51 protein-coding genes and 3 pseudogenes (2 of these 54 cut by a window edge) are annotated in these 57671 nt (G+C 52.9%); 32 read left to right on the top strand and 22 right to left on the bottom strand.

The features are described from left to right. From FHW74_RS10155 to FHW74_RS10175, 5 genes are all read left to right on the top strand, one after another. Positions 1-704: the 3' portion of an SIS domain-containing protein gene (locus FHW74_RS10155; RefSeq protein ID WP_183170317.1), read on the top strand. 274 nt of this gene lie to the left of the window's left edge; the window shows 704 of its 978 coding nt (coding positions 275-978); its start codon lies beyond the left edge, outside the window; it ends in the stop codon at positions 702-704. Between the two features lie 67 nt (positions 705-771). After that, positions 772-1923 (top strand): capsule biosynthesis protein, encoded by a 1152-nt coding sequence (locus FHW74_RS10160; RefSeq protein WP_183170318.1) that lies wholly within the window; start codon positions 772-774, stop codon positions 1921-1923. A gap of 23 nt (positions 1924-1946) precedes the next feature. After that, positions 1947-3617: a polysaccharide biosynthesis/export family protein gene (locus FHW74_RS10165; protein WP_183170319.1), complete on the top strand. Its 1671-nt coding sequence runs from the start codon at positions 1947-1949 to the stop codon at positions 3615-3617. A gap of 52 nt (positions 3618-3669) precedes the next feature. Beyond that, on the top strand, positions 3670-5694 hold the full coding sequence (locus tag FHW74_RS10170) for a capsular polysaccharide biosynthesis protein (RefSeq protein ID WP_183170320.1): 2025 nt from the start codon (positions 3670-3672) through the stop codon (positions 5692-5694). 28 nt (positions 5695-5722) lie between these two features. Further along, complete coding sequence (locus FHW74_RS10175) at positions 5723-6967, top strand: capsule biosynthesis protein (protein WP_183170321.1); 1245 nt, start codon at positions 5723-5725, stop codon at positions 6965-6967. A 1-nt stretch (position 6968) separates the two neighbouring features. Here FHW74_RS10175 and FHW74_RS10180 read toward each other — a convergent pair whose 3' ends face one another. The 8 genes from FHW74_RS10180 to FHW74_RS10215 all read right to left on the bottom strand — a co-directional run bounded on the left by FHW74_RS10180 (position 6969) and on the right by FHW74_RS10215 (position 17438). Then, positions 6969-7961 carry a hypothetical protein gene (locus FHW74_RS10180; RefSeq protein WP_183170322.1) on the bottom strand — a complete coding sequence of 331 codons (993 nt, stop codon included), beginning with the start codon at positions 7959-7961 and terminating at the stop codon, positions 6969-6971. Positions 7962-7975: 14 nt separating this feature from the next. Then, the gene (locus FHW74_RS10185) at positions 7976-9010 is read right to left on the bottom strand and encodes an XcbB/CpsF family capsular polysaccharide biosynthesis protein (RefSeq protein ID WP_183170323.1); all 1035 of its coding nucleotides are present in this window, start codon (positions 9008-9010) and stop codon (positions 7976-7978) included. An 8-nt stretch (positions 9011-9018) separates the two neighbouring features. Then, entirely contained in the window at positions 9019-12780 is a 3762-nt protein-coding gene (locus tag FHW74_RS10190) for a CDP-glycerol glycerophosphotransferase family protein (RefSeq protein ID WP_183170324.1), read from the bottom strand. A gap of 23 nt (positions 12781-12803) precedes the next feature. Then, positions 12804-14042 (bottom strand): LicD family protein, encoded by a 1239-nt coding sequence (locus FHW74_RS10195; protein ID WP_183170325.1) that lies wholly within the window; start codon positions 14040-14042, stop codon positions 12804-12806. Positions 14043-14051: 9 nt separating this feature from the next. Further along, positions 14052-14447 carry an adenylyltransferase/cytidyltransferase family protein gene (locus tag FHW74_RS10200; protein ID WP_183170326.1) on the bottom strand — a complete coding sequence of 132 codons (396 nt, stop codon included), beginning with the start codon at positions 14445-14447 and terminating at the stop codon, positions 14052-14054. Positions 14448-14464: 17 nt separating this feature from the next. After that, complete coding sequence (locus FHW74_RS10205) at positions 14465-15130, bottom strand: ABC transporter ATP-binding protein (protein ID WP_183170327.1); 666 nt, start codon at positions 15128-15130, stop codon at positions 14465-14467. Next, complete coding sequence (locus FHW74_RS10210) at positions 15127-15903, bottom strand: ABC transporter permease (RefSeq protein ID WP_183170376.1); 777 nt, start codon at positions 15901-15903, stop codon at positions 15127-15129. Before FHW74_RS10210 ends, FHW74_RS10205 begins: the two co-directional genes overlap by 4 nt. 629 nt (positions 15904-16532) lie before the next feature. Beyond that, positions 16533-17438, bottom strand: a complete 906-nt coding sequence (locus FHW74_RS10215) for a LysR family transcriptional regulator (protein WP_183170328.1) — start codon at positions 17436-17438, stop codon at positions 16533-16535. Positions 17439-17553: 115 nt separating this feature from the next. On the opposite strand from FHW74_RS10215, the gene FHW74_RS10220 reads away from it, so the two are divergent. Further along, positions 17554-18555 (top strand): zinc-binding alcohol dehydrogenase family protein, encoded by a 1002-nt coding sequence (locus FHW74_RS10220; protein ID WP_183170329.1) that lies wholly within the window; start codon positions 17554-17556, stop codon positions 18553-18555. Positions 18556-19245: 690 nt separating this feature from the next. Here the strand turns inward: FHW74_RS10220 and FHW74_RS10225 are convergent. From FHW74_RS10225 to lsrR, 3 genes are all read right to left on the bottom strand, one after another. After that, the gene (locus tag FHW74_RS10225) at positions 19246-19752 is read right to left on the bottom strand and encodes a DUF2778 domain-containing protein (RefSeq protein WP_183170330.1); all 507 of its coding nucleotides are present in this window, start codon (positions 19750-19752) and stop codon (positions 19246-19248) included. Between the two features lie 275 nt (positions 19753-20027). Next, a complete protein-coding gene (gene lsrK, locus FHW74_RS10230) occupies positions 20028-21608 on the bottom strand; it encodes an autoinducer-2 kinase (protein ID WP_183170331.1) in 1581 nt (526 codons plus the stop codon). A 43-nt stretch (positions 21609-21651) separates the two neighbouring features. Continuing rightward, positions 21652-22620 (bottom strand): transcriptional regulator LsrR, encoded by a 969-nt coding sequence (gene lsrR, locus FHW74_RS10235; protein ID WP_183170332.1) that lies wholly within the window; start codon positions 22618-22620, stop codon positions 21652-21654. 218 nt (positions 22621-22838) lie between these two features. Here lsrR and lsrA point away from each other — a divergent pair, with 218 nt between their 5' ends. The 7 genes from lsrA (at position 22839) to fic (ending at position 29891) form a co-directional block, all read left to right on the top strand. Then, complete coding sequence (gene lsrA, locus FHW74_RS10240) at positions 22839-24338, top strand: autoinducer 2 ABC transporter ATP-binding protein LsrA (protein WP_183170333.1); 1500 nt, start codon at positions 22839-22841, stop codon at positions 24336-24338. Beyond that, positions 24335-25372, top strand: coding sequence for an autoinducer 2 ABC transporter permease LsrC (gene lsrC / locus FHW74_RS10245; protein WP_183170334.1), 1038 nt, complete (start codon positions 24335-24337; stop codon positions 25370-25372). Before lsrA ends, lsrC begins: the two co-directional genes overlap by 4 nt. Continuing rightward, entirely contained in the window at positions 25373-26377 is a 1005-nt protein-coding gene (gene lsrD, locus FHW74_RS10250) for an autoinducer 2 ABC transporter permease LsrD (RefSeq protein ID WP_183170335.1), read from the top strand. It abuts the gene before it with no gap. Position 26378: 1 nt separating this feature from the next. Continuing rightward, positions 26379-27395 (top strand): autoinducer 2 ABC transporter substrate-binding protein LsrB, encoded by a 1017-nt coding sequence (gene lsrB / locus FHW74_RS10255; RefSeq protein ID WP_183170336.1) that lies wholly within the window; start codon positions 26379-26381, stop codon positions 27393-27395. 12 nt (positions 27396-27407) lie between these two features. Continuing rightward, positions 27408-28298 carry a 3-hydroxy-5-phosphonooxypentane-2,4-dione thiolase gene (gene lsrF, locus FHW74_RS10260; protein ID WP_183170337.1) on the top strand — a complete coding sequence of 297 codons (891 nt, stop codon included), beginning with the start codon at positions 27408-27410 and terminating at the stop codon, positions 28296-28298. Continuing rightward, on the top strand, positions 28295-28594 hold the full coding sequence (gene lsrG / locus FHW74_RS10265; RefSeq protein ID WP_125293081.1) for a (4S)-4-hydroxy-5-phosphonooxypentane-2,3-dione isomerase: 300 nt from the start codon (positions 28295-28297) through the stop codon (positions 28592-28594). The genes lsrF and lsrG overlap by 4 nt, the downstream gene beginning before the upstream one ends. Positions 28595-28814: 220 nt before the next feature. Continuing rightward, positions 28815-29891, top strand: a complete 1077-nt coding sequence (fic, locus tag FHW74_RS10270; protein WP_183170338.1) for a protein adenylyltransferase Fic — start codon at positions 28815-28817, stop codon at positions 29889-29891. A gap of 44 nt (positions 29892-29935) precedes the next feature. On the opposite strand, the gene tsr is transcribed toward fic, so the two are convergent. Next, positions 29936-31603: a methyl-accepting chemotaxis protein gene (tsr, locus tag FHW74_RS10275; protein WP_183170339.1), complete on the bottom strand. Its 1668-nt coding sequence runs from the start codon at positions 31601-31603 to the stop codon at positions 29936-29938. Between the two features lie 197 nt (positions 31604-31800). On the opposite strand from tsr, the gene FHW74_RS10280 reads away from it, so the two are divergent. Together FHW74_RS10280 and FHW74_RS10285 are read left to right on the top strand one after the other, a co-directional pair. Then, a complete protein-coding gene (locus tag FHW74_RS10280) occupies positions 31801-32253 on the top strand; it encodes a DUF1198 family protein (RefSeq protein WP_125293078.1) in 453 nt (150 codons plus the stop codon). An 85-nt stretch (positions 32254-32338) separates the two neighbouring features. Continuing rightward, the gene (locus FHW74_RS10285) at positions 32339-32926 is read left to right on the top strand and encodes a LysE family translocator (protein WP_183170340.1); all 588 of its coding nucleotides are present in this window, start codon (positions 32339-32341) and stop codon (positions 32924-32926) included. On the opposite strand, the gene FHW74_RS10290 is transcribed toward FHW74_RS10285, so the two are convergent. The 5 genes from FHW74_RS10290 to FHW74_RS10310 form a co-directional block, all read right to left on the bottom strand. Continuing rightward, positions 32923-33735, bottom strand: coding sequence for an AraC family transcriptional regulator (locus FHW74_RS10290; RefSeq protein WP_221192296.1), 813 nt, complete (start codon positions 33733-33735; stop codon positions 32923-32925). The two genes, FHW74_RS10285 and FHW74_RS10290, sit on opposite strands and share 4 nt — an antisense overlap. Positions 33736-33831: 96 nt before the next feature. Further along, positions 33832-35151, bottom strand: coding sequence for an anaerobic C4-dicarboxylate transporter family protein (locus tag FHW74_RS10295; protein WP_183170341.1), 1320 nt, complete (start codon positions 35149-35151; stop codon positions 33832-33834). A 61-nt stretch (positions 35152-35212) separates the two neighbouring features. Then, complete coding sequence (locus FHW74_RS10300) at positions 35213-36058, bottom strand: fructoselysine 6-kinase (protein ID WP_183170342.1); 846 nt, start codon at positions 36056-36058, stop codon at positions 35213-35215. A gap of 64 nt (positions 36059-36122) precedes the next feature. After that, complete coding sequence (gene fraB, locus FHW74_RS10305) at positions 36123-37100, bottom strand: 6-phosphofructose-aspartate deglycase (protein WP_183170343.1); 978 nt, start codon at positions 37098-37100, stop codon at positions 36123-36125. 196 nt (positions 37101-37296) lie between these two features. Further along, positions 37297-38013, bottom strand: coding sequence for a GntR family transcriptional regulator (locus FHW74_RS10310; RefSeq protein ID WP_042998668.1), 717 nt, complete (start codon positions 38011-38013; stop codon positions 37297-37299). 113 nt (positions 38014-38126) lie between these two features. Between FHW74_RS10310 and mdtM the strand changes: the two genes are divergently transcribed. From mdtM to FHW74_RS10325, 3 genes are all read left to right on the top strand, one after another. Further along, entirely contained in the window at positions 38127-39359 is a 1233-nt protein-coding gene (mdtM, locus tag FHW74_RS10315) for a multidrug efflux MFS transporter MdtM (protein WP_183170344.1), read from the top strand. Positions 39360-39428: 69 nt separating this feature from the next. Further along, positions 39429-39623, top strand: a complete 195-nt coding sequence (locus FHW74_RS10320) for a hypothetical protein (protein WP_125293070.1) — start codon at positions 39429-39431, stop codon at positions 39621-39623. A 1-nt stretch (position 39624) separates the two neighbouring features. Continuing rightward, a complete protein-coding gene (locus tag FHW74_RS10325; RefSeq protein WP_183170345.1) occupies positions 39625-40380 on the top strand; it encodes a hypothetical protein in 756 nt (251 codons plus the stop codon). A 27-nt stretch (positions 40381-40407) separates the two neighbouring features. On the opposite strand, the gene uspF is transcribed toward FHW74_RS10325, so the two are convergent. Further along, entirely contained in the window at positions 40408-40842 is a 435-nt protein-coding gene (uspF, locus tag FHW74_RS10330) for a universal stress protein UspF (RefSeq protein WP_183170346.1), read from the bottom strand. A gap of 194 nt (positions 40843-41036) precedes the next feature. Here uspF and FHW74_RS10335 point away from each other — a divergent pair, with 194 nt between their 5' ends. Then, positions 41037-42320 (top strand): DUF445 domain-containing protein, encoded by a 1284-nt coding sequence (locus FHW74_RS10335; RefSeq protein WP_183170347.1) that lies wholly within the window; start codon positions 41037-41039, stop codon positions 42318-42320. 49 nt (positions 42321-42369) lie between these two features. Here FHW74_RS10335 and FHW74_RS10340 read toward each other — a convergent pair whose 3' ends face one another. Continuing rightward, positions 42370-43731 carry an MFS transporter gene (locus FHW74_RS10340; protein ID WP_183170348.1) on the bottom strand — a complete coding sequence of 454 codons (1362 nt, stop codon included), beginning with the start codon at positions 43729-43731 and terminating at the stop codon, positions 42370-42372. A gap of 425 nt (positions 43732-44156) precedes the next feature. On the opposite strand from FHW74_RS10340, the gene FHW74_RS10345 reads away from it, so the two are divergent. The 6 genes from FHW74_RS10345 to FHW74_RS10370 all read left to right on the top strand — a co-directional run bounded on the left by FHW74_RS10345 (position 44157) and on the right by FHW74_RS10370 (position 50735). Further along, the gene (locus tag FHW74_RS10345; RefSeq protein WP_183170349.1) at positions 44157-45806 is read left to right on the top strand and encodes a signal transduction protein; all 1650 of its coding nucleotides are present in this window, start codon (positions 44157-44159) and stop codon (positions 45804-45806) included. 138 nt (positions 45807-45944) lie between these two features. Beyond that, the gene (locus FHW74_RS10350) at positions 45945-47402 is read left to right on the top strand and encodes an MFS transporter (protein ID WP_183170350.1); all 1458 of its coding nucleotides are present in this window, start codon (positions 45945-45947) and stop codon (positions 47400-47402) included. A 57-nt stretch (positions 47403-47459) separates the two neighbouring features. Beyond that, the gene (locus tag FHW74_RS10355; protein ID WP_183170351.1) at positions 47460-48563 is read left to right on the top strand and encodes a mandelate racemase/muconate lactonizing enzyme family protein; all 1104 of its coding nucleotides are present in this window, start codon (positions 47460-47462) and stop codon (positions 48561-48563) included. 24 nt (positions 48564-48587) lie between these two features. Beyond that, positions 48588-49415 carry an SDR family oxidoreductase gene (locus tag FHW74_RS10360; protein ID WP_183170352.1) on the top strand — a complete coding sequence of 276 codons (828 nt, stop codon included), beginning with the start codon at positions 48588-48590 and terminating at the stop codon, positions 49413-49415. After that, the gene (locus FHW74_RS10365; protein ID WP_183170353.1) at positions 49409-50317 is read left to right on the top strand and encodes a dihydrodipicolinate synthase family protein; all 909 of its coding nucleotides are present in this window, start codon (positions 49409-49411) and stop codon (positions 50315-50317) included. Before FHW74_RS10360 ends, FHW74_RS10365 begins: the two co-directional genes overlap by 7 nt. Continuing rightward, positions 50307-50735 carry a heme-binding protein gene (locus tag FHW74_RS10370; protein ID WP_183170354.1) on the top strand — a complete coding sequence of 143 codons (429 nt, stop codon included), beginning with the start codon at positions 50307-50309 and terminating at the stop codon, positions 50733-50735. Before FHW74_RS10365 ends, FHW74_RS10370 begins: the two co-directional genes overlap by 11 nt. A 42-nt stretch (positions 50736-50777) precedes the next feature. On the opposite strand, the gene FHW74_RS10375 is transcribed toward FHW74_RS10370, so the two are convergent. Then, on the bottom strand, positions 50778-51788 hold the full coding sequence (locus FHW74_RS10375) for a LacI family DNA-binding transcriptional regulator (protein ID WP_183170355.1): 1011 nt from the start codon (positions 51786-51788) through the stop codon (positions 50778-50780). 452 nt (positions 51789-52240) lie between these two features. Between FHW74_RS10375 and FHW74_RS10380 the strand changes: the two genes are divergently transcribed. After that, complete coding sequence (locus FHW74_RS10380) at positions 52241-52438, top strand: hypothetical protein (protein WP_221192298.1); 198 nt, start codon at positions 52241-52243, stop codon at positions 52436-52438. Between the two features lie 162 nt (positions 52439-52600). Here FHW74_RS10380 and FHW74_RS10385 read toward each other — a convergent pair. Together FHW74_RS10385 and FHW74_RS10390 are read right to left on the bottom strand one after the other, a co-directional pair. Continuing rightward, a pseudogene (locus tag FHW74_RS10385) lies at positions 52601-52768 on the bottom strand (hypothetical protein); the annotation flags it as partial. A 39-nt stretch (positions 52769-52807) separates the two neighbouring features. After that, a pseudogene (locus FHW74_RS10390) lies at positions 52808-53377 on the bottom strand (phosphorothioated DNA-binding restriction endonuclease); the annotation flags it as partial. Here FHW74_RS10390 and FHW74_RS22855 point away from each other — a divergent pair. From FHW74_RS22855 to dnaB, 6 genes and pseudogenes are all read left to right on the top strand, one after another. Continuing rightward, positions 53375-53548 (top strand): annotated as a pseudogene (locus tag FHW74_RS22855) (hypothetical protein); the annotation flags it as partial. The pseudogenes FHW74_RS10390 and FHW74_RS22855 sit on opposite strands and share 3 nt — an antisense overlap. A 328-nt stretch (positions 53549-53876) precedes the next feature. Next, a complete protein-coding gene (locus FHW74_RS10395) occupies positions 53877-54134 on the top strand; it encodes a YjhX family toxin (protein WP_014830811.1) in 258 nt (85 codons plus the stop codon). 10 nt (positions 54135-54144) lie between these two features. Next, positions 54145-54891: a cyclopropane-fatty-acyl-phospholipid synthase family protein gene (locus FHW74_RS10400; RefSeq protein ID WP_183170358.1), complete on the top strand. Its 747-nt coding sequence runs from the start codon at positions 54145-54147 to the stop codon at positions 54889-54891. 273 nt (positions 54892-55164) lie between these two features. Further along, complete coding sequence (locus tag FHW74_RS10405) at positions 55165-56049, top strand: ParA family protein (RefSeq protein WP_183170359.1); 885 nt, start codon at positions 55165-55167, stop codon at positions 56047-56049. After that, entirely contained in the window at positions 56046-56420 is a 375-nt protein-coding gene (locus tag FHW74_RS10410) for a hypothetical protein (RefSeq protein ID WP_098143573.1), read from the top strand. Before FHW74_RS10405 ends, FHW74_RS10410 begins: the two co-directional genes overlap by 4 nt. Further along, positions 56413-57671, top strand: partial view of a replicative DNA helicase gene (gene dnaB / locus FHW74_RS10415; RefSeq protein ID WP_183170360.1) — the 5' portion only. The gene runs 97 nt beyond the window's last position; 1259 of the gene's 1356 nt are visible here — the first part of the coding sequence; it begins with the start codon at positions 56413-56415; its stop codon lies beyond the right edge, outside the window. Before FHW74_RS10410 ends, dnaB begins: the two co-directional genes overlap by 8 nt.

A 57671-nucleotide genomic window follows, 5' to 3' on the forward strand; every position in this document is an offset into this window, starting at 1 on the left:
AAGCATTCCACGGCGATCTCGGGATGATTACGCCTTACGATCTGTTGATTTTGATTTCCGCCAGCGGCGAGACCGATGAGATCCTCAAGCTGATCCCGTCGCTGAAAAATTTCGGCAATCGCATTGTCGCGATTACCAACAACGGTCAGTCCACCCTTGCGAAGCACGCTGATGCGGTGCTCGAGCTGCATATGGACAGCGAAGCCTGCCCGAATAACCTCGCGCCCACCACCTCCACCACGCTTACCATGGCGATTGGCGATGCGCTAGCCATTGCGTTAATGGAGAAACGCCAGTTCCGCTCCGATGATTTTGCCCGCTATCACCCAGGCGGTTCTTTAGGTCGCCGGCTGCTTACCCGCGTCAGCGACGTGATGACTCATCAGGTGCCGACGATCGACATAGACGCTGATTTCAAAAGCGTGATTCAAGCCATCTCCAGCGGTTGCCAGGGAATGGTCGCAGTGACCGAACAGCATTGCCTGGCTGGGATTATCACCGACGGCGACCTGCGTCGTTTCATGGAAAAGCATGACGACTTCCTGACAGCCACCGCAGAGCAAATGATGACGCGCCAGCCACTGACGATTAGCCCGCAAATGATGGTGGTGGAAGCAGAAGAGATTATGCAGAAACGGCGTGTTTCTTCGCTGCTGGTCACTGAAAGTGACGACATCGTGGGCTTATTACGCATTTTCAATTAATGATTTGACAGGGATCCCCTGCAAAAGAAACCGAGCGCAAATCGCTCCTGTAGATGACGAAACTGGCATGTTTATTGAGAAAGTTAGAACCGCTGTTCCAGCGGTAAAGCGTAGATTGGCTGTCATTAATCTGGAAACTATTCAACGACATTTGGGAAAATTAGTCGTCCTGATCCCCATGACGCTATTGATTGTCTATCTGGTGATTTTTAGTCAGCCACGCTATGTCAGCGAGTCTACCGTAGCGATTAAGCGTTCCAGTGATATCGACGGCAGCAGCCTCAACGTGGGGCTGCTGTTAGGTGCATCGAATCCCAGCTCGGTTGAAGATGCCCTGTATCTGAAAGAGTACATCAATTCACCGGATATGCTGGCTATCCTCGATAAGCAGCTTAACTTTCATGAAGCATACAGCCATAGTGGCCTGGATTTTTTCTATCACCTCCCGCGCCAGGTAACGGCAGAAAAGTTTCTTGATTATTACCGCAACCGCATCGCGGTCACCTGGGATGATAAAAACGGCCTGTTGACCATCCAGACGCAGGGCTTCACCCCGGAATTCGCCCAACGCTTCAACCAGGCCGTGCTGAAAGAATCTGAGCGTTTTATTAACGAACTCTCCCACCGTATTGCCCGTGATCAACAGCAGTTCGCCGAAAGCGAGATGGAAAAAGCGCGCGCCAGATTAGATGAAAGCAAACGCCTGTTGCTCACCTATCAGAACAGCAATAACGTGCTTGATCCGCAGGCTCAGGCCTTGGCCGCAACTACCCTGGTCAACACCCTGATGGGCCAGAAAATCCAGATGGAAGCCGAGCTGCGTAACCTGCTGACCTATTTGCGCGAAGATGCGCCGCAGGTCGTGAGTGCGCGTAATGCCATTGACTCGCTTGCCAGCCAGATTGAAGAAGAGAAAAGCAAAATCACCGCGCCGGACGGCCATAAGCTCAACCGGATGGCGGTAGATTTCGAAGAGATTAAATCTCAGGTTGCGTTTGATACGGAAATCTACAAGCTGGCGCTCACATCCATCGAGAAAACCCGCGTTGAAGCGGCGCGTAAGCTGAAAGTGTTGTCCGTCATTAGCTCGCCGCAACGTCCTGAAGAATCACGCTTTCCGAACATTCCATACCTGCTCGCCAGTTGGTTGCTGGTGTGCGGCTTATTGTTCGGAACCATAAAACTGCTGTTGGCGGTTATTGAAGATCACAAAGATTAATAAGAGTCATCACTGAGTTTGCTATGAAATTATTAAAATGGATTTGCGTTGCCCTGGCCTGTCAGTTAGCACAGGCTAACGCTGTCGGCATCAGTGCCGACCCTAACCTCACGGGCGCGCCAATGCCGGATCTGCTGCCCGGCCAGAACCAACAGGCCGTTTCCAGCGATGGATTTGATAACTCACCGCCTCCTGCCAGCGCGTCGGTCATGAGCCGTATGTTCGGTGCCCAGCTTTTCACCTCCTCTACCGCAGACAGCGGTGCCAGCATCGGTTTTAACCCGAGCTACGTGATTGGACTCGGCGATACCATTCAAATCCGCTTGTGGGGCGCATTCAGCTTTGACGGCGCGTTAACCGTTGATCCGAAAGGCAATATCTTCCTGCCTAACGTCGGCCCGTTGAAAGTCGCCGGGATTACCAACGGGCAGTTGAATACCTTAGTGACCAGCAAAGTGAAAGAAGTGTACCAGGCGAACGTTAACGTCTATGCCTCGCTGGTGCAGGCGCAGCCGGTCAAAGTATTCGTAACCGGCTATGTGCGCAATCCTGGCCTGTACGGTGGCGTAGCGTCTGACTCACTGCTTTCTTACCTGAGTAAAGCAGGCGGCGTTGACAGCGATCGCGGCAGCTATGTGGATATCGTCGTTAAACGCGGCACCCGCGTGCGCTCGCGCGTTAATCTCTATGACTTTCTGCTCAGCGGCAATCTGGCGCTGTCGCAGTTCTCCGATGGCGACACCATCGTGGTTGGCCCACGCCAGCACACGTTTAGCGTTGAAGGCGACGTATTCAACAGCTATGACTTCGAATTCGCTAATAGCACCATTCCTGTGACTGAAGCCCTGAGCTGGGCGCGGCCTAAGCCAGGCGCCACCCATATGACGATCATTCGCCAGCAGGGCACGATGAAGCGCAGTGAATATTATCCGCTGAGCTCTGCGCCGGGCCGTACCTTGCAGGATGGCGATAAACTGGTGGTCAGTTCCGACCGCTACGCCGGCACCATTCAGGTGCGTGTAGAAGGCGCGCACTCCGGCGAGCACGCCATTGTGCTGCCATATGGCGCGACAATGCGCCAGGTGCTGGCGCAGGTGCGTCCAAACAGCATGTCGCAGATGGATGCCATCCAACTGTATCGCCGCTCCGTGGCGCTGCGTCAAAAAGAGATGCTCGATGTCACCCTGCAAAAACTGGAGCAGGCCTCGCTTTCTGCGCAATCCTCCACGCAAGAAGAAGCGCGCTTACGCATGCAAGAAGCGCAACTGGTCAGCCGCTTCGTCGCTAAAGCCCGCACCGTGGTGCCAAAAGGCGAAGTGGTGCTGAACGAGACAAACATCGACTCGGTACTGCTGGAAGATGGCGATGTGATTAGCATCCCGGAGAAAACGTCTTTGGTCATGGTTCACGGCGAAGTGCTGTTCCCGAACGCCGTAAGCTGGGAGAAAGGTTTAGATCCGGAAGAGTACATCGAGAAATGCGGCGGTCTGACGCAGAAATCGGGTAACGCCAAAATCATCGTGATCCGTCAGAACGGCGAAGCGCTCAACGCCGATGACGTTAAAGAAATGCGTCCTGGTGACGAGATCATGGTATTGCCGAAGTACGAGTCGAAAAACATCGAAGTTACGCGCGGCATTTCCACGATCCTGTACCAACTGGCAGTGGCGGCAAAAGTCATTCTGACGTTGTAACCATCGGTCCTGCCCATACGTGGGCAGGGGTAATCAGGGAGAGGCATACACGGTGTTAGGCATATTTTCCGGGGGTATCTGGCGCATTCCGTTTCGCGAAAGCTTTTTGCCCGGCCCCCATCAAAAATTGTCATCACAACGCCCGGTACCGCCGGGTATTAACGCCGTCGCGGTGTGGGGCTTTCGCCCGAGCGCCCGTAAGCCTGCTGAAATGGCGCAGGCAGCCCGCTTACCTGTTGTGCGCCTTGAGGATGGTTTTATCCGTTCGTTGGGTCTGGGCGTACAGGGTTGCCCGCCGTTGTCGATGGTCGTTGATTACCAGGGTATGTATTACGATGCCTCAACGCCGAGCACGCTCGAAACGCTGATTAAGGACTCCGCTGGCAACGCGCCGCTGGCCGACGAGGCGCGCCAGTTGATGGCGGACATCGTCAGCTATGATCTCTCGAAATACAACCAGGCTGCCCCCTGGCGCCCCGATAGCAGGGACGGCAAACAGGTGCTGGTGGTCGATCAAACCGTTGGTGATGTCTCTGTTAGCAAGGGCAATGCCAGCCCTTCGAGTTTTACAGAGATGCTGGAAACCGCGCGGCGCGAAAATCCTGATGCGCGGATCCTGGTGAAAGTACACCCCGATGTACTGTGTGGTAAAAAAGCGGGCTATTTCGCCGGATTGAAAAACGATGCGCAAATCCAGCTGTTTGCTCAGGACGTCAGCCCGCAGTCGCTGCTGCGCCATATGGATAAAGTTTACGTCGTCACCTCCCAGTACGGTTTTGAGGCTTTGCTGGCGGGCAAACCCGTCGTCTGCTTTGGTCAACCCTGGTACGCCGGTTGGGGGCTCACTGACGATCGTCATGCCGAAGCCGCTACGCTGGCCGCACGACGCCAGCCTGCCACGCTGGAAACGCTGTTCACCGCCGCCTACCTGCGCTACACCCGCTACCGTAACCCGATAACCGGCGAGCCCGCAGATTTGCGTGTGGTTGTGGAATGGCTGGCTCTACAGCGCCGACATAATTTAGCCCGCACCGGTCACCTTTGGGCACCCGGCCTGAGCTTATGGAAATGTTCGGTATTGAAACCGTTTCTTAAAACGGCAGATAACCGCCTCAACTTTTCAAGACGCGATAAAGACGCAACCGCCTGCGTGGTATGGGGTACGCGCGGCGAAGCGAAATGGCAGTCATTAGCCCAACAAAAATCGCTGCCGCTATGGCGCATGGAAGATGGATTTATCCGCTCGTCAGGCCTGGGTTCCGATTTACTGCCTCCGCTCTCACTGGTGCTTGATAAAACCGGTATCTACTACGATGCACGTCGCCCCAGCGATTTGGAAAATTTGCTTAACGCCAGCGCATTAACCGAATCCCAGTCCCAACGAGCGCAAGCGCTACGCCAGAGCCTGGTGGCTCATAAGCTCAGCAAATATAACCTGGGCGGCGCCTGGCAACTGCCTGCTGTCGCCACGGGTAAACGCATTCTGCTGGTGCCCGGACAGGTAGAGGACGACGCCTCTATCGCCACCGGCACGTTATCCATCAACACCAACCGCGATTTACTGCGAACCGTGCGCGAACGCAACCCTGACGCGTTTGTTATCTACAAACCTCATCCTGATGTGGTAGTGGGGAATCGCCAGGGGCAGATTAGCCCGGAAGATCTTGCCGCCTGGGCAGATTGTGAGGCGCGGGATGCCGATATTATTCACTGCATCCAGCTGGCCGATGAACTTCACACCATGACCTCGCTATCAGGCTTTGAAGCGCTGCTGCATGGCAAACAGGTCTACTGCTATGGAATGCCGTTCTACGCCGGTTGGGGGCTGACGCATGATGAGCATACGCTGGCGCGCCGTATTCACCGGCTGAGCCTTGAGGATCTGATTTACCAGGCGTTAATTGAATATCCGACGTACATGCATCCGATCCGGCAGGAGCCCATGACGGTGGAGGAAGCGGTGCGTGTATTGAAGAGTGCGCCACGTGGAGAGATGAAAGCGGACAGTAAACAGCTCAGCCGAATAAGCCGCAAAGTTCGTAAAGCCAAAATGTTTTTCAAAGTGAAGTTCGGTTGAGGCCTGGGGAGTTTGTGAGGGATAACACATGCAAAACACAACGGTAAAAAAATTACTCTCCGGCAAGCGTTACCTGCTCTTACAGGGGCCAATGGGACCGTTCTTTCATGACGTGGCAAACTGGCTGGAAAGCCTGGATCGCGAGGCGGTAAATGTGGTGTTTAACGGGGGCGATCGTTTTTACTGTCGCGACCGTCACTATTTAACATTTACTGAAACGCCGAAAGAATTTGCCAGTTGGCTTAAAACCACCTGGCAGGCGTACCCTTTCGATACCATTCTCTGCTTCGGCGACTGCCGCGCATTGCACGTTGAAGCCAAACGCTGGGCGCAGGCTAAAGGTGTGCGCTTTTTAGCCTTTGAAGAAGGATATTTGCGGCCGCATTTTATTACGGTAGAAGAAGGAGGGGTAAATGCGTATTCCTCCCTGCCTCGCAATCCAGAGTTTTACCGCAACCTTCCCGACATGCCGCCCCCACAGGTTGAATCATTGAAGCCGTCGGCGAGGCTACGTATATGGCATGCTGCCTGGTATTATCTGGTGAGCTGGATTTATCGCGCCGAGTTTGCCCGCTACCGTCATCACAAACCTTTTTCACCCTGGTACGAAGCACGCTGTTGGATCAGAGCGGCATGGCGTAAGCAATGGTATAAATTCAAACAGCGCAGCGTATTGCCTCGCCTGAAAACCGAGCTGGATCAGAAATACTATCTGGCGATTTTGCAGGTCTATAACGATAGCCAGATCCGCAATCACAGTCCGTATAACGACGTTCGTGATTATATTAACGATGTCATTTTTTCATTCGCTAAAAAGGCACCCGGAGAGATGCACCTGGTCATCAAGCATCATCCGATGGATCGCGGGCATCGTTTGTATGGGCCGTTGATTAAGAAGCTGAGTAAAACATATGGCGTGCAGGACCGGGTTATCTATATTCACGACCAGCCTATGCCGGTTGTACTAACCCATGCGAAAGCGGTAGTAACGATTAACAGTACAGCGGGGATCTCAGCGCTGGTTCATAACAAACCGCTGAAGGTGATGGGCAATGCCCTGTACGACATCAAGGGACTGACGTATCAGGGCCATCTGCACCAGTTCTGGAATGCTGGCTTTAAGCCGGATATGAAGTTATTTAAGAAGTTTCGTGGGTATTTGCTGGAAAATACGCAGGTTAATGCGGTTTATTATGGAAAAAATAAAATAGTTAATAAATATGGAGTTTATCAGACAAAAGGATTAAATGATGTGGTAGATATAAAATCATAAATTAATTAAAATGAACTCTATTTTGCAAAATTACAATACCTTCTTTTTTGGAAATACTAGGATGCTTTCTATCATTATATACATATAGAGTATAAAGAGTATTGTTTATATCATTCAGATATAAACCTTCATTTTCAATTCTTGTAACGTTAAATCCCATTTGAGTTAAAGATTCAAGCATTGTTACAGGCTTGCAAACATTATCTACCAGTAAATCACCTTCAAGATTAAATACTCGATAACCCTGATAAACATTTTTGGTTTGCGGCGCGCCTTTTTCGTAAAAAGCACCATAGCTACTGGCAAAAAAACCATTTCCCAACACAACGCCCTGCCGTTTTACATAAGATAAAGCATTCATATTTGCCGTAGTGGTGATAAAGCCAGAATGCTGTAATTGCTGTTTGATTTTAACAATAAGTTTGAAATTCCGATCAAGTAACAGAAGATGGTTTCTGGGATTCGAAGGTGAACTGGAACCTCTGTTATCTTCTATGAGCCATCGATTATCATTCCATGCAAACTGATTAAATAAACCCACGTTAAATCGGGAAAATAATTTAAGATGGCGACCGTTAGGGTTATCATTAAACTCATAATAATGTAAAGAACCATTTGTTGAACCAACCGCAAAAAACTTCCTATCATTGTAATTATCTACTATTGCTAAACCTTCGCCCGCTACCCCATAGCCTCCATTGTCAATATAATCGTACCCAAGATATTTACCAGCCTTGTCATATACAACTATTAAGTTAGATTTATGCTTGGGTTGAGAAATATATAAAATATAAATTTTCCCTTTGTGAAGTGTGAAGGCGCTAGGATAGAGATAATCTACCCCCTCGATATTTTTTAAAGTGGAAGCATAACCATCAAATAATAAAGGTAATTTAGCATATATATTATCAGATGCGATTTTACATATGCTATCGTGGGCGTTAGCAGAAGAAAACATCAGAGAAAAGGACAGAACTGCTAAAATTTTAAGCATATTAATTTAAATAATCAAATAAAATATTTTATACCTTCATTTTTTAACTGTATATCAAAAAGAGATAAATTAATTAATGAAGTTATAGCATGTAAGGAATTCGGAGCAACATCAGGATGTTTTTTGATATCATTATTGAGACTGCTAATAATAAAGACCTTATCATTTATAGGCGCTATGGCTTCTAAAATATAACTATACTGCTCTGAATTTTTAGAAGTTATTATTTTTATATCTGAAATAGTTTCCCCTCGTTTTTTTAAATTAAATAATGTTGAAAACTTATCAAACTTACTTTCAGGAAAGATGTTTTCAGTCATATGAAAATCATCAAGATTGGTTATATAATACTCATCATTTAATACCGGATCGACAGACACAACCTTATAATTGCCTAAAAGGCCATGATACAACGCCCCCGTTCCTCCTTTCGATGCACCGTAAAGTAAGACATTTTCGCGGTGAATTTCATTCTTATCACAAATATTTTTTATTAAAGCCTGTATGTATTCTTCATTATTAGGTTTAGCAATAGTATTTAAATAAAAAGCGCCTGTAATACCTCCAATATCAGCGACCCTTAAAATAGAAACATTTTTACCTACATATTTATCGATAGTTGAAAAACTTTTCGGGAAATATCGTGATAAACTTGCAGTGTGTGGCTCAGGAGATATTTGCGAGAAAACAATCAATAACTTTTTATCAAACGTTTGTGTGGCCTCGGTATATTGATAAACGATACCATTACTATCAATGTCATAAATTTTGTTTTTTAGTGGTTCCCAAAGGTTAGGTAAAGCGGACTCATGAACAAACGATGTTACTCCCTCTCTTAAAACATAGGCATAAAATTTATTGTTTGTAAGAAAAACAAGCTTTTTTAATAATTCTTTATTACTTCTGGCCAGTCTAACCATATTGAGTTCATTACCATCCTTAAGCTGAGAGTGATTGATATGAACATATCGATAATGACCAAATGAAATTAAATTACAAAACTTTTTATAATCGATATTAAAATCAATATTCAAAACTACGCTAGACATTACAAACCCTATTTTATTAAGTTATAGAACATATTAATCGCATTGCTTTGATACTGTTCAATATCAAATTGTTCATAGCATGGCCTGTTTCCAATAAAATTAGACAATCCTCTAGATAAACCCATTACAGAGTTATCAACAAGCATCCCGTATTTATCTTTGAGTACTCCTCTATTACCAACAATATCAGTCGCTATTATAGGTTTTTTGAGTATCATCGCTTCAAAGAGAACCATTGGTTGCCCTTCATGGTTTGAAGACAATACAAAACAATCAGATTTTTTCAAGTAAGGGAATGGATTATTCTTCCTTCCTAATAAATGTATTACAGACTTCAACTTTAGTTTATCAATTAATGAAGTCAGGTTAGTGCTGAGAGGCCCATCACCTAAAATAATCAACTGTATGTTTTTATGAGTTTGGTAAACTTCATAAAATGCATTGATTAATTTCTCATGATCTTTTTCTGGTGAGAGACGGCCTAACGTAATAAATGTTATTAAATTTTTATCAAAAAGCTTGCTATCTTCAAATTCAGTACAAGACAAGGATTCAACCTGCACAGGATCTTGTAAATTATCTGCAAAGGCAAATTTATCTAATTGCACTAAATACTTCTCGCCTAATTGTAAACTATTTAAATTTTTAGTGTCTTCAGAAACAGATACAATTTTATCAAATTTATTATATAAGTTGAATACACCTTCTAAATAAGAATATTTTTCTTTGAACTCTGAAAACATATCATTATGTTGGAAGATGATTTTTCGGCAAGTATCAGTGGGTAAAGAAGAGAAAACATGAGCCCATTTTTTATTATAACCTTCGAAATGAATTACAGCTTTAGGTATTCTACCTCCAGTAATTCTTTTGAACTCCCGTTGATATGCTGATTCTAAAACCGCAGACATATTATCGCTGGAATATCCACGCTGTACATCAAATTTATTTTGTATCCATTTTTCTTCTGGACTAAAAATACACCCTCCTTCCCAACCAATTATCTGAACATGAGCGGGAACTTTAGATATCGTCATAATTCGTTCTTCATTTTCCTTAATGGAATTAACATCGACTGCTAAGGTGACAGAAAAACGATTATAATCAATTTTGTTTAATAGATTCAGTATCGAAGTAGCAATACCATTTTGATAAAAAGGGCCGGCATAAATAAAAATGTTCTCCCTTAATGGCGGGATAAATAACTGTGATTTCTCATTAATACCATAGAAAAAGAGATCAATTACCCTGCGGGTAGCTTGTCCGTCATCATAAGGTACAAATTTCTTAATAGATTCCTCAGCATTAAAGCCAGTTTTATGCTCATCAGAGATGATTTTTGCAAGGCTTTTAGAAAGTTCTTCTCTAACAAAACATACCGTACCCGGCAACTCCTCTGGAGGAATATATAAACCTCTCTCTAACTTATATTCTTCCAAGTCATACATATAATAAATAATTGGTTTTTTTAACGGCAAGAAATCAAATGCAACACTTGAATAATCCGTTATTAAGATATCAACTGCAGCAAGTAAGATGTTTGTATCAATAGACTCATGTGCAATAACTGCCGGAATATCCAATTTCGAAATCAGTTTTTCGATCATGTGATGCCCTCTAAAGACAATTAATGCCCCATTAGTCTTCATAGCGGCAAGATCTTTTATTAACGAGGTAGTATCAAATTGAGCGCTTCCATGTTTACCTCGCCAGGTTGGAGCATATAGAACCACTTTCTGCCCAGGTTTAGCACCAAGTTTCGCTTTTAATTCCTCTACATTTTTTTTAGATAAGTTTAACGTTGAGTCAACCCTAGGATAACCCGTTGCTGCAACGACAGCATTGCTGATATTCGAAACATCGTACCTTTCGAGCAATATATTATTAGTATAATCGTTCTGGCTTATGATATGTGTTGCTTGGAGGAAGTTTCTCGCAACGTTGGCATGAGCCAAGAAATTATCTTTTATATCTTTTCCAAGATACTTCATAGGTGTGCCATGCCAAGTGTTTAAATATTGCTGTTCATTTTTTCTAATAAAGTAATTAGGGAATGACACATTATTTATAAGATATTTTGCAGACGCCAAATATCTTAAATATGCATCCGATTCACGTTCGATGATAATAACATTTCTCTTTCGCTTTAATACTTCTGGGATTTTTACCCCTTTTGCAATAACCCAAACAAATTTAAAATTCATAAATTCCTTTGATTTATGAAGATAATTAAATATTGCCAGAGGATTACAACTAGCTGAAGCTCCATGAAAGCTTTCTAGTAAAATCACATCATCTTTAACTTTTAATCTATCGTAATACTCAAGGTAGGAAGAGTGATGTCTTAGTCTGTTATTGGTCTTCAATTCATCTAGAGGAACACCATAAGGCTTCGAAAATGAAGATGATTCTGTAAATGCTTCGCAAGCTTCTTTGAACATCCTCAGCTTAAATCTTATGATGCCCAATTTAAAATACATTTGTGAATTATATTTACTATTGCGCTCAATTGCCGATGAAATCATTTTCTCTGCCATTGGCAAGTCTTCTAATAACTCAGCATCATGTGATCTTTGCAAAAACTCATCAGCGCTCCAAGGATTGGATGAGTAATATTTATTACTCTTCACACTAATCGAATCGTTATCAGAGTCATTCAGCATTAAAAAGGCGTAGCAAGCTTTCTCATATAACCCAGCTAAATAAAATGCATATCCTAATCTAAAAAATAAATTTTTATCAAAATTTTTACTCGCCCTGGCCGCCATTTCATAATGTTTAGCTGCAAGCAAATATTTTTTATCTCGTTCCAAAACAAAACCTGTACGATAGTAATATGAGGAATCACCCGGTTTTATTTTTAGCGCTTTTTGATATGCTATATTTGCTTTATCCCAAAGGTACGAGCGATCGTATGCTAATCCTAAAGAATAGTAATATTTCGCATCTTTTTTTATGTTCGAGGGTAGTTTTTCAAGGGCTCTATATGTGTCAACCCATAAACCCTTATTTTTATGGAGTGCGGCGACACCGTATTTTTTTGCGTCTTCATTACTGCTTTTCTTTATCGCAATTTGATAATTTTGGTTGGCTAACTCCATATTACCACTACGCTCATGGCAGTATCCCAGCCGGTAAAACCACTCGTATTCCCCTGAATCCAGAGATATAGCCTTCTCATAAGCTTTTACAGCAAGGTCATAGGAACTCATTTTTTCATACGCTACGCCTAAATTATAAAATTGCAGAGGGTTAGTTTTATTTAATTGACAGTACTTTTCTAAAATCTCTAATTCTTGCCACCATTTTTTCTGCTTATGGTAAAGTTCAGCAATGCTGATTAAATAAACCTCATTATTATCGTCTAATTCTATTGCTCGTTTTATAAAATTCTCAGCGATTAATGGCCGTGTAAAGCCGATTAAAAGCATACCAGCGTTATAATAATCTTGAGAGTTTTTTAGGATGTTATTAAAAACATTCTGATATATACTTTCAGCTTCTTTCTTATTGTTTGTATTTTCTAGCGCAATTGCATATCTGAACTGCCATCTGTAATTTCCCGGTCTTTTTTCGCTCGCCAGACGTAAATAAAAAAGAGCTTCTTTCCACTTTTTTAGTTTTGAATATGAAAAACCAATTTGATAGCTATCTTTACCACTTATGTTTTTATTATTTTTAAATGCCTTTTCGAAGTGGATAAGGCTATTAGTCCATTTTTTATTATAAAAAAAGTATTTGGCTTTGAAATAATTGGTAGAAAACATCATGCAGAAACCTTTATAGAAAAAAATTAAAATACGTTACTATCAATATCGTCTAGTTTTTTTTGTAAGCTCTTGATTTTAAAATTCTCACCACTATGCAATGATAAAGCCATGCATTTATATATATGCGCTTTCATCTCATACCTATTTAGTATCTCAGCATTAGGTGTTCCAAAGGCAGAATCGAAATCTTTTTGTTCTATTTTCCAATTACCATAGTTCTCGGTTAAGTATAAGTCATAATTTTCTGGGATTTTAAAAACAACACCAAGAAACCGATGATCTTTTAACAAAAATGGCGTATTATTCCATTTTAACTTCACGCCGCCATGCCAATAATTATCCTGTTCTTTATAATGATAAAAAACATCGATTGATATTCCGTTGACGTGTTTTATCCTAATAACGTGCTGTGAACGAAATGCATGAAATTCGAAATAACCCGATGAGGATAAAATATTAATGAGGTTATTCCTTTCACTGTTATACCATATACCCACATCAATATCCTTATCATGACTCAATAATTGACCATTACGTATACATCCTAATAACGTTCCGCTTATAAGGAAAAACTCTATATTATTATCATTGAAAATGGTTCTCAAATCTTTAAGAGCGTCATTAGCAGCATTTAAAGAAAATTGTTTTTTTGAATGCGTTGGAAAAACGCAATTACCAAGAGGAATATTATTTATAAAATCTTTCCAGATAGCCAATGAATAATCGAATTGTTTCGCTCTTAATGCTGCCGTAGCTATATAACCGTTAAGTTCATAATGGTATTTTGGGATTATGTTTTTTAATTGATACGAATGCCATAATGCATATAAATCTAAAAACTCCTCTTTAGAATCAACTAAATTCGCCATATATAACCATGTCTTAAGCCTTTTAGACCTACACAAAATGATTCTCAGTATATCCCAAGACTTAGCTCGATCATTCAGTATCCGATATGATTCTGATAATAAATAGTAGCTTTCAGCATGACAATTATTATCAATAGTATTTTCCAAACACAAGACAACTTCTTTATATTTTCCGTTTAAAAAATACGCGCGAGCAAGATAATAATTTACAACTGGGTTGTTAATCTTAGCGATTAATTTTTTGCTTCTAATTAACTCTTTAGAATAGCCCCGCTCAATTAGCATAGAACATAAACATGCAAAAAACCCGCCAAAATATTCACTTTTAAGTTGTTTTGCTTCATTCCGTGATTTTTTTAATCGTAATATAATGCCAGATGATAATGAATTCATATCGTTCAATTAGTTATATTTTTTTATCATTGCAATCAACTCTGAAGTTGAAATACCCTCTGTTCTGGGGAGATAGTGAACTTCACAAATATCTTTGTAAATATCAAACTTTCCTTCCCAATCATTCCCCATGATCAGAATGTCAGCTTTATATTTTTTAATATATTCTGCCTTAAGTTCTAAAGATTCCTCAATGAATACTTCATCTACACAATTTAGAGCAGCAATAATACTTGTTCTTTCAAACTCCGGATAAACGGGATTGCGCTGTTTTTTAGAGAAATTAAGCGCGTCAGAAGAAACACCTACAACGAGTCGATCTCCATATGCTTTGGCTCTTTGTAAGATATTGATATGTCCGATATGCAATACATCAAACGTTCCAAATGTAATAACAGTGCGCATTTTTATCTCCTGATAAACTATAACTTTTCATCAGCTATATACATTGATATAGCTTCTTCTAAATTGTCGTGTAACTTGGTCTGACTCTGCCTGTCTATAAGCAATGCCACATCACAATACTCTTTCAACGAATTCAAACTGTGTGAAACCATCAAAAAGCTAGCTTCTTTATGCCTGGAATTAAATAAATCCGCGCACTTCTGTTTAAACCGCGCATCGCCCACCGCCGTGACTTCATCCACCAGATAATAATCAAACTTAAAAGCCATGCTCAGTCCAAACCCCAGACGAGACTTCATGCCTGATGAATAAGTTTTAATTGGCATATCGAAGTATTTACCCAACTCGGCAAAGTCTTCGACAAATTCGATTTTGTCCTGAAGCTCTTCTTTTTTTGCATAAAGCCGCGCGACGAATTTAACGTTTTCACGCCCCGTCAAACTCCCCTGGAAACCACCCGACAAGCCCACCGGCCATGAGATAGTTTTATCAGTAATGATGCGTCCACTGTCTGGGCGATCGATACCGCCTATCATTCGCAGCAGCGTCGATTTACCCGCACCATTACGACCTATCAGCGCGACGCTTTTACCGCTCGGCAATTCAAGATTGAGATCTTTAAAGACGTAATGCCTACCCTGCGGGGTACGGTACGATTTAGTGAGGTTTTCTATTCTGATCATGACGTCAGCATTGCCTCTTCGCGCGTGCGATAAAGCGCCAGCCCCACGAAAAGCGTCCCCAATGTGCATATAGCGAGATAAGCGAGGCTAACGCCCTCAGTTTGATAACCCGCTACTACAGATTCTCGGCTCAGTTCAACAACATGCACGATCGGGTTCCAAAGCAACAACGGCCAGTAATCTTTTGGAACTGCATGCAGGGGGAACATAATGCAGGAAATGAAATACAGCGGTTTAAGCATGACAGGCAGCAGCTTTTCGGTTTCCGGGAAAGTGCTCCCCACCACCATAAAAATCAGCCCAATGCCACAGGAAAACAGCACCAGCAAAACCCAGGTCGTTATCAACGTGATCAGTTGCGTAACCGCAAACTCCTCGCCGCACAATCCGACTATCGCCATCAGGATGATATAAACCGCAACAAAGATCAGGGTTTCCAGTACTGCACGTGAAATGATGGTGTCGATGGGTTTTACCGGGCGATAGTTGAACAATCCCTGGTTCGCAGCAATCGCGCCAATCGAGCGCGTGGCAATATTGCTAAAAATAAAGTAAGGAATAATGCCGTTTAACAGAAATACCGGAAATGAAATATCCGGCATAGTGCGATGCATAATAAAGCCGAATATAAATAGCAATATCAGCATATGCGCCGCTGGTTCCAGAATCGCCCACAAGTATCCCAGGCGGTACTTCCCAAAGCGCGTTTTTAGTTCGCGTAAAAAGAGGGCGTGCACGGCGGCCTTCTGCACCTCGAACCCACTTCTGGCCATAATAAATCCACATTTTTTGAGGGGGTTAGACACGCTACCGCCCCTGGCTTTGCAGCAACCAATTGCTGTACAACGCAGGCAGCGATGAGAGAAAGACAAAGAAGAGAACATTCAGATGAATCGCGGGACAGGTTTGTCCGTTCATGTGCCGGACGCCTGGGTGAAGTGGGTCAAACAAAAACGAGGTTAACCAAACCTGGTAAAACTGCGCTAAAGCCCATCAATCCTGGATATCGACTGGAGTTCCTTCTAAAAAAACCCCGTAAAATTAACCTCTGCGTAGGATTAATCCTAATCGTTTTGATCTATTAATGCCCATAGTTTTATTAGCCGCAGGCGATTACAAGGCGTTATTATGTATGTAGAACAATTATTACGCGTGTATGTAATACGTTTTATATTTATAGAAACGCAAAAAATACTCTTTTATATCAACAACATAAAAGAAATTATCTTTATTTTGCAATTTAGAATCCACAAGATATGTATATAAATAAACTTAATAAAGAAATTTCCCTTAAGTAATAACCTCGCGTGTCAGGAAAAAAATTAAGAATCTACCATTACCCATTAAGAAAAATATTAGGCAAAATATCTTTTTGTCACCTATTAATATTAATGATCTAATTTCATGGTTGTTTCTTCCGATAGTTTTCGCTTATTCCAGAAAATTTCATAATAAAATCAATATAACAGGCCAGTGCTGGCGAGTTCAGCTTGCGGCTGGGGTAGACCAGATACAAGTCATTGCCCTGCGGTTGCCACGCTGGCAACGCTATCGCCAGTTCGCCACTTTCTAACGACTCTTCTACAAGGAAAGAGGGTAATAACGTTATGCCCGCCCCCACCTGTGCGCATTCCCGGGCATACAGCAGATTATCGGTGGTATGCAGGCGCGGCAGGTCGCAGCGATAGTAGGTCTCTCCTTTTTGCAATACCCATTCGCTCCAGGCCCGATGCACAATGCACTGGTGTTCCGTCAGTTGGCTGGGGTGTTCAAGCAGGGGATGGGTATCCAGATATTCCGGCGAGGCGACCAGAACGCGCGGGCTGTAACCAATTATCCGTCCAATCAGTGATGAATCCTGCGGTTTGCCGGTACGCAGCGCCACGTCATACCCCGCTGCGACCAAATCCACTACCTCATCAGAAATAGACACTTCCAGCACCACGTCTGGAAAACTGCGCTGAAACTGGGTATTCATGCGTGCCAGCAGCGTCGCGCCAATACCTGCCGGGCAGGTAATGCGTAAACGGCCACTGGGGTTATCGCGCAGCCTTTGCAGCGCGTATTCGGCGCGTTCCGAGGCGTCGAGCATCTCCCGGCAGTGCACCAGATAACGCTCGCCCGCAAACGTCAGGTTGATTTTACGGGTGGTACGGTTGAGCAACCGCAGCCCCACCTGCTGTTCCAGCTGGCTGATGCGCTGGCTGACGCTGGATTTAGGTAACCCGGCTTCCTGCGCCGCTGCGGTAAAACTCCCCCGCTCGGCCACCAGCGCAAACAGCGCCATATCCTGAAGTTGTTTAAACATGATTGTTCACCTCACACGAACACAGCGTTAGTGATTGTCCATCTTATCATCCTTATCTTCGTGGCCTAGACTGTTCCACACCATCACTTATCAAACCCGATACGCGGAGCGCACCATGTCAGTGAAAGCCATTGCCGTTAACCCACAAGATCCAGCCAGCTTTATTGAAATCCATCCTGAAATGCCGCAGCCTGGCGACTATGATTTGCTGGTTGAAGTTAAAGCCGTGTCGATTAACCCGGTCGATACCAAAGTCCATCAGGGCATCCAGAAGAAAGGCTTACAGGAGCCGCGCATTTTAGGCTGGGATGCCAGTGGGATTGTGAAATCCACCGGCAGCAAGGTGAGCGGTTTTAAACCCGGCGACGAAGTTTATTACGCAGGGGATATCACCCGTCCGGGCAGCAACACCACTCATCAGCTGATTGATGCGCGCATCGTCGGCCACAAACCGAAAAGCCTCGATTGGGCCGCAGCGGCGGCTATCCCGTTAACAGCGCTGACGGCCTGGGAAGGATTGTTCGAGCGCCTGAACATTCAGGATGCCGGCGAAGATAAAACCCTGCTGATTATCGGCGGCGCAGGCGGCGTCGGTTCGCTGGCCATCCCGTTCGCCAAGCACAACAGCAAAGTAAAAGTGATCGCCACCGCCTCGCGGGAAGATTCCGCCCAGTGGTGCCGGGACCGGGGCGCGGATTTGGTCGTGAGCTATAAAGATCTCCCGGGCGAACTGGCGAAGCACGAGATTAAATTCGTCGATTACATCTTTATCCTGAACGATACCGACGGTCACTGGCCAGCCGTCACCCAACTGGTTGCGCCGCAGGGCCATATCTGCACCATCGTGGAAAATACCCAGCCGCTGAGCCAGGACGTGTTGAAATCGAAATCCGCCGCTCTGCACTGGGAATTTATGTACACCCGCAGCATGTATCAAACCGCCGATATGGCGCGCCAGAGCGAGATCCTCGATCAGGTCGCTAAACTGGTGGATGACGGCGTGGTGGAAAGCGCGCTTAGCGAGACGTTACATGGCCTGAGCGTGGAAAGCGTCCGCGAAGCGCACGCGAAAGTGCTGGCCGGGCATATGCGTGGGAAAGTGGTGATTGCGTTTTAATGATGCTCGCTGCAAATTACCAAAATAGCGAATACCCGTAAGAAAACTGATTTACAGGTCGACAGAATTATCTCTGTCGACCTGCCGTATTGCGGCATAGGTTCCAGCTTGTGAGGGTTACCCAGGTACGAGATCGGAGGGCGACACTACTGACAAAATGTCCCTTTTTTATCATTATCCGATGAAGATCCGCACAAACAATGGCTCCATGCTGTGATCAACATTGATAGCAACGTATTAACAAAAAAATAGATAACTGATATCGATATATCCCTGTAATTTTTTTGCCCTTCTATTTCTTCAAAAGACAATTGTTCGCTATAGCTCCAGTGTCCAATATGATAAAGCAAATACTCCACTGTATTTTTCAGAATAATAACCAGATCGGTCAAGCTAAAAATCAAGAAGAAAAGGTGGAATACAGTTAAATAAATCACTCCAGCAATCATATCCTTCTTTGAGTATGTCTTCGTCAATTTCAATATCAAAAGATAAATCAATACCAGGATGACAGTAGATGAAATCGTGTCCATACATACGGATACAATATGCTGAAAGCCGGTTCTCTCGTAACCACTCCACGCGTAACTGCTGAAATCTACATTCGCCAGGACAAGAATAAAGATGAAAGCAAAACCTAATGGCGCCAGACATACTCGCGCGGCTATGGGTATATAGTTTCTAAATGGCTTACGCACGTCGCATCCCAAAAACATTGAGTTCGCCATAGGCTTTGAGTGAGCTATGAGGTATAGGTTGCTGTGGACTTCTCAATAACGCCTGGCGAAACTGATAAAAATCTCCTTGATTACAGAAAGTTACACAACCATCTGACACCCCTGTTCCGTCAGGACGCAGCGGATGTAACCGGAAGCTGCCGCGATTGACTCCATCAACAAACGTTTGATCATCAATCGAACCATCTTGCCTGTACAATGCAAACCATTCCCAATAACGGTTGCCTGTTTTTATCCATTTCTCAACCATCCTTTCCATCGAACCAATGCCTCCCATAGGCCTGTCTACAATCCAGTATTTTCCAGTTGGGACAGGACCGTTTTTACACCTGGAAAACTCCAGGACATTCATAAAAGCGCCTAAACCTGAGAATACGGGAAAAATTCCAACGTCAGCACAGCGCAGTTTTAATCTATTATCGAACATTTTATCGTTGTAATTCAGCTCACAGAAAACCATACGCACCTTCCTTATCAAATATTCAGGAATACGGCCCCCATATTAATTCTGAAAGGAGATACTGACTCAGTTTAATTGTTACCGGTTTTTTTCTAATAAAAATAGTGAATGAATAAACCACTTATATTTTTTCAAAAAATGTTCTTATACTGCGCTCAATTACGCTATCGATAAATCTGGCTGGTAAAAAAAGGGTCGGTGTTAATTAAGGCCTGAGTCGAGATAAAACCACAGGCCTTCCGATTAACGTGAGCGCAATCCCATCAATCAATACATCACAACGCCTGCCTTCTCTCCAGCCCTGGCGCGCGCCATAGTGACGTCGTCAGCCCGCTGTCCACCAGCCCAAGCTGATCCGCATACACCGCCTGCCATTTCTGCATCATTTCGTCGTACAGTTCGCGGTGCGCCGGATTCGGGGTGAATTCGCGTTGCCAGCTCACCAGTTTTTCTCCGGCGCTGGCCATATCCGCATACAACCCAACGCCCGCCCCCGCTGCGATGGCGCAGCCCAGCGCGGTGGCTTCTTTGACTTCCGGCACGCGCACCGGCAGCCCGGTGACGTCGCTTAATATCTGGCTCCACAGCGCGCCTTTCGAGCCCCCGCCCGCAAACACCAGCCCGTCGAATTTTACCCCGGAAAAACGGGAAATCTGCGCCAGGTTGCAGGCCGAGACAATCGCGGCATTCTCTTCCAGCGCCCTGAATAACGTGGCCTTATTACATTTATCGGCATCAATGGAGAGGTTAATAAACGACGGGGCCGCGTGATACCACTTATTAAAGTGCATCGCGTCAGAGAAAATCGGCATGACGCCATGGGAACCCGCCGGGACCTGGCTCGCCATCTGCTCCAGCAGTGCATAGGTATCGGTGCCGAGCCGCTCGGCGATCAGTTTTTCCTCGGCGCAGAACGCGTCGCGGAACCAGCGCATGGTCAAACCGGTGAAAAAGCTGATCGACTCCGCCTGCACCATGCCGGGGATAACGTGCGGGTTAACACGGATGTTCATTTGCGGATCGGTGCGCACCGTCGGGAGATTCACGACCTGCTGCCAGAAAGTGCCGCCCAGCACCGCGGTTTGCCCGGCGCGCACCACGCCAAGCCCCAGGCAGCCCAGTTGCACATCGCCGCCGCCCATCACCACCGGCGTGCCTTCGCGTAGCCCGGACTGCGCCGCCGCGTCGGCGGTCACCGCGCCCAGCACCGTACCGGTCTCTTTCACCGGCGAGAGAATATCGGCACGCAAACCGGCCATATCCAGCAGCGCAGGCCGCCAGTCGCGGGTATTCAAATCCAGCATTCCGGTGGTGCCCGCGTTAGACGGGTCAACCGCCAGCTCGCCGGACAACTTCGCCGCCAGCCAGTCGCTGATCATGGTGATGGTCGCCGCCTGGCGATAAATATCCGGGCGATGGTGCGCCAGCCACAGCAGGCGCGGCATGGCGCTCAGCGCCAGGGTTTGGCCGGAAACGTGGTACACCTCGGATTCAAACTGGTAGTCGTGGATCTCTTTAAGTTCGGAGACTTCATGGCTGGCGCGGGCGTCGACGTTGGCGCAGGCCCAGATCGGCTCGCCGTTGCGATCGTACAGCACGATCCCTTCGCGCATCGAGCAGCAGGCGACGCTGGCGATATCGCTGGCGGCTAACCCCGCTTTCGCCAGCGCTTCCCGGATACAGCGGCAGGTTAACTGCCAGTTGGTGTTGAGATCGAACTCCATCGAGCCGGGAACGTCCGCCACGCTCTGGTGGGTCCATTCCGCCTGGCCTGCGGCAATCTGGCGTCCTGCTAAATCAAAGATAACGGCACGGACACTGCCTGTTCCGGCGTCTAACGCTAAAAGGTAACTCATCGGCTTGCCTCGCTCTGTTAAGGTTCGCGAAGCAAGCCCCGGATTATCCCGCCAGAGCCAGCACCGCGCGCGCTGTCGCTTCTTCTGTTACCAGGCCGTTGATACGGCCACCGCGCAAGGCGGCATAAATGGCGTCGGCTTTCTCTTCGCCGCCCGCCACGCCCACGATGGTGGGGAGCTGGGCCAGCTCAGTCAGGGAGATGCCCAGCAGTTCGCGGTGGATCGGCAGATCGTCAACCTGCTCGCCATCGGCTTGCAGGAAATAACCGAGAATGTCGCCCACCGCGCCTTTACGGGCGTACATCAACTGCTCGCCTTCGCTGATATAACCGGAGCGCAGGATCGTCGCATCGCGTTTCTGGCTCACCGACCCGATGCCTACCACCGCCACGTCGGCGGCGCTGGCGGCCAGCAGCACATCGCGCACGCTGGATTCGCGCTTTAAAATTTCCGCCACTTCCGGCGACGACACCCGCAGCGGCGCGGGGATAATGCTGACGCTACAGGCCGCATCAAGCTGACCGATGCCGGTCATATACGGCCCTACCCCACCCGACAACGTCACCAGCCGGATCTGCTGGGAACTGATAAACCCGCTTAAATGTTGCAAACAGCTCATGGTGGCTTCGCCAAATCCCACCGCCAGCAGTTGCCCCGGCTCCAGCACGCCCATCAGCGACTGCGCCGCGCCAATCCCCAGACGGGTATTCATCGGCGGCGTATTCAGCGCGGGCAGCACCCGCGCCAGCCGTAGCCCGAAACGCTGGGCCAGCGCGGTTTCCAGCGCCAGGCAGCCTTCGTAGCGCGAGTTGATTTGCACCCGGATCACCCCCGACTGGCGGCCTTTCTCTAACAGGCGCGAAATCTTCAGTCGCGGTAACCCCAGCCGCTCGCCGATATCGTTCTGGGTCAACCCGTCGTGGTAGTAGCACCACGCCACGCGTGCCACCAACTCTTCTTCGGCCATTGCGATACCGGCATACCGTCCCTCATCGCTTCGTTTTTCGCTCATAAGCTGAACTCTTATTGAAATTTAGATCATGTGTTCGATCCTGCCTGGTCTGAAACTGTGAGATGCCTGGCAAAAAGATCATTTTTTATTCCGTTTAGCTGTGCGACCAGATTATGCCTGAAAATGTGATCCCTGCACGGTTGTAAATATAGTTCACCGTCTACGCTTTTTGAACATTGTAGATTTAAAAAATCATTTGTTCATTTTTCGGAGTGGCGATGACGAATCCAGACCCGTTACTGAATGTGCAGGCGATATCAAAACAGTTCTCCGGGGTAAGCGTGCTGAAGTCGATTGATTTCACGCTGCTTTCCGGCCAGGTGCATGCCCTGATGGGCGGTAACGGCGCGGGTAAGTCGACGCTGATGAAAATTGTCGCGGGCGTAGAAACCGCCGACAGCGGCGTGATACAGATTGAAGGGCAGCCGTTTACCCGGCTTTCCCCACAGCAGGCGCACGGTCTGGGGATCTATCTGGTGCCGCAGGAACCCATGCTATTTCCCAATCTCACCGTGCAGGAAAACATTCTGTTCCGCCTGCCGAATGATAAAAAGATTGCCCAGCTACTCTCAGAAAAGCTGGCCCAGCTTGATTGCCATCTCAATTTGCAGGCCTCCGCCAGTACGCTGGAAGTGGCGGATCAACAAATGGTGGAGATCCTGCGCGGCCTGATGCGCAACGCCAAAATTTTAATTCTTGATGAACCGACCGCTTCGCTGACACCAGGGGAAACCGATCGGTTATTTCGCCAGATCCGCGCGCTGCAATCCGCGGGCGTGGGGATCATTTTTATCTCCCATAAGCTGCCGGAAATTCGCGCCATCGCCAGCCATGTTTCGGTGATGCGCGACGGCGCGGTGGTGTTAAGCGGCGAAACCGCGCAGCTCGCCGACAGCGAACTCATCCACGCCATGACCCCGGTTAGCCGGGAGCGCAGCCTGAGCGATACCCAAAAGCTGTGGCTGGCGCTGCCGGGCAACCGGCGCACCCAGCCGCAGGATTTCCCGGTGCTGCGGGTAGAGGATCTGACCGGCGAGGGTTTTCTCGATCTCAGTTTTGAAGTGCGCGCCGGGGAGATTGTCGGGCTGGCGGGCCTGGTGGGGTCCGGGCGTACCGAACTGGCGGAGACCTTATACGGCCTGCGCCCGGTGCGCGGCGGGCGCGTCTGGCTGGAGAACCATGACATCACCCACACGCCAATCCGCGCGCGGCTGGATCGCGGGCTGGTCTATTTGCCGGAAGATCGCCAGGTCTCCGGGCTGTTTCTTGATGCGCCCATCCGCTGGAACACCGTGGCGCTGAATGAACCGTCGCTGTGGCAGCAGCCAACGCGCGAAGACGCCGTGGTCGAGCGTTACCACCGGGCGCTGGGCATCAAACTTAACCATCCGAACCAAATCGTGCGCACCCTCTCCGGCGGCAATCAGCAGAAAGTGCTGCTGGCGCGCTGTCTGGAAGCCAATCCGCTGCTGTTGATTATTGATGAACCGACCCGCGGCGTGGACGTCTCCGCCCGCGCCGATATCTATCAACTGATCAAAAGCGTGGCGGCGCAAAACGTGGCGGTGCTGATGATCTCGTCTGACGTGGACGAATTCCCCGGGCTGGCGGACCGGGTGCTGGTCATGCACCAGGGGGAACTCAGCGGGGAACTGGCGCGCGACGCCATTTCGCCTGACCGGATGATGAAACTGGCCTTTGGAGGACAACGTCCGTGAAGATGCTGCTGCGTAACCGTGAACTGACCGCGTTTCTGGCCATTGTGGCGCTGTTCGGCGTGCTGGTGGGCCTTAATCACAGCTATTTCAGCGCCCAGACGCTGGCGATGATTTTTTCCAGCTCGCAGATTTTGATCCTGCTGGCGATGGGTGCGGCGATGGTGATGCTGACGCGCAATATTGACGTATCGGTGGGTTCGACGGTGGGCCTGTGCGCCATTGCCGTCGGCGTGGCGTTAAACCAGGGCTACAGCCTGCCGCTGGCAATGGGCTTCGCGTTTGCCATCGGCGCGCTGTGCGGTTTTTTCAACGGCGTGCTGGTGGTGTGGCTGCGCATCCCGGCGATTGTCGCCACCCTTGGCACGCTCGGTTTATATCGCGGCGCAATGCTGCTGTGGACCGACGGCAAATGGATCGAAGGCTTGCCGCAAAGCCTGAAAGCGCTGTCGGAACCGGTATTCATCGGGATTTCGCCCTTCGGTTTCGCGGTACTGGGACTCGTGGCGCTGGGCAGCATCATCCTGGCGCGCACCGCCTTTGGCCGCGACTTCTACGCGGTGGGCGATAACCTCGCCGCCGCGCGCAAGCTGGGCGTGGCGGTGGATCGCACCCGGCTGCTGGCCTTTACCTTTAACGGCCTGCTGGCGGCGCTGGGCGGCATTCTGTTCGCCTCGCAAATCGGCTTTGTGCCTAATCAGACCGGCAGCGGGCTGGAGATGAAAGCCATCGCCGCCTGCGTGTTGGGCGGTATCTCTCTGCTCGGCGGCACCGGCACGCTGATTGGCGCGTTCCTCGGCGCGTTCTTTTTAACCCAAATCGATACCGTGCTGGTGCTGTTCAAACTGCCCGCCTGGTGGAATGACTTTATCGCCGGGCTGGTGCTGCTGGGCGTGTTGGTGCTCGACGGGCGGCTGCGCCAGGCGTTGACCCGCCACCAGCGGGCGCTGAAATACAGCCGCTTTGTGCCGGGGGCGTCAGGGCGGAAAAACGTCGCGCCCTTTCCCGGTCGCAAAAACAAAAAAGAGGTGGCGTAAATGAAAGTGAACTGGGAAATGGCGCTGCTGGCGTTGCTGGTACTGGAAATCCTGCTGTTCGGCGCGCTGAACCCGCGCATGCTGGATATCAATATGCTGCTGTTCAGCACCAGCGATTTTATCTGTATCGGCATCGTGGCGCTGCCGCTGACGCTGGTGATCATCAGCGGCGGGATCGATATTTCTCTCGGCTCAACCATCGGGCTGTGCGCCATCGCGCTGGGGGTGCTGATGCAGTCCGGCGTGCCGATGAGCGTGGCGATTGTCTTAACCCTGGCGCTCGGCCTGGCCTGCGGATTGTTGAACGCGGCGCTGATCCACTACACCGGCATCAGCCCGTTAGTGATCACCCTCGGCACGCTTTACCTCTACGGCGGCGGCGCGCTGCTGCTTTCCGGGATGGCGGGCGCGACCGGTTATGAAGGCATCGGCGGCTTCCCGGACAGCTTCACCGCTTTTGCCAACGCCACGCTGCTCGGTCTGCCGGTGCCATTGGTGATGTTTTTGGTCATCACGCTGTTTTTCTGGGTGCTGGCGCACCGGGCGCGCTTTGGCCGCCACCTGTTTTTGCTGGGGCAAAACGCCCGCGCCGCCCGTTACGCGGCGTTGCCGGTTAACGGCATGCTGTACGGCGTTTACGGGCTGGTGGGGCTAGCGTCGGCCATCGCGGCGGTGGTGCTGGTTTCATATTTTGGTTCGGCCCGTTCGGATTTGGGGCGCGATTTGCTGATGCCCGCGCTGACGGCGGCGGTGCTGGGCGGCGCCAACATTTACGGCGGTTCAGGTTCTGTAGTGGGTACGGCGCTGGCGGCGTTGCTGGTGGGGTATTTGCAGCAGGGGTTACAGATGGTCGGGATACCCAATCAGGTATCGAGCGCGTTGTCCGGTGCGTTGTTGATTGTGGTGGTGATTGGTCGTTCGGTGAGTTTGCATCGCGAAACCCTGCGTGCGGCATGGCGCCGCGTTCAGATTCGCCGCGGTGCCATAAAACAATCAGGAGCTTAAGATGAATACAGCAAAACGTGTGCTGCAATGTAGTGCTCTGGCACTGGCCTTGAGCGTCGTGACTGCCCAGGCGGCGGATCGCATCGCCTTTATTCCCAAGCTGGTAGGCGTCGGGTTCTTTACCAGCGGCGGCAACGGGGCCAAAGAGGCGGGCAAAGCATTGGGCGCGGACGTCACCTATGACGGGCCGACGGAGCCAAGCGTGTCGGGCCAGGTGCAGTTGATCAACAACTTCGTTAACCAGGGGTATAACGCGATTATCGTATCGGCGGTCTCCCCCGACGGCCTGTGCCCTGCCCTGAAACGCGCCATGCAGCGCGGCGTAAAAGTGCTGACCTGGGACTCGGACACCAAACCGGAATGCCGCAGCATCTACATCAACCAGGGGACGCCGGAACAACTGGGCGGCATGCTGGTAGAAATGGCATCAAAGCAGGTGACCAAACCGAATGCCAAAGTCGCGTTTTTCTACTCCAGCCCCACCGTCACCGACCAGAACCAGTGGGTGAAAGAGGCCAAAGCCAAAATCGCCAAAGATCATCCGCAGTGGGAAATCGTCACCACTCAGTTCGGCTATAACGACGCCACCAAATCTCTGCAAACTGCGGAAGGGATCTTAAAAGCTTACCCGGATCTGGACGCGATCATCGCGCCGGACGCCAACGCGCTGCCGGCGGCGGCCCAGGCGGCGGAAAACCTTAAGCGTACCGGCGTGGCGATTGTCGGGTTCAGTACCCCGAACGTGATGCGCCCGTACGTAGAGCGCGGCACGGTGAAAGCCTTCGGCCTGTGGGACGTGGTGCAGCAGGGCAAAATTGCCGTCAACGTGGCGGATACCCTGCTGAAGAAAGGCGATCTTAACGTCGGCGACAGCGTAGAAGTGAAAGATATCGGCACCCTGAAAGTGGAGCCGAACAAGGTACAGGGTTACGACTACGAAGCCAAAGGCAACGGCATCGTGCTGCTGCCGGAGCGCGTGGTGTTCACCAAAGACAACATCAACAATTACGATTTCTGACGGGGGGAGACAATGGCTGATTTAGACGACATCAAGGACGGCAAAGATTTTGGTATTGGGCAACCCCAGAAAAACACGCTGTTTGCCCTGAAAGGCTGCGGGGCGCTGGACTGGGGGATGCAGTCGCGGCTGGCGCGCATCTTCAACCCCGCCACCAACCGCACGGTCATGCTGGCGTTCGACCACGGCTATTTCCAGGGCCCCACCACCGGGCTGGAGCGTATCGATCTGTCCATCGCGCCGCTGTATCAGGAAACCGACGTGCTGATGTGCACCCGCGGCATTCTGCGCAGCCAGGTGCCGCCCGCCACCAATAAGCCGGTGGTGCTGCGCGCCTCCGGCGGTAACTCGATTCTGGCGGAGCTGTCGAACGAGTGCGTGGCGGTGGCGATGGAAGACGCCCTGCGGCTCAACGCCTGTGCGGTGGCGGCGCAGATTTACATCGGCTCTGAGTACGAACACCAGTCGATTAACAACATCATCAAGCTGGTGGATGAAGGGACCCGCTACGGCATCCCGACGCTGGCGGTAACCGGCGTGGGGAAAGAGATGGCGCGCGACGCCCGCTACTTCTCGCTGGCCAGCCGCATCGCCGCCGAGATTGGCGCGCAGTTCGTTAAAACCTATTACGTCGAACAAGGCTTTGAGAAAGTCACCGCCAGTTGCCCGGTGCCGATTGTGATCGCGGGCGGCAAAAAGCTCCCGGAACAGGATGCGCTGGAGATGTGCTGGCGGGCCATCGACCAGGGGGCCAGCGGCGTGGACATGGGGCGCAACATTTTTCAGTCCGAAGCCCCGCTCGCCATGCTGAAAGCGGTGAAAAAAGTGGTGCATGAGAATATGTCGGCGCGCGAAGCGTTTCAATACTGGCAGGAAGAGAAAGCACACGGAGGAAAGGCATGAATGTGACGCTGGTTGAGATCAACATCAAACCGGACCGGGTAGATGAGTTTTTAACGGTGTTCCGCGCCAACCACGAGGGCGCGATCGCCGAACCCGGCAACCTGCGTTTTGACGTATTGCAGGACCCAAAAGTAAAGACGCGGTTTTACATCTACGAAGCTTATCAGGACGATGACGCGGTGCTGGCTCATAAGGAGACGCCGCACTACAAAGCCTGCGTGGAAGCGCTGGATTCGATGATGTCGGAGCCCAGGAAAAAGCGCAGTTTTATCGGATTGCTGCCGGAGGTGAAGTAAGGCCATACCAGGCCCATGGACGGGCAAGCTCACTGGCACGGTCTCGCGATATGTCGAAAAAACGGGATTTTTTAAACATATCGCCGCAACATGTTTATCGCATCGACAGGTTCCGGCCATATGTCGATAAAACGCGTTTTTTTTAAACATGTCGTCGTGACATGTTTATGGCATCGACATATTATGACCATATGTCGATAAAAACGGTTTTTTTAAACATATGAGCTGGCACCCGGAAACGCCCTATAACGCCCTGCCCCTGCTTCCGCCCGATCTGGAGCAGATTGAAACGCGCAATGTACTGAAAGCCTGCATCAGCGCGCGGGCGGCCATCGCCGAACTAAAAACTGCCGGTGAGCTTATCCCCGATCAGGGTTTATTGATCAATATTCTTCCGATGCTGGAAGCGAAAGACTCGTCGCGCATTGAAAACATCGTCACCACCAGCGATCGGCTGTTTCAGTATGCCGATCGCGAGGAGGGCGCAGATCCCGCCACCAAAGAAGCGCTGCGCTATCGCACCGCGCTTTATGATGGCTATACCCACCTGAATCACTATCCGCTCTGCACCAACACAGCGGTGGCTATCTGCACCAACTTACGCGCCGTACAAACCGATATCCGAAAAACGCCGGGAACGGTATTGCGCGACCACAATAATAACGTGGTGTACACACCGCCAGTGGGTGAAGAGGCTATTCGGAACTTACTGGCGAACTGGGAGCGGTTTATTCACGGTGATGACGATGTCGATCCGCTGGTAAAAATGGCCATCGCGCACTATCAGTTCGAGTGTATTCATCCCTTCCCCGACGGCAACGGGCGAACGGGCCGCATTCTAAATATCCTTTACCTGATTCAGACGGGTTTGCTTTCGTTGCCCATTCTGTATTTATCCCGCTTTATCCTGGAGAGACGTGATGATTACTACACCCTGCTGCGCAGGGTGACAGAACAGGGGGAATGGGAAGCGTGGATACTGTTTATGCTCGAGGCGGTGGAGAATACGTCCCGATGGACTACCGATAAAATATCGGTGGTTCGGGAGCTGATAGTAAACACCACTGACTACGTGCGTGAAAAACTGCCGAAGATCTACACCCATGAACTTATCCAGGCGCTGTTTGCTCAGCCGTATTGCCGGATAGAAAACCTTGTGGAACGCGGTGTCGCCAAACGCCAGACGGCCTCCAACTACCTGAAACAGCTGGTGGAAATTGGCGTGCTGGAAGAGATGAACGCCGGGCGTGAAAAGCTGTATCTCAACACCAGGCTACTGCGGGAATTGAATCAATAAGGGGTTCACTGCCCGTGAACCCCTGATGCTTGCGGGCCTGGCTGTTAGAACGTTTCCCAGTTCTCGCCGCTGTCCGCCAGAGCGGGTTTACGGGTCGCCAGCGGCGCAGCCGGCGCTTTTGGCGGGGTTACGTCCTGTGAAATCTCCCGCGCGTCGGCGTTGATGCGGAATACCGATACCGCCTGAGTCAGGCGGCTGGCCTGTTCTTCCAGCGCGGCGGCTGCGGCAGCGGATTCCTGCACCAGCGAGGCGTTCTGCTGGGTCACGCGGTCCATCTCGGCAACCGCCAGACCCACCTGATCGATACCGCGGCTCTGCTCGTCAGACGCCGAGGCGATTTCGCCCATGATGTCGGTCACGCGGGTTACCGCATTAACAATCTCACCCATGGTTTCGCCCGCGCTTTCTACCAGCGTCGAGCCCACTTCCACTTTGCTGACCGAGTCTTCAATCAGGCCTTTGATCTCTTTCGCGGCCTGGGCGCTGCGGCTTGCCAGGTTGCGAACTTCACCGGCCACCACCGCAAAACCACGGCCCTGCTCACCTGCGCGGGCGGCTTCCACCGCGGCGTTCAGCGCCAGGATGTTGGTCTGGAAGGCGATACCGTCGATCACGCTGGTGATATCGGCAATTTTCTGCGAGCTACCGGCGATTTCGTGCATGGTCTGCACCACGTTGCTCACCACTTTACCGCCCTTCTGCGCGGTTTCCGAGGCGCTCAGCGCCAGCTGGCTGGCCTGACGGGCGTTCTCGGCGTTCTGTTTCACCGTTGCGGTCAGCTCTTCCATGCTGGCAGCGGTTTCTTCCAGCGAGGCCGCCTGCTGCTCGGTACGGGAAGAGAGATCGTTGTTGCCGATGGCGATTTCGCTCGCGCCGCTGTAAATCGCGTTGGCGCCGGTGCGCACATCGCCAACGGTTTTCGCCAGCTCATCCTGCATATGGCGCAGGCTGGCCGCCAGTTGGCCCATTTCGTTGGTGCCGTGAACGTCAATGCCGCGCACCAGATCGCCGTTAGCGATATGGCGGATATTCTCCAGCAGACGCTGTAGCGGGTGGATCAACGCTTTGTTGATGCCAATCCATACCACAATCATCACCACCAGCACGGTACCCAGCACGCCGATCAGGATCCACAGCGCCAGGTTATAGGAGTCGTTGCTGCCATCCACCGCCAACTGGTACAGACCGTCGTTCTCGGCCAGGTAGCTGTCGTAAGCTTTCTGCATCCCGTCCTGGTAGCTCTGGGTCGGCTGGTCAAAGAAGGCGTTGATTTTACCGGCACCCAGTAACTGGATCAGCTCCGCCAGCGCGTTATGGTAGATATCATAGGTGCGCTTCACTTCCTGAGCGGTTTGCTCGCTCTGGCGCGGGTCGCGTGGCTGAGACTCATAAGCCGCCCACTGCTCTTCCGCCTGCTTCAGCGAGGTTTGCGCAATCTGCATCAGCTGCGCCACGGTCGCGCCGCTGCCCATCTGGTTGGAATCCATCATGTAACGGATACCGGCGCGGTTCAGGGTGTTACGGGTCTGGATCAGCGCCACCCAGCTGGCGTTCAGCGTGGACTGCTGCTGACGGATGGTCTGAAGAACGGTGAAGTTTTCCTTGTCGTTTTTCAGCGCGTTAAAGAACAACCCGCCCGACGTTAACTGCAAGAGGCCAAAGAGCCCCAGTACGATAAGCAGGCTGGTGACGACTTTGATACGGTTGAGCATGGTGACTGTTTCCCGAGGCAAAATAAAAAGGGGTATCGGAAAATCCCCGGAAAACTTTATAGGGGAAATCCCTGGACTTACGTTTTTATTCGCTGAGCGGTGGCGGGCTTTCGTTTTCGCGTCAGGTCATCACGGCTCTTTTTCCTGCCGGCGGGTTTAGCCTATGATAGGCACTCTCTTTTGTGGCGGGAATAAACATGATTTGGTTGATGCTGGCTACCCTGGTGGTGGTGTTTGTGGTGGGTTTTCGGGTATTGACCTCCGATTCGCGTCGCGCGGTGCGGCGGCTTAGCGAACGTCTTAATATTCAGACGTTGCAGGTGGAGTCGATGATCGACCAGATGGGCAAGCAGGCCGGGCACGAGTTTATTCAGTATCTGGCGCGCCCCGATGAAGTGCATCTGCAAAACGCCGCCCAGTTGTTGCTGATCTATCAGGCATACATCGTCGACGGCAGCGAGCAAAACCTGCTGCGCTGGCACCGCATTCTGCAAAAAGGCCGGTTAAGCGCCCCGCTCACCGACGCGCAAATCCGCCTTGCCCTGCGCTTTTATCACGAGCTGGATTTGGATAACTACGAGCTTAACGCCTTCCAGTTGCGTTACAACGCGCTGTTCGTGCCGGACGGCACCGTGACTTACCTGCACTAACCCTCTCCACGCAGCGATGCGTATTTTGTTCAATACCCGCATGGCCTGACATGGCACGGTAACCCCTTCACTAACAGGAGGGGTTATGAGTGTTGTCTGGTCGATGATGGTGTTTGCGCTGGTGTCGTCGGTATCGCCGGGGCCGGTCAATCTGGTGGCGTTAAGCAGCGGCGTCAGTTTTGGCTGGCGGGCCAGCGTCCCGCACGTCACGGGGGCGACGGTGGGTTTTACCGCTTTACTGCTCGCCACCGGCTATGGGTTGTATGAGCTGTTGCTGTTATGGCCCGTGCTACAGAGCGCGATCCGCTTCGGCGGCATCGCGTTTTTACTGTGGATGGCCTGGCGGCTGGCGCGGGATAACGGCGAGATAAATAAACGCGAGGCGCAGCGCGCGCCGGGGGCGTTTAACGGTGCGCTGATGCAGTGGCTGAATCCGAAAGCCTGGCTGGCCTGCGTGGCGGGCATGGGGTTATTCGCCAGCGACGGCAATCACGCCACGCTGTGGCTGTTTGCCGGGATCTATTTCGTGGTGTGTTACTTGTCGATCCTGAGCTGGGCGCTGGCGGGCGCCTCGCTGAGCGGCTGGCTGCAACAGCCCGCCCGGACCCGGCTGTTTAACCGGGTACTGGCGGCGCTGCTACTGGGCTGCGCCGCCTGGCTGGCGCTCGCTTAAAGCAGATCGCGGTACTGCTTCGGCGTTACCGCCAGGTGCTGTTTGAACGCGCGCTGGAAATGCGCCTGATCGGCGAAGCCCACGTCCTGGGCGACATCCGCCAGCGGTGCGCCACGCTTTAACCGCTCGCGGGCAATATGCAGGCGGCGGTTCATTAACAGCGCGTGGGGCGTTGCGCCGTAATGCTGCTGGCATAAGCGGATCAGATGGCTAACTGACAGCCCGGCGGTCTGCGCCAGTTCCGCCAGGGTAAGCGGCGCGTGGTATTCATCGTTGATTTTCGCTTTTACTCTGGCGAGCAGCGCGGGCGCGGCATCGGGCTGGCGATCCTGCGGGCGCAGCCGCTGCTGGACCATCAGCATCAGGCGCGCTGCTTCGCACTCTTTTTCCAGCGCCTCCCGCCCGTCATCCACCACGATGTGATACAGCCGGTTCAGGCCATCGAAAATCGCGCTATCGCGTGTCCAGGTCTGGGTGAAATGGCAGGCGTCTTCGGCTTCTCTGCCGGTGAGTTCATTTAGCCAGCGGCTGTCAAAATAGAACATCCGGTAGGCCCAGGGCTGGTTTTGCAGCGGGTTGCAGGCGTGCAGATCGCCGGGATTCATCAGGACCACCGTGCCTTCGCTGACCTCGATACGCGTTTTCTCATTCAGGTAGCTGCTGGAGCCGCCAATAATAGCGCCGATAGAGAACGTTTCGTGGGTGTGCGGCGCGTAGCTCACCGTGCGCCCGTCTTTCACGTTACGCACCTCAAGCCATGGGAGCGCGTCGCTGCGCCAGAATTGTTGCCGGATAGGGTATCGCGCCATGATGCACCTCAGTAAGTGAGCATTAACTTTTAGCACAGCTTTGGCGCGCAAGACGATAAAAAAACGGCCCCTTAACAAGCGGGCCGGGGAACAAAATCAACCTAACACCATTTTGCCGATCATCAGCCCCATCGCCACCGAGACAATCACGTTCACCAGGCCGGGACGCATAAAGCTGTGGTTAAGCACATATTTACCGATGCGGGTGGTGCCGGTATCGTCGAAAGCCAGCGCCGCGAGGCACTGCCCGGCCACCGGGATAAAAAAGTAGCCGTTGACCGCAGGCCAGGAGCCAATCAGCGCATACGCCGGTAACCCCAACGCCAGCCCCAGCGGCAGCAGGATCAGGGTGGTTGCCGCCTGGCTGCTGACCATCGCCGAGACAAAGAACATCATGATGGCGATAAGCCAGGTATGCTCCTGCAACAGCACCTGCACTTCGGATTTGATCAGGTCGATATGGCTGCTGACGAAGGTTTCGCTCATCCACGCCAGGCCAAAGGCGCAGACAATAGCCAGCGCACCGGCGCGGAACACGCTACCGCTGAGGATGTGATCCACCGGCGGGCGGCACAGCAGCACAATCAGGCAGGCAAAGGAGAGCATCACAATCTGGATCGCCGCCGACATCGAGAGCGGTTGCAGCCCTTTGGCGGTTTCAACCAGCGGACGCAGGCCGGGCACCAGCCCCAGCAGCACAATCACCACCGCACCGGTCAGGAACAACAGCACCGAGAGTTTGGCGCGTGGTGCGATTTCAGCGCTGCGCTCCGCTTTGCCGATCGGCTTTAGCAGCCCTTCCGCCAGGCGGCGCTGGTATTCCGGATCGTCCTTCAGCTCCTTGCCTTTATTAAAGGTGGCGATCGCCCCCGCCGCCACGCCAATCAGCGTCGCCGGGACACAAATCATCATGATGGTGGAAATGGAGATGCCGAACGGGGCCATCAGGCCAATCATCGCCGCCATGGCCGCTGAAATCGGGCTGGCAGTAATCGCTTGCTGAGAGGCAATCACTGAAATCGACAGCGGCCGCTCCGGGCGAATGCCGGAATCCCGCGCCACTTCGGAGATCACCGGCAGCAGGCTGTATACCACATGCCCGGTACCGGACATAAAGGTGAAGATATAGCAAATAAACGGCGCCAGCAGCGTGATATAACGCGGATGGCGGCGCAGCATTTTTTCCGCCAGCCGGACCAATAAATCCAGCCCGCCGGATGCCTGCAATGACGATGCTGCTAATACCACGGAGAGAATAATTAAAATAACATCGATGGGCGGTGATGAGGGCGTCAGGCCAAAACCAAATACCAGAACGCCAACACCAAGGCCGCCAACCATACCTAAAAATACGCCGCCAATACGCGCGCCAAACATCAGGGCTACCAGGATAAAACACAATTCTGTCCAGAACATACTTACCCCCGGATAATGGAGTGAATTCCAGTTATGTTTTTATGTAATCGGTGAGATGCAATTAGCCGGAATACGGTTTACCAAAACCAAACGCGCCATAATGATGTAAGACCTGGCCCGCGGATTTCCCGCCTGCCGTCATGGCGCGAATAATATCGTCATGGTCCGGTTGGGGTTTACCGCATGTCAGAACGGACAGCATAAAGCCGGTTAAAAAGGCATCACCCGCGCCGAGGGTATCGACGGGTTGAATATAAACCGGCTGCCATTCGATGAGTTCATCTCCGGCATAGTAATACACTTTTTCATGCCCGCGCGTGGCGATAACCTGTTTACAGCCGTAATCGTAAAATTTATAAATCTTATTAATGGTCTCTTCGACCGATAACGCCCCGCAGGAAATAAAACCGTAATCCACCCACGGACAAACCTGTTTAAAATAATCGTCAGTACCACGCCCGGAAAAATCAAACGACAGGGTGACATTGCGTTGTTTAATTTTTTCTAATTCCGTTTCGAGAAATCCATTAATACTGGAATGCACCGCATCGAATTGCGCAATATAATCGAGATCGTCGTTGGATAATTGCAGCGGGTTTTCGCGTAATACGCCGTTTTTATTACTGGTGACAAATTCTCTGTCGCCATCCACCAGCCGGATACAGGCATAGCCGTTTTCCCCGACATAGTGGCGACAGCGCTGACTGTCGATGTTCAATTCCTGCAACGTATCCTGCACGTGCCGCGCGGCGGCGTCGTTGCCGAAAGCGCCGAGAAACGCGCTTTCACAGCCCGCCAGCCGGGCGTACACCGCGAAGTTCAGCGCGTTGCCGCCGGGGTACATCACGCCGGAATGAAGATATTTATCAACGACATTATCACCAATGCCAATCACCTTAATGTTCATCATTATTCCTTGTTGATAGCGATAAATCGGGCGTCCCTGCCCCTTGCGTCAAATCCTGGCGTGATTAATATTCGACCTTCCACATGTAGCGGCGGGTCGTTAACGGATGCTGGCGGATCTCAGCCAGCGCACGGTTATAAACCGGATAAACGTTATTGAACAACGAATGGTTGAAGTAATCGATCACCGTCGGCTTGATGGTGGAGAGACCCAGCTCTTTGGCGTCCACTACTTCGATGCGGCGGCCATATTTTTTCAGGAAGTTCAGGGCGCGCTCGTCCACTGCGCGAGTGCTGCCTTCAGAGAACTGGAAGAAGAACGGCGTGTTGGCATCGGTGATTTCAAACGGGCCGTGGAAGAATTCGCCGCTGTGGATGCAGGCAGAGTGGATCCACTGCATTTCCATAAAGATGCAGATGCTCTGCAAATAGGCCGCGCCGTAACCCGCACCGCTCGCCATGGTGTAGATGACTTTGTCGTCTTTGTATTCCTGGGCAAACGCCTGGGCGCGGTTCTGCAAATGATCCCACGCGCGGTACACGATACGGTTGATTTTGCTCAGTCCGTCCTGGAAATCCTCGTAATGGGCATAACCTTCGGTCTGGTTAAGAATTTCTACCGCGGTAATCAGACCTTTGAGGGTTTTCTCTTCGGCGATATCTTTGCCGTCGCCAAAGCTGTAGGTTTCGACGAAGTCACAATGCGCCACCAGCGGGGAGTCGGTCACCCAGGTCAGGCCGATAACCGGCACGCCGCGGCTCTGGGCCAGCTCTGCCGCTTTAATGGTTTCCGGGGTGTTGCCTTTATGGGACGCCACCACCACCACCGCGTTGTCGCCCAGCGCCACCGGCGGGTTGTTGATAAACTCGCCGCTGTTGTACAACCCGACAGTGACTTTAGTGGCTTCTTTTTCCAGGAAGGCTTTCGCCGGGTAAAACGCCGCATACGAGCCGCCGCAGGCGACGTAATAGACGTGGGTGATCCCGCCTTTCTCTGCTTTGTTGTCCACAATGCCGCTAATGATTTCTTTAATACTCATCACTTTTCCCCTTGGGTCGTTTCTGACGTTAACCGCGTAACAGCCGCGCGCCAATCAATGTATCTAAATGTATTGTTCAAGATATATAACATTGGAATACATTTCGATCAACGTGTGCTCATGCAAAAAAATCGGGATCCGCGATGCGGATCCCGATTTACGCTGAAACAGAGCAACGATCAACGGCAAAAAATGGGGGTCAGACGGTAAAACGCAGTTTGTCGCCGACGATCAGTTGGTGAGAAATGCAGGACATTTCACCTTTGTTATCAATCATCTCGCTTTTAATCGAGATCAGCGGATAACGGTTAGCGACGCCGAGATAGTGGGCCACCTCAAAACTGGCGTACACCAGTTCAATGGTTTTGCTGGAGTGGGTAAACCACAGGCCATGCTTGTCGCGCAGGGTGTCGTACAGAGAATGGCTGTTGAGATCTTCATTCAGCAGCGCGGCAAACTGCGGGGGGAACCAGACCGTTTCCAGCGATACCGGCACGTCGTCGGCATAGCGGATACGCTCAATCACCACCGCTTTTTCCCCATCGGGGATGTTCAGTTTGGCGCGGGTGTCCTCATCGCAGGCCTCAAACACCGACTTGATGGTGCGCGAACCCGGGCGGCGACCCTGGGAGCGGCACAGCTCACTGAAGCTCATGATGCCGGTCATACTGCGCTGAAACTTCTCGCCGGACACGAATGTCCCTTTACCCGATACCCGGGTAAGAAAGTTTTCCCGGGTCAGCGCATCCAGCGCCTTTCGCACCGTGACGCGGCTCACCTGCCAGCTGGCGCTGAGATCGTTTTCGGTTGGGATCTGCTGCCCCGGCTGGTATTCGCCGCTTAAAATCGCCTCTTTCAGGGCTTCTTCAAGCTGCTTATACAGCGGTTTGGCACTTGAGGTATCCGGCAGATTCACGTTATGTATCCTTTTGTATTGTCATAAGGCAGACAGCGCATGGTTTACAATATACAACAATTTGCTTATGGCTACACTGTAGCTGAGGGTTAGTCAGCAAGGAGAAAGACAGGATGCAATGGAATTCCGCTTTTTGGGCCCGCCACGCCAGCTCGCTTTTTTTCCCGATGGCGCTCATTTTGTACGATTTCGCCGCTTATCTCACCACCGATATGATCCAGCCGGGGATTATTCATGTGGTGCGGGAATTTAACGCCGACGTCAGCCTGGCTCCGGCGTCCATCAGCCTGTATATGGCGGGCGGCATGGCGTTACAGTGGCTACTCGGCCCGCTGTCGGACCGGATTGGCCGCCGCCCGGTGCTGCTTACCGGCGCGCTGATTTTTACCCTCGCCTGCGCCGCCACGCTGTTCACCACGTCGATGGAACAGTTTCTCGCGGCGCGCTTTATTCAGGGAACCAGTATCTGCTTTATCGCCACCGTGGGCTATGTGACGGTGCAGGAAGCCTATGGGCAGACCAAATCCATCAAGCTGATGGCGATCATTACTTCCGTGGTGCTGGTGGCGCCGGTGGTCGGCCCGCTGTCCGGCGCGGCGCTGATGCAGTTCGTTCACTGGAAAGTGCTGTTTGCCATTATTGCGGCGATGGGGTTTATCGCCTGGCTGGGCCTGCTGTTCACCATGCCGGAGACCATTAAAGCGCGCGGCGCGCCGTTTCGCGTGACAAGCGTGTGGCAGGATTTTACCCGCGTGTTTCGCAACCGTATCTTCCTGACCGGCGCGGCCACGCTGTCGCTTAGCTACATCCCGCTAATGACCTGGGTGGCGGTGTCGCCGGTTATTCTCATTGACGACGGCGGGCTAAGCACCTCGCAGTACGCCTGGACTCAGGTGCCCATTTTCGGCGCGGTGATCGTCGCCAATATGCTGGTGGTGAAATTTATTAAAGACCCCACCACGCCGCGCTTTATCTGGAGCGCCATCCCGATCCAGCTCACCGGGTTGGGGCTGATGATCGCTGGCAATCTCCTGGCCCCGCACGTCTGGCTGTGGTCGGTACTCGGCACCAGTTTCTATGCTTTTGGGATTGGGTTGATTTTCCCCACGCTGTACCGCTTTACGCTGTTTTCCAACGACTTGCCGAAAGGTACGGTCTCCGCGTCGCTGAATATTGTGGTGCTGAGCACCTGTGCGGCAGCCGTTGAAGCGGCACGCTGGATTTACTTCCACACGGGTGGACGGCTGCCGTTTCATCTGCTTTCGGTGGCGGCGGGCGTGATTGTGGTGTACTTCCTGGCGGGGCTGTTAAAACGGGTGCGCGAACGGGAAACCGCGCTGGCGTAGCGCGGGTTTCAGAATCATCCCCCGCGACTTTAGTGCAGACTTTCTACACTGTAGCCAGGAGGAAAATTCATGAAACTGCTGCCATCACTCTTCTCAAGCCCCGAAAAACTGTTACAGGTGATCAGCCACGGCGACGTCCAGGACGCCATCGACGACGGTGAACGCATTATTATCGACGGCGACGGCAATGCCATGGTGAATATTCATTGCGTCCAGGTGCAACAGGACTTTCAACGCCACGTTGAAATGCTGAAGCGGGCCTGAGATGGGAACCGCGATCTTTATGGTGCTGATGGTGTGCGGCTACTGGTACGCCAGCCGCGACCTCTCCACGCGCCTGAAATACAAACGCACCTTCGGCTGGGATGTCTACTTTTTGGTGGCGCTGTACGGCTGCATTTTCGTGTTGCAGGGGCTGATCGCCACCGCCGCCGTCTGGCTGATCCTGCTGATAACCTCGCTGGTGATGAACGAACTGCCGCAGTATTTCGGCCCGGAAGCGCACCGCTATCAGATGGAGTTTATTAACTGGAGCTTTCTCGGCATCCAGGCACCGGTGGTGATCATGCTGGGCTTTGCGGTGCTGTTTTGCCTGTATCGTTCCAACTGGGCGCGCAGCGCCCGGCTCGACAGCGGCGGCCGCCGCTCACTTTACAAACAACTGACCCGCGCCAACGGGCTGGAAGGTTTGCTATATCAGTGCATGGAAGAAGGCGAACTGGCGTTTGTGATGCTTAAATCGCAGCGCGTGTACGTCGGGATGGTACATACCGCGACATTCGATAGCAGCAGTCCGGGCAATAATATCGTGCTGATCCCGTTTCTGAGCGGCTACCGCTCGCGGGAAAGCGGGCAGTTTGTGGTGGAGCACAACTACAGCGCCTGGTACGCGGAGCACGAGATCACGCTGACCACGGAGCCAAAATCCGCCCTGTCGTTTCGTAAAGTGATCCTGCTTGAGCAGATTGAAAGCCTGTCGCTGTTCGATCCGGTGAGCGCGATGGGCCTGGAGCGGCGTTAAAAAGCCCACCGCAGTGGGCTTGATCGATTAGCGAACCACCAGCACCGAGCATTTGGCGTGCCGCACCACCGCCGCGGCATTGGAGCCCAACAGATAGGTGCTCATGCTGGGCCGGTGCGAAGCGAGGATAATCAGATCGGCATTGATCTGATCCGCCACCCGCAGGATGTGATCCTTCGGCGCGCCGCTATACACATGGGTTTTAACCCGGCCCTCCGGCAGTTTGAACTGAGTGACAAGCTCATTGAGCGTTTCCAGCGCGTTGGCTTCCCGCTGCGAGCGTTCCGGCGCGATGGTGGTGTATTCCAGACCATAAGCGGCAAAATAGCTATGGTCCGGGATCACGGCCAGAAAATGGATCATCGCAACCTCCCGCCCGGCGTACTCCTGCACATGGGGAATAACCTGCGTCGTCAGCTGCATCTCAGAGATATCGATGGGTACTAAGATCGTTCTGGACATACAACCTCCTTTTGCGTGCTATGTGAAACCCCACGATTATTATGGTCAAAATTTAACCGGTTGGGTGTGATGGGGGTAGGGGTTTGGGTAAAGCCTCGCAAGATAGATTGCACAGGCCATGCTCGCAGCTGTGTGTCCCCCCGATTAAACCTTTTCCCCTACCCCATCCCCCGCATCGCCTCTATGCTTACCTGATGGAAAAATTAGCTGAACTCAAGCGCGCCAAGCTGCTGGCGCTGTCGCTGCTGCTGATTGCCGCAGCCACTTTTGTCATCACTCTGTTCCTGCCGCCCAGCCCGTGGGTGAGCGGGCTAAAGGCCATTTCCGAGGCGGCGATGGTCGGCGCGTTGGCCGACTGGTTCGCCGTGGTGGCGCTGTTTCGCCGTGTGCCGCTGCCGTTTATCTCGCGGCACACCGCGATTATCCCGCGCAATAAAGATCGGATTGGCGAAAACCTCGGGCGCTTTGTCGAAGAGAAATTCCTTGATACCCAGTCGCTGGTCGCGCTGATTCATCGCCATGAACCGGCGATGCTGATCGGCAAATGGTTCAGCCAGCCGGAGAACGCCCGGCGGGTCGGCGGGTATCTGATCCAGGGGATGAGCGGTTTCCTGGAACTGACCGACGATGCGCGCATCCAGGGGCTGTTACGCCGTGCGGTGCATAAGGCGATTGATAAAGTCGACCTTACCGGCACCAGCGCGCTGATGCTGGAAAGCATGACCAAAAACGATCGTCACCAGCAGCTACTGGATTCGCTGATTACTCAGTTGATCGCCCTGCTCCAGCGCGATAAAACCCGCGATTTTATTGCCCGGCAGATTGTCCACTGGCTGGAGACCGAGCATCCGCTGAAAGCCAAAATCTTGCCCACCGAGTGGTTGGGCGAGCACAGCGCGGAGCTGGTGTCCGATGCGGTGAATTCACTGCTGGATGATATCAGCGAGGATCGCGGCCATCAGATCCGCAAAGCCTTCGATCGCGCCACGTTGAAGCTGATCGACAACCTGAAAAGCGACCCGGAGATGGCGGAGAAAGCCAATAACATCAAGCGTTATCTCAAAAACGATGAGGCGTTTAACCGCTATCTCGGCGAGTTGTGGGGCGACCTGCGCCAGTGGCTAAAAGCCGATATGCAGTCAGATGATTCACGTGTTCAGCGACGCATCGCCGAAGCCGGTCAATGGTTTGGCGAAACCCTGGTGGCGGACAACGCGCTGCGCCATTCGCTCAACGAACATATGGAGCAGGCTGCGACCCGCGTTGCGCCAGATTTCGCCGCGTTTTTAACCCGTCACATCAGCGACACGGTGAAAAGCTGGGATGCGCGGGATATGTCGCGCCAGATCGAACTAAACATCGGCAAAGATTTGCAGTTTATCCGCATCAACGGGACGCTGGTGGGCGGTTGTATTGGCCTGGTGCTGTGGCTGCTGTCGCAGGTACCGGGATGGATGCAGGGCGCAGGATGGTGGTAGGCGACTCGCCCAAAACGCTCCCCTTTGCCAGAGGGGAGCCTGAACCTCTCTATTTAACCTCATTTAACTCATCGTTATAACTTTCCCGGGTCACGCACACGCAGACAATCGTAATCATTGCCATACAGGCCAGGAACAGCGAAATCGGCCATGACTGCCCGCCGGACCAGGCGATCAGCAGCGTGCCAATCATCGGGGTCAGGCCGCCGACGATGTTCGCCAGTTGGAAGCCAAGCGACACGCCGGTATAACGCACGCTGGTATCAAACAGTTCCGAGAAGAAAGCCGGCTGGACGCTGAACATCATCCCCAGCCCCACGGAATAACAGAACGTGGTGGCGAACATAAACATCTTCACCGAGCCGGAATCAATCATCCAGAACAGCGGGAAAGCGAAAATCAGCGTGATGGCCGCACCGGCAAGGTAAACCGGGCGGCGGCCAATTTTATCGGACAGCCAGCCGAAGAACGGGAAAGTGAAGATGCCAACAAAGCTCGCCAGTAGCAGGCCATTGAGCGCCGTTTCACGGGTGAAGTTCAGCTCGCGCGTCACGTATGACATAAAGAACGCCACCGTCAGCCAGCCCAATACGATTTCCCCCATACGCATCCCCATAGCCAGGAATACCGCGCGGCGATGATGCTTCAGCACCGTCAGAATGGGAAACTTCTGCTCCGCTGCTTTTGGCGCGTTCTGGCGCTGTTTCTGGTTTTCTTTGAACACCGGGGTTTCTTCAATTCGTGAGCGGATAAACATGCCGACGAACAGTAGTGCGATGCTTAGCAGGAACGGTACGCGCCAGCCCCAGGACATTAAATCCTCTTCCGGCAGCATCACCACCAGCGCAAAAACGGCGGTGGCGATAAACAGCCCCAGCACGTTGCCCAGCTGAACGAAGGTGCCGAAGAAGCCACGGCGGTTGCGCGGCGCGTATTCGGTGATAAGCGTGGTTGCCCCGCCCCACTCCCCGCCGATGGCGAAGCCCTGGCATAAGCGCAGGAAAATCAGGATCAGCGGCGCGGCGTTGCCGATGGTTTCGTAGCTGGGGATCAGGCCGATCAGGAACGTAGAGATACCCATGATCATCAGCGACAGCACCAGCGATTTTTTACGGCCAATTTTGTCGCCATAGTGACCAAACACGATAGCGCCAATCGGGCGGCTGACAAAGGTAATCGACAGCGTCAGGAAAGAGACAATCAGCGCCATCAGCGGCGACAGATTAGGGAAAAACAGCGACGGGAATACCAGCGCCGCCGCGGTGCCGTAGATAAAGAAGTCATAGAACTCAATGGTGGTGCCGGATAAACCGGACCCCAGTACGGTAATCAGCTTTTTTCTTTCCTGTGCCGGCAGAGCGAGCTGCTCGTCTTTCACAGAAGTTATGTCTGGCGAGGTAAGCATAGTCATCATTAAATCCTCTGTCCGCGATTGTTATTGTGTTATTGGTCTGCGCCTGGCGGGCGATGGTACAGGGGAAAATCGCTCGCAAGCTAACTCGAATTAGCTAATTATAGCAATCAGCAGATATTCTCAACGTTGATAAGCGAAGAGTGTGAGCAGGATCGGTTAAATTAACCACAACGCAACACTGCCGTCACACCTCACCATAAAATAATGCTTATTATTCAATTGAATAAAAAATCAATTTTGATGACCGTCACAAAACCCCGGCAAACAAATTGAGGCTGGCTTTTTTTTATCCTAATTTGCTAATTCGAGTTAGCCATGAGAGTTAACCAGAAATATCGGTGTTTAATGCGGTTAAATGGCCGGTCTGACCGGGTTTTCGCCGCGAAGCGCCACGCTGGACAACCCCTACAGGAGCCATTCCGATGTTGAATTTAACCCTTCCTGCGGATCAAGAAATCATCACGCCGCAAGCCGGTGAGGTCCTTATGGTGACCAATGCGGACTTACGCGAACCGGCGAACGTGACCTGCTGGCCGACGCAAAAATCCTTTGAACAGCGCCTCGAAGCCGCGCTGGAAAAACTGGGTTACCGCATGCGCCGCGCCCATCCGGTTAACGAAAGCCGGGGCCACGGCTTTATCAGCAGCCAGAAAGAAGGCAGCGATCTGTTCGCTCGCATCGACCCGGACGCGCCGGTGATCGTGCTGCTTACCGCCTGGCAATATTCTCACCATCTCGCTCCGTCGCTGGTGCACCATCGCGGGCCGATCCTGCTGCTCGCCAACTTCGACGGCACCTGGCCGGGTTTAGTCGGGATGCTGTGCATGGCGGGCAGCCTGACCAGCCTCGAGCGCAACTACTCCCGCCTGTGGTCGGAAACCTTCGACGACGACAATTTTATGCGCGGGCTGGATACCTGGCTGCGCGACGGCCATCTCAGCCACAAGCTCAGCTACCTGCGCCCGGTTCCGGCCAGTGCGCCGCTGCTGGCCAGTGAAGCCGGGCAGATCGGCGTCAAGGTGGGCCAGTCGATCCTCAAACATAAGGCGATTGTCGGCCTGTTCGACACCTTCTGCATGGGGATGATCAACGGCGTCTTCCCGCAGAAAGCGATGATCGACGTGGGGATCCCGGTGGAGTCGCTGTCGCAGTCGGCGCTGCTGGTAGAGATGAGCAAAGTGCCGCAGGCGCTGCGCGAGGCCTGCCTCGACTGGTACGAATCCCGGGGAATGCGCTTTAACTTTGGCACTCACAGCGCCGAAGAGCTCACCCGCGAGCAGGTGCTGGAGCAGTGCGCGATGATGATCGCCATGGCGCGTTTCGTGAAGCGCTTTGGGCTGTCGGCGGTGGGCGTACAGTACCAGCAGGGGCTGAAAGACAGCTGCGCCGCCTCCGATTTCGCCGAAGGGGCGATTGGCAACAGCGAGCGCTTCCCGATCCCCGATGAGCAGGGCGAGATTATCTGCCCCGACGCGCCGATCCCGTGCATTAACGAAGTCGACATGGGCAGCGCTATTCCGCAGGTGATGCTGGCGAAACTGCTCGGCGCGCTGGGTCTGGAAAGCGAAACCACCCTGCACGATATCCGCTGGGGCAGCGACTATAACGGCACCTTCTACTGGGACCTGGAAATCTCCGGTGCCGTACCGTTCGCCCATCTCAAAGGTGGCATCGCGGGTGCGACCGGTTACCGCCAGCCGCCGATGTTCTTCCCTTACGGCGGCTCCACTATCGCGGGCCAGGGCAAGGCCGGACGCTTTATCTGGGCGCGCGCCCACTATCAAGGCACCCGGGTCATTCTGCACGTCGGCACCGGTACGGCGGTGGAACTGCCGGAAGCGGAGTTCGAGCGCCGCCGCAACGCCACTAACTACCAATGGCCGCTGCTGAACGCGGTGCTCGACGGCGTGACGCGCGACGACCTCATGGCGGGCCACCAGAGTAACCACCTCAGCCTGGCTTACGTCGACGAGGCGCTGTTGCCGGAAGTGCTGACGGCTTTTGTGGCCCAGGCGCTGACGCAAAACATCCAGGTTTATCTGGCAGGCGATGCCCACCAGCTCGTGCAGTAACACTGACTCGCTTATGTAATTTTTACGTTGTTAGCGATCCTGGCAAACATCCGGTTTATCCGTCGCCTTAAAACAGGAGCGGAGCGACAGGTTCCTGTTCGGGCGCGCAATCCTGCCGCCCGGATAAGAGAGGATTTTATGTACCAGCAGCAACACATTGAATTTATTATCCAGAAGGCCAAAAAACGCCTCGATACTCAGGAAGCCCCCGGCTGCACCAAAGCGGGCTGGCTGATGATCACCGCTTTACTGATTGAGTCATGGGATATCTATTCCATGGCCTTTATTCTGTTCGCCCTGAAAGACATTTATGAGCCGAGCGCCTGGCTGCTCGGTTTTACCGCCGCCGGGACTCAACTGGGCGCGGTGGTGGGTGCCCTGCTCGGCGGGTGGCTGACCGATAAACTGGGCCGCCGCACCATCTTCCTGTGGTCGATGATCCTGTTCGCCATTTTCGCGGTGCTGCAGGGGCTGGCCCCCAATATGTACTGGCTGGCGATTATCCGCTGCCTCGCCGGGATCCCGGTGGGCGCTGACGTCGCCAACGGCTTTACCTACATCATGGAAGTGATGCCGAAAGGCAAACGCGAGGTGATGGCCAACCGCTGGCAGTTTATGTTCGCGCTGGGGATCATCGCCGCGATCCTGCTGGTCACCAGCCTGGTCGCGCTCGATGTTCATCCGGACTTGATCTGGCGTATCGTGCTGGCAGTCCCGGCGATCCCCGCCTGTCTGCTACTGTTTATGCGGCGCGAACTGCCGGAAACCCCGGCCTGGTTCGTGGAGCGGGGCCGTTTTATCGACGCGAAAAAGGCGTCCCGCGAATACTACGGCGAGCAGGAAGGCAAACTGCTGGACGATATCCTGCCCAACGAGAACGTTCACATTCCGCACCCAACCCTGAAAGAGACGCTGCACGATCTGTTCCGCCGCCCGTTCACCCGCCGCACCACGCTGTTCGGCTGGTTCTCCTGCGCGGTACAGTCGTTTGAAAACTATGCGTTTTCGTTCTATCTGCCGCTGATCCTCGCCACCATCGGCATCTCCGGGCAGATCCAGAACAACTTCGCTCTGCTGGCGGTGAACTGCATCGCCGCGCTGTCGGCGTTTGTCGGCCCGCTGCTGCTACCGAAGCTGGGCCATAAGGGGCTGAGTAAATACGGCTTCCTGCTGGTGACCATCGGCATTTCGATTTCGTCGTGGGGGGTGTACACCAGCAGCTTCGGGTTTATCACCTTCGGCGCGGCGCTGATGCTGTGGGGCCACTACTGGGATTCCGAAAGCGGCATGACGGTGATCTCCCTGGTGGCGAAACCGCGCTACCGCGGCGTGGCTTCCGGCATTGGCTACACCATCGTGAAGGTGACCGCGTTCGTCACTACCCTGGTGTTCCCGCCGCTGTTTGAAAAGCTCGGCGTGCCGCTGGCCTCGCTGATTATCGCCATCGCGCCGTTCTGCGCCTTCCTGGCCTCGATTTTCCTGCTGCCGGAAGTGTTCGGCCACGCGGTGGGCGATGAGCACGACCAGCCCGCTGCCGATCCCCATGAAATCCCGTTGCAGGGGCAGCAGTCCCCGGTTTCAACCTCAAAAAACTAACGCGCTCCCGACCGTGCGCCGCACAGCGGCCACGGTCATGAAAGAAGGATGATCATAATGAACAGCACCAAAATGCCCGTAATTGAAAATATCGAACTGATGACCGCCCGCGTTCCGCTGCCGGAAGGCCCGTGGGGCGACCAGATCCACCATGTCACCGATATCGAAGTGGCGATTGTCGACGTCTACGGCTCCAACGGCCACGTCGGCACCGGCTTCAGCCACACCTCCGGCTGGTGCGGCAAAACCATTTCCGCGCTGATCGCGGAAATCATTCCCGACGTCATCGGCCAGCCGCTGTCACCGCGCGGGCTGTGGCACCGTTCGTATAAATATATTCACGATGTCGGTGGCGCGGGCGTGACGACCCACGCCCTCGCGGCGCTGGATATCGCCTACTGGGACTTGCTCGGCAAAACCCTGAACGCCCCGATTGTCGACATCATCGGCAAGGTGCGCGACCGCGTTCCGCTGTACGGCAGCGGCATCAACCTGCATCTTTCCATCGAAGAAGTGATTGACCAGGTGAAACGCTGGAAAAGCACCGGCTACCTGGCGGCGAAAGTGAAAGTGGGTAAACCGACGCTGGAAGAGGATGTGGAACGCCTGCGTAAAATCCAGGAAGCGGTGCCGGGCTTCCCGCTGGCGGTGGACGCTAACCAGGGCTGGAATTTCCCGCAGGCGCTGCGCGCGTTCAAACTGTTCGAGCCGCTGAACCTGTTGTGGATTGAAGAACCGCTGCCGTCCGACGATATCACCGGGCACCTGAAACTGCGCGAACGCAGCACCACCCCCATCGCCCTGGGCGAAAACGTCTATAACTTAAACCAGTTCACGCAATATATTGAGAGTGGCTGCGCAGATTATGTGCAGGCGGATCTGGGGCGGGTGGGCGGCATCACTGGCTATCTCGACATTGCTGCCGTCGCCCGCGCCCATAACCTGCCGATGACCCCGCACTTTGTTATGGAGCTGAGCGCCAGCCTGCTGGCCACCGTGCCGAATATCTCGTATGCCGAAATGACCGACGGCGGGCGCTGGAAGGATCTGCGCATCATCGCCGAGGCAGGCGAAGAGAAGGACGGCTACTACGTGCCGAGCGACCGTCCGGGCCACGGCATCATTCTCGATCGTGACTACCTCGCCACACACAAAATCTAACAACGTATTGATGGGGAAAGAACAATGGAAGACAGCTTATTCTCGGTAAAAGACAAGATCATCATCGTCACCGGCGGCCTGGGGCAACTGGGCGCGCAGTACGTGAAGACGCTGCACGAGCGCGGCGCGAAGGTGGCGGCGCTGGCGACTCACGTTGACGCCGCGCGCGTGGACCGCGTGCTGGGGGCGATTAAAGATTCAGACCGTCTGCTGTGTGCCGAGGTTAACATTACCGACAAGGCCAGCATCAACCAGGTGCTGGATAAGATTGAAGCCAAATGGGGCGTGCCGGACGGGCTGGTAAATAACGCAGGCGTCGATACCCAGCCGAGCGCGCCGCCGGAAGTCTCCGGCCCGTTCGAGGAATTCCCGGAAGAGGTGTTCCGCGACGTGGTGGAAGTGAACCTGGTCGGTACCTTCCTGATGACTCAGCAGGTCGGCAAGCGGATGCGCCAGGCCGGGAAAGGCGGTTCGATCATCAACGTCGGCTCGATCTACGGGGTGGTCTCCCCGGTGCAGGACATTTACAGCTACAAAAAAGAGGATACCGGGATCCCGTTCGTCAAACCGGTGGCCTACTCGGCGGCGAAGTCCGGGCTGTATAACTTCACCCGCTACTGCGCCACCTACTGGGGCCGCGACGGCATACGCGTCAACACCCTGACGCTGTCTGGCGTGGAGCGCAGCGACCAGGATCCGCGTTTCCAGAAAAACTACACCAACCGCATTCCCATTGGCCGCATGGCGCAACCCCACGAATACAACGGCGCGGTGGTGTTCCTGCTTTCTGACGCATCTATCTATATGACCGGCTCCACCGTGACAGTGGATGGAGGCTGGACGGCATGGTAAGTGAAAAATGGCAGGCGTTTCGCGGCATTATCTCGGCGGTGATCACGCCGATGCACGCGGATGAATCGGTCAACTACGCGGCGCTGGAGACCCTGGCTCATGCCCAACTGGCGCGCGGCGTGGAAGGCTTTTACTGCTGTGGTTCCTCCGGGGAGGGGCCACTACTGCGCTTCGATGAGCGCAAGCAGGTGCTGTCGATGCTGGTGAACGCAGCGGCGGGTAAGGTGCCGGTGATCGCCCACGTCGGTACGCCGCGCACCCAGGATGCCGTCGAGCTGGCAAAAAGCGCCGAGCAGGACGGCGCCAGCGCGGTATCGCTGGTGCCGCCCTACTACTACAAATACAGCCGCGAGGAGATTATCGCCTACTATCGCCGGGTGCTGGACGCCATCTCCATCCCGGTGATCCTGTATAACATCCCGCAGTTTACCGGCGTGGAGCTGGACAGCCTGACCGCCGAAGCGCTGCTGGGCGATGAGCAGGTGCTGGGCGTCAAGCACACTTCGCATAACCTCTACTCGCTGGAACGGATGATCGCCCGCTACCCGGATAAAGTGTTCTTTAACGGCTTCGACGAGATCTTCCTGTCCAGCCTCTCCGCCGGGGCCACCGCCACCGTCGGCACCACGGTAAACCTGCAACCAGAGCTATTCCTGGCTCTGCGTAACGCGTTCCGGCAGGGGGATATCCCCAAAGCGCAGCGTTTGCAGCAGCAGATCAACGAGGTGGTAGAGAGCCTGGTAGCGCGCGGCGTATTCCAGTCAGCGAAATATCTGGCGGGTAAAGGCGTGGTGGATACCGGGCCGACCCGCGAGCCGTTTGTGGCGCTGACGGCAACGCAGCGCGAAGAGCTGGACGCGCTGCATCAGCGGTTGCAGGGGTATATCGCCGATGCCCGATAGCCTGATCTGCGCATCCCAACGCCTGAACGACAGCGCGGTGTGCCAGCGGCTGGCGCGCTTTTTACAGCAAACGGAAGCGGACCCACACACCGCCGGGCTGGCAGTTGCGGTGGTGGGCACGGATGGCGAGCTGATTGCCTTCGGCGCACACGCCCGCTGCCCCGCCCTGCCCCGCCAACTGGCGCAGCGCAAGGCCTGGAGCGCGTTGCGCTTTCGTCGCCCGACGGCGCGGCTGGCGCAAGAAGTCAGCGAGGGATCGCTTAAGCTTGAGATGTTTCACGATGTGCGTTTGCTGGCAATGCCCGGCGGCGCGCCAGTGATGGTGGATGGCCTGGCGATTGGCGGCGTGGGGATTAGCGGCCTGCCGCCAGCGCTGGACGCGGAACTGGCATTGCGCTTCGCTAACGAGCTTATCTGAGTGCCTCATCCGGGCGACCGGTTTGCGTCGCCCGGCCTTTGTTTACCCTCTGCGATTTTCCACAGACAACGGTCGGTGAATCAACGTCATCGGCACGGTGATTTTGACGTTGGTTTTATCCCCTTGCAGCTTCTGGCTCATCAGGTGAAACGCGTGCTGCGCCCAGGCATCCTCGTCCTGGCGCATCGACCAGACCGCGTTGGGCAGGAACCCCAGCATCTGATGTTCATCGAAGGTGCCGATAGAGATATCCGACGGGATATAGCCGTAGGCTTCACGTAATCCGCTCAACGTCCCTTCAAGGATGGGCAGCGACGAGGCGATAAACGCCTGCGGCGGATCGCGATGCTGTTTCAGAAAGTCGAGCATCAGCTGCTTGCCCTCTTCCTGGCGGTTATGGTTCGCGGAGAGCACCCAGTCCTGCCCGGCGGGCAGCTCGCTGAGATAGCCCTGCAAACGGCGCTGGATCGACGGTTGTTGGGTATCGCCCGCTATAAAAAACAGCGGCGACACGTCCAGCGCCTGGGTCATGGCCTGCACCAGCTTTTTGCTGCCGTTATAGTTGTCACTCACCACCAGCGAGGTTTCATCTTCCCCGAAGTCGCGGTCGAGGATCACCAGTGGCCGCTTGCGCGCTACCTTCTGGTGATGCAACTGGGTTTCCCGCGTCGAGGGCACCACGAACATCCCGTCAACGTTGCGCGCCAGCAGGCCTTCTACCAGGCTTTTCTCATGCTCGCTGTCGCTGTAAGTGCAGGCGATCATCAACTGATAACCCGCCTGGCGGCAGCAGGATTCAAGCTTTTCTGCAAGGGTGGAGAAAAACAGGTTCGATAAACGCGGCACCACCAGCCCTAAGGTTTCGGTTTTGTTCAGCTTCAGGCTGCGGGCGATATGGTTAACGACCAGGCCATTTTCAGCGATGTAATCGTTGATACGCTGCTGCGTTTTGGCGCTGATGCGGTACTGGTCGGCTTTGCCTCCCAGCACCAGGCGCACGGTGGTGATGGAGATATCCAGCGCTTTGGCGACTTGTTCAACGGTTTTAGCCATAAACTCTTCGTTTTCCATAGGGAGCGTAATGGGATAATTGTAAACTAATTCGAGTTAGCATGGGAGTGCGGGTGGTTATTTGTGAGGGTTAAAGCGGAAATTCAGGGAGTAAGCACTCCCTTAGATTTTGCCGTCGCACGTGCATTCCAGGCATTGGTAAACAGGATATTACCGTCATTGTGTAGCCATGTTTTTCATAACGTAGGTTTACGCTTATAAAACCACGGGGTTGGTCGCAGCAACGCCAGGAAGAACATTTTTTCATCAGTTGTTATCCCAAAAAGGAATAAAAACAGCATTTTTGCTTCCTTTTCGGGATCGGCCTTTTATTACAATGACTGAATGGGGTGTACTGGCACCCAGACATTTATTCATTTCTGTATATTTTAAGGTCACTTATGAAATCACTTCTTGCTGTTTTTACCGGACTTATTCTTCTCGCCGGCGGTTTTATGACAACAGCGCAGGCCACCGAGCAGGCACAACAGCGTCGTGAAGCCCGGGATACACGCCAGAACGCGCGTCAGGATGCACGCCAGGAGAAACGCGAATGCGTGGTCAGTAACGATAAAAGTAATCATGAATGTCGCCAGGATAAACGACAAAGCAAGCAGGATGGGCGTCAGGAAGCCAGAGATATCAAATACTAATTTGGCTGCATAACAAATGGCCCGATTCCCTCTTCTGGTATCGGGCCTCTAAACCTGTGGCGATTCATATTCCAATCCCTTGCATGAGAAGCGGTAGTCATTCAGGTAAGCGTCTGATTTAAAATAAAGCAGCTTCCGGTGCGGGACAAGGAGCAGTAAAAGTCACGCTGTTGTGGGTTTGCCGGTGATGATGCCGATGAAACCTTGTACCTGTTTTTGTTTGCGCGCTGATAATTTGCAGACCTGGCGTAGGGATTTTAATAGTTCAGGCTCTTCAGGGGCGGGCTGCCCGGCGGTTAATAGAATACAGCCGTTCATGACTTTTACATCGAAACCCTCATTATATCTTTCCCTGAGCAATACCAATCGTTACGCCTTTTTAAAGACTTCCGTCTGATGCCATTCAATGAATTTTTCATTTGGATAGTTTGATTTGCTCTGCGGCAAGGTAATGACCTTTTCTGCGTAATCCCAAAAGAGTTGTTGAACAACCGCGCTGGTGCCGTTCACGGCTTCTGATATCACGATCCGCATATTTTCATCCAGACCGATAGAACCGCGATCGAAGGCTTTGTGGTGGATAGCGCAAAGTGCTAATCCGTTCGGCACTTCACAAGGACCCTGATGTTGTTTCCAGCGAATATGCGCCGCTTCGAGGGCGATGGGCGCGTTGTCGTGCCGCATATTGAAGCCGCAAATAGCGCACTGATAGTTGTAGGCGCGCAACACCATCTGGCAGAACTTCGGATCGCGCTGGCTGAGGGTGTGCTGAATATCAAAACCCAGCTCGTCGGCGATATTGTTCTGAAGGCTGGCTGGGAAATGGGTTTCAAGAAGCTGGTTCGCCAGCGTGTCGATCAGTCTGGGTTTTTTAGTCAGCAGCGCGAAGTTCCCGGCGTCGAAACTACCTGAGACGTTGTGTTCGATCAGTTCGGCTTTCAGGCGGGCAGCAGAATTGCTTTCCATTGTCTGGCGATGGTGGCAGGAATTATCGTCATGATAGTGGTTTCTCGTTTGTTAAAACTACGCCAGCAACTTTTCAACAATGTTAGTCTGAGAATAAAGGTTTTCACAGCGCTTATGTACGCGATCCAGACGGGAATAAATTAGCGTTTGTGTATGACCGCTATCGCAGCCTGACAAATTCATTCCTTTGCGTCATGCCTGCCAGTAATACGACATGCTGGCGCCGGGCCCTCCCCTTCGGGATCACACTTTTCGTTCCCGGCTATTCACTTACCAAAAAGAGGTGTTATCATTTGCCTCGTCAATACCTTTCATCTCAACCCGAGGCTTTGATGCTGGAGAATGTCATTATCTGATAATCAGTTCCCCCGACCTTAACAGGCCGGACTGATTATCAATGCGCTGAAATCGAATGCGGACACCGCTGTGTGTTTGTACGTTTTGCACATGATGATGAAACAGGTTTTCCAGTATGAATTTATCCCGTCAGGAACAACGAACCTTACACGTTCTCGCCAAAGGTGGACGTATTGCGCACGTCCGCGATGCATCTGGCCGCGTCACTTCCGTTGAATGCTACAGCCGCGAAGGGCTTTTGCTCACCGACTGCACGCTCGCCGTCTTTAAAAAACTTAAAACCAAAAAGCTGATCAAATCCGTCAACGGTCAACCCTACCGCATTAATACCACCGGGCTGAACAATGTTCGTGCCCAGCCTGATAATCGATAAGGAGAGGATTATGGATATCCCACGTATTTTTACTATCAGCGAGAGTGAACACCGCATTCACAACCCCTTCACGCCAGAAAAATACGCCACGCTGGGTCGTGTGTTACGCATGAAGCAAGGTGCGCACATTCTCGATCTCGGCAGCGGCTCGGGAGAGATGTTGTGTACCTGGGCACGGGATCACTCCATTACCGGTGTCGGTATCGATATGAGCCAGTTGTTCAGCGAGCAGGCCAGACGCCGCGCCGAAGAGCTCGGCGTCAGCAACCGGGTTCAGTTCATACATAACGACGCCGCCGGGTATGTGGCAGAAGAAAAATGCGATGTGGCCGCCTGCGTCGGCGCGACATGGATTGCTGGTGGTTTTGCCGGGACGGTCGAACTGCTGGCTCAAAGCCTCAAACCGGGCGGGATCATGCTTATCGGCGAACCCTACTGGCGTCAGCTACCTGCGACAGAAGAGATTGCCCAGGCCTGCGGTGTCAGCTCGACAAGCGATTTCCTGACGCTGCCAGGGCTTGTCAGCGCGTTCGACGACCTCGGTTACGATGTAGTGGAAATGGTACTGGCAGATCAGGAAGGCTGGGACCGTTATGAGGCCGCGAAATGGCTGACTATGCGCCGCTGGCTGGAAGCCAATCCTGACGACGACTTCGCCGCCGAAGTCAGGGCCGAGCTAAACATCTCGCCGAAACGCCACGTGACCTACGCGAGAGAATACTTTGGCTGGGGCGTGTTCGCACTCATCGCCAGGTAATAACAGCTTCCCGGTATTTCTGAATGGAGATATCGGGGGCTTAGCCTTTGCTTTGATCTGATGCGTCACCTGCACGATACATATTCTGTATATTTATTAATCAGGACGTCACCATAAGGAGCATCATATGTCACAACATGAAGAAGGCCGGACTCGAACCGGCACGTATTTCTACGGTTGATTTTGAATCAAAAACAAGCAGATAAGATAACTAATTCATAAGTCAGCGTTTTTCATTAAGGCCTTTTAAAGTCAACAAGAAAGGCACTGGTTATGAAACACGCAAATCCCCCTGTTTTATCCACGCTCATCGCCGCGATCCTCTCTACCAAAGGCGGCGTAGCGAAAATCACGGATACCGCCAACCTTGGCGGCTGGCTCGCCGATCAGGGACTAAAAGTCCTGATGATTGACGCCGATATCCGTCAGCCAACCCTCAGCAGCTACTACCCTCTCGACTACGAGGCTCCCGGCGGGATCTACGAGCTTATCGCGCACAATGAGCTGGATCCCGCGATGATCGTCTCGCACACCGCCATTCCCGGTCTGGATATCATCATATCCAACGATCCGCGCGGCGAACTGATGAACCTGCTTCAGGCCGCGCCGGACGGCGTGATCCGTCTGCGCCATCTGGTACGCCAGATCCCCGGCTACGACATCATCCTGATCGATACCATCGGCGCACGCACCATCGCGCTGGAAATGGTCCTGCTGGCAAGCGATCTGGTGGTTTCTCCGGTGCTGCCGGAAATGCTCTCTGCACGCGAGTTCCTGCGCGGTACGCTGCAAATGTATCAGGATCTCCAGCCCTTTACCCGCTACGGCATCCCATTACCGCCACTGAAGGCCGTCATTAATAAACTCGACCACACCAACGATGCCCGCGAAATTCACCACAATCTGCTTCAGGTATTGCAGCATAAACAACAGGAGCAGGAGCTGCTGGTTCCTACCGATATCCTGACGACCCCGGTTTACGCCAGCGTGGCCTACCGCCGGGCGGCGTCGCTGGGAATGCCGGTGCATCGGCTGGATGCCGCCAGACCGAAAGGACGCACAACCCCCTGCGCTGCCGAAACTATGCGCTCGCTGGCCGAGGAACTGTTCCCACAGTTTATTTCTCTGCCATCCCTGAATAGGGAGGGCATCGCATGAAACGGAAAATCTGGCGGGCATTTTGCTCGTACTACGCCCAACAACCCTATGAAAAAGACGATGAAGTACTCGTGTACTTTGAAGCCGCCGACCGTGAAGAGGCGCGGGAAACCCTGCCGGTGTTAATGTCGCTGCTCTGGCATATCCCACCGGAAAAAGTGGACTGCTACAACCTGGAGGATGAAGACGAGCTACGTGATAACTCCGGCTCTCTGACCGCGCCCAGAGACTGGCCGCTGTTTGAAATCGGCTGGTCCAGCAACAAGCCGCTCTACTCCAGCGATTTACCGCTATTGCTGCTGCCACCGCATCAGCAAACCCGACTGTGGGAAGCCTTTCTGGCCTGTCAGGAGGGAAATCGCGATGAATAAGCGCAAACGGCCACAACCGCCCCACTCCGTCGAAGCGGAACAATCAGTGCTCGGCGGCCTGATGCTGGATAACGATCGCTGGGATGACGTCGCCACGCAGATTTCCGCGCAGGACTTCTTTATCTCCGCGCACCGCACTATATATAGCCATATGCAAACCCTGGTCGAACAAGGGAACCCTATCGACCTGATCACCCTGAGCGAATCGCTGGAACAGCAGGAACGGCTCGAACAGGTAGGTGGCTTCGCCTATCTGGCGGAGCTGTCAAAAAACACACCCAGCGCCGCCAATATCATTCCCTACGCGCAATACATTGCCAGCTACGGTGAACTGCGCCAGCTTCTGTTATTAGGCAATGAACTGAGCGATATGGCAGGCCAGCCGCGCAACAATGTGGCCGAAGTACTGGCCTTTGCTGAACAAAAGCTGTTTGCCATTGCCCGGTCGCATCAGGACGGCGGCCTGACCGATATCAGCGCCTGCTTTGACAACGTGCTGGCAGGCATCGCTCAACGCTATGAGGCTGAACGCGGTAGCCTCAGCGGCACACCGTCCGGGCTGGAACAGCTCGACGCCCTGACCTGCGGCTTCCAGCCTGCCGATCTGATTATCGCCGCCGCACGTCCTGCCGTGGGTAAAACCGCTTTCGCCCTGACGCTGTGCGTCAACGCGCTGATACGGCGCCCCACCCAGCCAGTGCAAATCTACAGCATGGAAATGTCGTCGGAGCAGTTACTACTGCGGCTGGTTTCTCTGCTTGGGCGCGTCTCACAAACGCGACTACGCAGCGGCGATCTCAGTGATGATGACTGGCAGCAGATCGGCATCAGCGCCAACATCCTGATGACAGAATGGAAAGATCGCCTGCTGATCGACGACTCCGGGATCCTCACTCCTTCCATTCTGCGCTGCCGCGCCAGACGATCGCTACGCCAGTATGGACTCCCTTCGCTGATCGTGGTTGATTACCTGCAACTAATGCGCAGCGGTGGCGCGGAAAACCGCAATCAGGAGATCTCGGCGATCTCCCGTTCGCTTAAGGCGCTGGCGAAAGAGTTAAGTTGCCCGGTACTGGCGCTGTCACAACTTAACCGGGCGCTGGAGTCACGCCTTAACAAGCGTCCCTGCAATGCCGATCTGCGCGATTCCGGTTCTATCGAACAGGATGCCGACGTCATCTTATTCCTCTATCGCGATGAACTGTACGACCCCAACACGCTGGATCGGGGCATTGCTGAAGTCATCGTCAG

It is taken from the genome of Atlantibacter sp. RC6 (genome assembly GCF_014193285.1).
Taxonomy (GTDB): domain Bacteria; phylum Pseudomonadota; class Gammaproteobacteria; order Enterobacterales; family Enterobacteriaceae; genus Atlantibacter.

Bases quoted from the DNA above. Each gene is read 5' to 3' on its own strand.
- FHW74_RS10160 (WP_183170318.1), top strand. From the start codon at position 772: ATGTTTATTGAGAAAGTTAGAACCGCTGTTCCAGCGGTAAAGCGTAGA.
- FHW74_RS10165 (WP_183170319.1), top strand. From the start codon at position 1,947: ATGAAATTATTAAAATGGATTTGCGTTGCCCTGGCCTGTCAGTTAGCA.
- FHW74_RS10175 (WP_183170321.1), top strand. From the start codon at position 5,723: ATGCAAAACACAACGGTAAAAAAATTACTCTCCGGCAAGCGTTACCTG.
- FHW74_RS10180 (WP_183170322.1), bottom strand. From the start codon at position 7,961: ATGCTTAAAATTTTAGCAGTTCTGTCCTTTTCTCTGATGTTTTCTTCT.
- FHW74_RS10185 (WP_183170323.1), bottom strand. From the start codon at position 9,010: ATGTCTAGCGTAGTTTTGAATATTGATTTTAATATCGATTATAAAAAG.
- FHW74_RS10190 (WP_183170324.1), bottom strand. From the start codon at position 12,780: ATGATGTTTTCTACCAATTATTTCAAAGCCAAATACTTTTTTTATAAT.
- FHW74_RS10195 (WP_183170325.1), bottom strand. From the start codon at position 14,042: ATGAATTCATTATCATCTGGCATTATATTACGATTAAAAAAATCACGG.
- FHW74_RS10200 (WP_183170326.1), bottom strand. From the start codon at position 14,447: ATGCGCACTGTTATTACATTTGGAACGTTTGATGTATTGCATATCGGA.
- FHW74_RS10205 (WP_183170327.1), bottom strand. From the start codon at position 15,130: ATGATCAGAATAGAAAACCTCACTAAATCGTACCGTACCCCGCAGGGT.
- FHW74_RS10210 (WP_183170376.1), bottom strand. From the start codon at position 15,903: ATGGCCAGAAGTGGGTTCGAGGTGCAGAAGGCCGCCGTGCACGCCCTC.
- FHW74_RS10215 (WP_183170328.1), bottom strand. From the start codon at position 17,438: ATGTTTAAACAACTTCAGGATATGGCGCTGTTTGCGCTGGTGGCCGAG.
- FHW74_RS10220 (WP_183170329.1), top strand. From the start codon at position 17,554: ATGTCAGTGAAAGCCATTGCCGTTAACCCACAAGATCCAGCCAGCTTT.
- FHW74_RS10225 (WP_183170330.1), bottom strand. From the start codon at position 19,752: ATGGTTTTCTGTGAGCTGAATTACAACGATAAAATGTTCGATAATAGA.
- lsrK (WP_183170331.1), bottom strand. From the start codon at position 21,608: ATGAGTTACCTTTTAGCGTTAGACGCCGGAACAGGCAGTGTCCGTGCC.
- lsrR (WP_183170332.1), bottom strand. From the start codon at position 22,620: ATGAGCGAAAAACGAAGCGATGAGGGACGGTATGCCGGTATCGCAATG.
- lsrA (WP_183170333.1), top strand. From the start codon at position 22,839: ATGACGAATCCAGACCCGTTACTGAATGTGCAGGCGATATCAAAACAG.
- lsrD (WP_183170335.1), top strand. From the start codon at position 25,373: ATGAAAGTGAACTGGGAAATGGCGCTGCTGGCGTTGCTGGTACTGGAA.
- lsrB (WP_183170336.1), top strand. From the start codon at position 26,379: ATGAATACAGCAAAACGTGTGCTGCAATGTAGTGCTCTGGCACTGGCC.
- lsrF (WP_183170337.1), top strand. From the start codon at position 27,408: ATGGCTGATTTAGACGACATCAAGGACGGCAAAGATTTTGGTATTGGG.
- lsrG (WP_125293081.1), top strand. From the start codon at position 28,295: ATGAATGTGACGCTGGTTGAGATCAACATCAAACCGGACCGGGTAGAT.
- fic (WP_183170338.1), top strand. From the start codon at position 28,815: ATGAGCTGGCACCCGGAAACGCCCTATAACGCCCTGCCCCTGCTTCCG.
- tsr (WP_183170339.1), bottom strand. From the start codon at position 31,603: ATGCTCAACCGTATCAAAGTCGTCACCAGCCTGCTTATCGTACTGGGG.
- FHW74_RS10280 (WP_125293078.1), top strand. From the start codon at position 31,801: ATGATTTGGTTGATGCTGGCTACCCTGGTGGTGGTGTTTGTGGTGGGT.
- FHW74_RS10285 (WP_183170340.1), top strand. From the start codon at position 32,339: ATGAGTGTTGTCTGGTCGATGATGGTGTTTGCGCTGGTGTCGTCGGTA.
- FHW74_RS10290 (WP_221192296.1), bottom strand. From the start codon at position 33,735: ATGGCGCGATACCCTATCCGGCAACAATTCTGGCGCAGCGACGCGCTC.
- FHW74_RS10295 (WP_183170341.1), bottom strand. From the start codon at position 35,151: ATGTTCTGGACAGAATTGTGTTTTATCCTGGTAGCCCTGATGTTTGGC.
- FHW74_RS10300 (WP_183170342.1), bottom strand. From the start codon at position 36,058: ATGAACATTAAGGTGATTGGCATTGGTGATAATGTCGTTGATAAATAT.
- mdtM (WP_183170344.1), top strand. From the start codon at position 38,127: ATGCAATGGAATTCCGCTTTTTGGGCCCGCCACGCCAGCTCGCTTTTT.
- FHW74_RS10320 (WP_125293070.1), top strand. From the start codon at position 39,429: ATGAAACTGCTGCCATCACTCTTCTCAAGCCCCGAAAAACTGTTACAG.
- FHW74_RS10325 (WP_183170345.1), top strand. From the start codon at position 39,625: ATGGGAACCGCGATCTTTATGGTGCTGATGGTGTGCGGCTACTGGTAC.
- uspF (WP_183170346.1), bottom strand. From the start codon at position 40,842: ATGTCCAGAACGATCTTAGTACCCATCGATATCTCTGAGATGCAGCTG.
- FHW74_RS10335 (WP_183170347.1), top strand. From the start codon at position 41,037: ATGGAAAAATTAGCTGAACTCAAGCGCGCCAAGCTGCTGGCGCTGTCG.
- FHW74_RS10340 (WP_183170348.1), bottom strand. From the start codon at position 43,731: ATGACTATGCTTACCTCGCCAGACATAACTTCTGTGAAAGACGAGCAG.
- FHW74_RS10345 (WP_183170349.1), top strand. From the start codon at position 44,157: ATGTTGAATTTAACCCTTCCTGCGGATCAAGAAATCATCACGCCGCAA.
- FHW74_RS10350 (WP_183170350.1), top strand. From the start codon at position 45,945: ATGTACCAGCAGCAACACATTGAATTTATTATCCAGAAGGCCAAAAAA.
- FHW74_RS10355 (WP_183170351.1), top strand. From the start codon at position 47,460: ATGAACAGCACCAAAATGCCCGTAATTGAAAATATCGAACTGATGACC.
- FHW74_RS10360 (WP_183170352.1), top strand. From the start codon at position 48,588: ATGGAAGACAGCTTATTCTCGGTAAAAGACAAGATCATCATCGTCACC.
- FHW74_RS10365 (WP_183170353.1), top strand. From the start codon at position 49,409: ATGGTAAGTGAAAAATGGCAGGCGTTTCGCGGCATTATCTCGGCGGTG.
- FHW74_RS10370 (WP_183170354.1), top strand. From the start codon at position 50,307: ATGCCCGATAGCCTGATCTGCGCATCCCAACGCCTGAACGACAGCGCG.
- FHW74_RS10375 (WP_183170355.1), bottom strand. From the start codon at position 51,788: ATGGCTAAAACCGTTGAACAAGTCGCCAAAGCGCTGGATATCTCCATC.
- FHW74_RS10380 (WP_221192298.1), top strand. From the start codon at position 52,241: ATGACAACAGCGCAGGCCACCGAGCAGGCACAACAGCGTCGTGAAGCC.
- FHW74_RS10395 (WP_014830811.1), top strand. From the start codon at position 53,877: ATGAATTTATCCCGTCAGGAACAACGAACCTTACACGTTCTCGCCAAA.
- FHW74_RS10400 (WP_183170358.1), top strand. From the start codon at position 54,145: ATGGATATCCCACGTATTTTTACTATCAGCGAGAGTGAACACCGCATT.
- FHW74_RS10405 (WP_183170359.1), top strand. From the start codon at position 55,165: ATGAAACACGCAAATCCCCCTGTTTTATCCACGCTCATCGCCGCGATC.
- FHW74_RS10410 (WP_098143573.1), top strand. From the start codon at position 56,046: ATGAAACGGAAAATCTGGCGGGCATTTTGCTCGTACTACGCCCAACAA.